The organism is Priestia sp. TRN 1309 (assembly GCF_050846875.1).
GTDB lineage: Bacteria > Bacillota > Bacilli > Bacillales > Bacillaceae_H > Priestia > Priestia zanthoxyli.
Map to the genome: position 1 here is coordinate 576,713 of NZ_JBOZGM010000003.1, position 57,671 is coordinate 634,383.

Sequence of the window (57,671 nt, forward strand, 5' to 3'; positions counted from 1 at the left end):
CATCAATCATAATCCCAAAATATAAAATAGCAAACATTAACATAACGCCTGTAGGTGCTAATTCTTTTACACCATTTAAAGCCATTTCTCCAATACCGCTTGTGAATCCCCCTATGATTGCAAACAATACTGGAATAACCATTAAAGCAATAAGCGGCGTTAATCGTTTTGTCATAATCAGAAACATAAATGTACAAACCATCAAAAACCCAAGAATAGCTAACATTATTACCCCTCCTATTTTTGAATCCGCTTTCATAACAGTGGAAGCGATTCGTTTGTATGTATGACTCGCATATGTATGCCAGTTCGTCTATACGATTACAACATCGCTTGTTCACTATTAAGTTGTACCTTAAAACTTTAAAATTTTCTGTTTTTTCTTAAAATAATCATAATTTACAGGAGGGTATAGTGTAAATAATTCGTACTATAAAAACTTTTAAAACTTTATGGGTAATTAAATCCTTTTTGTTCATTGGGAGGATAAAAGACAGGAAGAGGAAAAAGGTAGGAAAATAAAAAACGGAGAGAGAGGAACTATTCTCGTGAATTATTCAATTTGAACTCTAAGAGAATACGCTCCAGGATGAGGAGTTTTATTCCACTGAGTAAGAGATTCCTCTAAAAATGGAATCTTTTTTAACTTCTTTGTTTGGAACTTTTCTATTTTTGAATATTTTTCTAAGGCATACGTATTAGCAAACATTTCTTGCGTTCTATTTCCTTCTTTTAAAAGCGTTCCATTTGTCATTCGATCCACATGATGGCCTAATTCATGCAGAATGATAAAAGCAAATTGATGAGGCTTTTTGTTTTTTGTTGTATCGATAAAGACAATAGGACATTCCGTTACTGTATATTTAATATAGTCAATTTCAAACTGAAGTTTGCGCTTCTCTTTTGGAAGGTTATCATTAAATTGGCCATAGTACACACCTAACACATCTTTTCCTTGCACCTTTACACTGCCTAAGCAATACACACCTTTTAGCCCATCCCAGTCTTTTTCGTCTGTTACATTAGCAATTTCGTGCAGGGCCGCTTTTTGCTTCGCACTCATGACTCCATGAAACGTTACGCCATGAATTTGGATTTTTTCACTACGCTTAAACATCTTCTTGCCTCCTTTACTAAATTCCTTCTACAACATATTATTTAGCATTAAGTATATTCATTCACAATACATGGTTAAAAACATGAAGTTAATGTCAAGATTCCCGTTTTGATGTTTTTTAACCCTGCTTATATGCTGCCTCGTTTATTTTCTATTTTTACTATATTACATATGTAGCCATTAATAAAATATCATTTTTTTATGATTTATCATTACTTTTTTTTATTTCTATTTTTGCTTATCGATAACCTGGAGCCTGCGTATCATTTTTAAATTTAAAACCATTGCTATATAAAGAAACGGATAGCAAAAAAACGAGTATAGAATCTTCCATCCATTATAATAAAACACTTCCGTTTGGGTAGAAATGTACTCAAACAATGTCGTAAGAATTACCCACACTGTAATATATAAAGCTTTTCTAAACAGACTCTTGCCTTGTGGATAAAAATTCAAAAATACACTATTTGTCGCAGGATAAATAAAAATAAAAATTAAAAGATATTCAAAATCTACTCCTTTTGTAAAAAATCCATAAAGATCATATTTAACATCAAGATATATATCTGCTACCGATCCTAAAAACATGACAAACAAAGACGTTGTGTATATTTCTATCCAGCTGATGCGCTTTGGCATAACTAGTACACTCAGAATAGAAATCACCGTTGTAAGGATTAAGAGCACCATAATGAGGACCTCGTTTCCTATAGGAGATAAAAACAGCTTTCCCATTGGTTATTAAATTCATTCCGAAGCCTACATTCACCATCGCAATAAAAAATCCGAACAGGTTGGATTCTCTATCAAGAACCTCGATTCACCGTTCGGATTTTCCTTCAATTAAAACTACAAACTACTTTTTCTCAGCCTCTTTTTTTAACGAAAGGAAATGATGCAAGAACCAAGCTCTTGCTCTCCCCATTTAAGTGAAAGATGATCCTGATGTGAAAGCGGACCTACTCCTTCAGGTGTACCTGTAAAAATAAGATCTCCTTTATCAAGACCAAAATGTTTTCCTGTAAAATCAATAATCGTTTGTAAATCAAAAATCAAATCTTTGATATTTCCCAGCTGCACGCGTTTATTGTTTTTCACTAACGAAAAGTCTTTCTCCTTAGATGCTTCTACTCCTTCAAACGGCAGAAATTTTCCCACGACCGCTGAATGTTTAAATCCTTTTGCAAGCAGCCAAGGGTGCTTTTTTTGTTTTAATTCGCTCTGTACATCTCGAAGCGTCAAGTCTAATCCAATCGTCATCTCGTCAACAAGTTCATCCACTGCTATGCCTTCTTTGTAAGATTGTCCAATATGAAGAATCAGTTCGGTTTCAAAGTGCACCTCTCCTTGGTCGCTAGGAAGAGTGATTGATTGTCCAGCTGCTTCAACGAGAGCGTGAGTAGGTTTGGAAAATAAAAAAGGTGATGTTGGAATATCATTATGTAATTCTTTTGCATGCAGTGCGTAGTTTCGGCCTACACAATAAATATTTTTAATATCTTTCACTTTCATCATCCCTTCTTTCGTTAAAATAAACCCTTTTCAACTTTTCTTCTTTTATTTTACAAGAAGAAAAGAAGATTACAATGAATCTTCTTTTCTTTCAATCCGTTATTTTCTAGCCCATTTTGTAATGCCTTTGATATCATCTGGAGTTGTGCGACAGCACCCTCCGATTAACTGAGCACCTGCTTCATACCAGCTGTGAGCGCTGCAGCCATACGTTTCGCCTGCAGATGTCCCGTTCCATGTTTTAGATTCAGCATCATAATGCTCTCCTGAATTTGGATACACAATGACTGGCTTATCCGTTTGAGATTTAATTTCTTTAATAAGTGAAGAAATATATTGAGGCGGCGTACAGTTAACTCCAATAGCTGCTACTTGCTCATAGGAATCCAGATAGCGTGCACACTCCGAGATTAATGTTCCGCTGCTAATGTGCAGGTCATCTTTTGCGCTGAACGTAATCCATGCGTACGCTCCTTCAAATTCTTCTAGCAGCCTCGCAATGGCTCTTGCTTCCATTAGATTAGGAATGGTTTCACAAGCTAACACATCTGCTCCTGCTTCAATTAATGCTTTCATACGAGGACGATGAAATTCCATTAACTCTTCTTCTGTTACGTCATACTGTCCAGTATATTCCGATCCGTTTGCTAAAAATGCTCCGTAAGGACCTACCGAAGCGGCGACAATTGGTTTTGGGCGATTAAGACAATTCTCTTCTTTCTGCCAAAATTCATCTCTTGCTTCAGCCGCAATTTTTACAGATGCTTGAATTAACTCGCGCGCCTCTGCTTCACTTAAACCACGTTTTGCAAAACCTTCAAACGTGCTTTGATAGCTTGCAGTAATTGCACAGTCAGCTCCTGCTGCAAAGTAATCTTGATGCACTCTCTTAATCAATTCCGGCTGCTCCATAAGCACTTTTGCAGACCATAAGCTGTCGTTCAAATCACAGCCATATCTCTCCAGTTCAGTTGCCATTGCACCATCTAGTACAATCACAGGAAATGTATGTAAAATTTGTTGGATAGGATTCATTGTTTGATCTAGGGTTGTCCACTAGCAGTTAGCTTCGATTACCCTATCCTCCTTTCAGATAATTTAAAATATATGCAAAAAAGTCTAAAGGACTAGGCAGCTTTTGTCAAGAAATCGAAGAAATGAGGAGAGGCTTATAACCAAGCATTTTTCAACCTCCTTATTCCTTCTTCTATTTCTTCTCTCTCCAAACTTCCAAAACCTAATAATAGATGAGTCTTTTGTTGAGGTGATTCCGTAAGCCAATAACGAGAAGTTCCGTAGACAGAGACATCTTGCTTTTGAGCTGCGTTAATTAACTGCTGTTCGTTCATATCGTTGTGCACGCGGACAAGGATATGCAAACCTGCATATTCTCCTGACACCGTGATGTTTTTGTTAAACTCCTTCTGTAAAGCTGCTAAAAGAGTACCGTGTTTGAGTTGATAAGCAGTTCTCACTCTTCTTAAATGCTTACTCCACTCTCCGTTTTTCATCATCAGTCCGAGCGTCCACTGATGAAGGGCTGGAACAGCTTGCTCGTATAAAGAGAAACGTTCATGATATTCCTTTAGAAGCACTTCCGGTAATACAAGGTAGCTGATTCTTAAAGAAGGCATAAAAGATTTTGAAAATGTCCCTGTATAAATGACGCGCCCTTTAGTATCCAAGCTTTGCAATGAAGGAATGGGACTTCCTTTATAACGAAATTCTCCGTCATAATCATCTTCAATAACAAATCCACTGCAGTCATTCGCCCATGTAAGAAGCTCTATTCTTCTTGAAACAGGCATGATCATTCCGTATGGAAACTGATGAGATGGTGTGACATAAACAGCGCGTGCTTGGCTATCATAAAGCTCTTGGATGTTTATGCCTCTGTTATTAAGTGACACAGGTTTTAAGGAGAATCCATGCTGTTTAAATACAAAGCTAGCCCCGTCATAGCAAGGATTTTCAAAGGCAATATCTCTGATGCTTGGCTTTAACAGCTGCGCTAGCAAACTGAGTGATTGCTGAGTACCTGTTCCGATAATAATTTGATGTTTCGAACAAACCACTCCTCTTGACTGATAAAGGTACGTCGCAATTTCTTCTCGCAGTGATTCTTCTCCTTGAGTTTCTTGGTACGTGAACAGCGCTTCTTTATAAGTTTGAAGACTTTCATTGTATCGTTTTTTCCACTCATTCAAGGGAAACAAACGGCTATCAACTTTTCCATACCGAAAATCATAGGTACACGACTTTGTTTCTGAGTGAGGTTGTAAAAATATAGTCGGCTTTCTATCTGTTTGCAGTAAATCAAACTGTGTATTCGTTACGTACAGTCCACTTTTGGGTTTGCTTTCTACATATCCTTCAGCTAAAAGCTGCTGATAGGCCATATCTACAGTATTTCGACTTACGTTTAAGTAATCAGCAAGAGACCGGATAGAAGGCAGTTTGTCATTTACTTTCACCCTGCCGGATACAATTTCTTTTTTTATATATTCATATAGCTGGTGATATAAAGGCATATCATTCCTTCGGTTTAATAAAGGTGTGAACTTCACGCTAGCTCCTTTCATCTGTCCCTATCTTATTTTTTAAATCTGGCTCTTTTAGAGGGGATACATTTCTTTTACTATAAGTGTAGATCATCTAATTAAAAAGGAGAAGATTTAATGACTACTACTATTACAATTCGTCAAGCTAATGCTGCTGACATGGAAGCACTTATTTCATTAATGAACGAATACATTGTTGATTTTTACAAGCGCCCTCAGCCTGCCAAAAAACAGCTGAGAAATTTAATTGATCACTTGTTTCAACGTCCCGATACTGGCGTTCAGTTTATCGCGACTCAAAATGACGAGGCAGTAGGTTTTTCAACGCTTTATTTTACATTTAGCACCACGCGTGTAAAGCCTGTAGCGATTTTAAATGACTTGTACGTTACTGAAAAAGCAAGAGGTCAAAAAATTGGGGAAAAGTTATTTTCGATTAGTCACCAGTATACAAAAGAACATCAGTATGCAGCCATGTCTTGGGAAACGGCTTACGATAATACAAGAGCTCAAACGCTTTACAGAAAAATGGGAGGAAATGTAACGAACGGTGAATGGATTCACTACGACATTTCAAACGACATCTTATAATATTTTTCCATCCATAAAGTTTTAACACGTTCTTAACACTCCTTTCATAAATGTGTTTTATGATGAATACGACAAATAAATCAGTTTCTGTATGTATTTGTCACATTCTCTGTTAAAGTTTTCACAAAGTGTTCAAACTTTCAGTGAAAACGCTTTCTATTTTTGTGTATAATAAAAATATGCAAATGAAAATGAATGTTACAGCTCGTTAATCATACACATTTTAAATATGGAAGGAGTTTTGAAAATGATTTTAAAAGCATTAAGAAAAAACGGGGCCGTTACAATTAACTATTATAAAAACGGTTTGCTTCAAACGTTTAAAGGAAAAGTACAGCGCCTAGATTTAACAGACCAAACGCTTTCATTAAAAGATGAACAGCAAAATACTTTCTCTATTCGCTTATCGGGAATTAAAGAAATTTATTGATGAATAGTTTACAGTAAAAAAGAACATGATGCTCATTCTGCTTTGCAGAAGTCATCATGTTCTTTTGATTTTAGCTTTATTTAGCTGATGTTTCTGTTTCTTCTTTCCCGTACATATATTTCGAAGGGTCGACTGTTTGGAAATCCTTCAGCTTGTGGAAACGAAGTAAGTCTCCATAAAGCACTTGATCAGATAACTCCAGTTCTTTCGCTACCTTCTGTTTATAAGCTTTCATTTGATTATTTTCTTTAAGCGCTTGGCCTGTCTTAGAATCATAATACGTTCCATCCACTAGTGTATATTTCGGAGATACGTAGTTGCCATTGCGGAACGCTACTACATCATCATGACCTTTAGAAAATAAATCTGTACCAAATTGGATAAACTCTTTGCTGTCAATCCCTACTAAATGAAGAAGAGTTGGCACAACATCAATTTCTCCACCGTACGTATGATTAACTCCGCCTTTTACTCCAGGAACGTGAATGAATAGAGGTACACGTTGCAGCTGAGCATTTTCATAAGGTGTAATTTCTTTTCCCATTACTTTTTCCATTGCCGCATTATGATTTTCAGAAATACCGTAGTGATCTCCATAAATCATAATCACAGAATTATCATAAAGCCCAGAAGCTTTCAGTTCTTGGAAGAAAGATTGCAATGATTCGTCTAAATAACGAGCCGTTTGGAAATAGCGGTCAACTGTCGCATCGCCCGTGTTAGCTGGCTGTATGCTTGCCTCATTGTTTCCAAGTAAAAATGGAAAATGGTTTGTTAACGTAATTAAATGCGCATAAAACGGCTGTGGTAAAGACTGCAGCATTGGAACAGATTCTTTAAAGAACGGTTTGTCTTTTAAGCCATAATTAATTTTATTTTCACCCGTCATATTGTAATAACTTGCATCAAAAAACTTATCCACACCGAACTGCTTGTAAATTTCGTTACGGTTCCAAAACGTCTTATAGTCTCCGTGCAGTACAGCGCTCGTATAGCCAGCTTTTTGATCTAAAATAGCTGGTGCTGCCTGATACGTATTGCTTCCTTTTAGTACAAAGGCAGAACCTTGAGGAAGGCCGTATAGAGAGTTGTCCATCATCAGCTCAGCATCTGATGTTTTTCCTTGTCCTGTTTGATGAAAGAAGTTATCAAAATACGTAAAGTCATTTCCATGGGCCAACGAATTTAAGAACGGTGTCACTTCCTGGCCATTTAATTTGTAATCAATTAAAAAAGACTGAAATGATTCCAAATGAATTTTAATAATATTTTTCCCTTTAGCTTTTCCGAAGTAAACGGAATTAGGCTCCGCATAGTGACTGTTTTTAAAATTAACGACGTTCGTTAAGTCATTGCTGCTTGCAAAAGCTCGCTGTTTAGAGTTTTGAGCAGTCTGAACACCGTCATACATCGTATAATTATAGGCGCCTAAATACTTTACTAGATAATTGCGGTCAAAAGTTCGAGATAGAAGCTGCGGGCGATCAATTTCTGCTAATGTTAAGTTGACAGAAAAAACCATGAATCCTAAAGAAAGAATGGTTACAGCATTCTTAACCGATACTTTTTCATTATGCCAGTCAATTTTTTTACTAAAAAAGAAGAAAAGATAAATAATAAAATCAACAAAATAAAAAACATCATGTGCTTTTAATAAATCCATAATGCTTCCGCCCATACTTCCTGCATTACTTGTCTGCAACAGTGTGGGAAGAGTTACAAAATCGTTAAAAAAACGATAATAGAGAATGTTGCTGTACAACAGCAGCGTCATGATGAAACTGCCTGCAAGAATCCAAGCTCCTGCTTTCTTTCCTTTAAAAAATAAGCCGATTCCTAAAAAAATCAGCACTGAACTTACAGGGTTTATAAACAGCAGCATTTGCTGCATTACGCCGCTTACGCCTAAGTTAAATTCAGTTTTATAAGCCACATACGACTTTATCCACATTAAAACAGCGGCTAATATGAAATAGTGCAGCGGCTTAGAAACGATTCGCTTCATTTTGATTTTCCTTTCTCGATTAGTTTATGAGTAGATTCACAAAGAACATATAGAAAACCTTTATCATTATACTCATAGAAAATGAAAATTAAATGAAATCCTAGCCTTCACAACTATAGATAGATTCTTTAAATTCATCTACTAGTTTACCTAATACCCACAAATAAATAAACTAAAATCACCTTTTTTATCATAAAACCCCTCCTCTCCTCATATACTGTATTCTGTTGCAACACCCGCACTGCAAACTTGTGCATTTTTTCACAATTTATCTACAAACTATTCTCATCTTGCTGTATAATAATAATCCTGCCTTGAGCATTCTCCAAATTCTTATGCTTAAGCCACAGCTTTCTTTTCATAACAGATGCACACATGAAAGGAGATGAATAAATGATTTTAAAAGCGTTAAAGAAAAACAAACATGTAACCGTGAATTATTACGAAAATGGCCTGCTTCAAACCTTCAAAGGAAAAATCCAAAATTTAAACCTAACCGACCAAACCCTCTCCCTACGAGATGAAAAACAAAACATTTTTTCCATTCGTTTGTCTGGCATTAAAGAAATTTATTAACAAAAAAGATCCTGAAGAATTCTTCTAGGATCTTTTTTGTATTTTTTATCCATTATATATTGAAAAATCATCCAATTGATGTTAAATTAACTTTACATAATGTTAAATCAACTTAACAAATTTATTAAAAAGGCAGCGGGTGATCATATTGACTCTTATTAATCACGTAAAAGAGCTTAGAGCTAAACATGGATATACGCAAGGAGATTTAGCTGAAAAAGTTGGAGCCACTCGCCAAACCATTGCAGCTATTGAAAAGGGAAATTACGTTCCTTCCCTACTACTTGGTTTAACAATTTGTGATGTCTTTCAATTAAAAATGGAAGATGTTTTTACACTTCAAAAGGAGGAGAAAAATGTTGAGTAATGTTATTAAATCTTATTTGTTGAATGTAGTGTCTCTGTTATGTGCAGGTTGGGTTTTGTATGATGTGCTAAATTTAAATGCTCAATTAAGTGAAATTATGAAGCACCCTGAGCCGCCTTGGGAAGCTACTATGTCTATAAGTTCCTTCGCTTCTTTTATTGCTCTTTTAATCGTGATATTTTTTTATTACCGCGCACGTAAAAAGACAAAGAACGTTTCCCTTTTACTATTTCCGTTTGAGTTTGCAGAAGATGATGAGCGTGAAAAAATGATGACAGCAGAAGCTTGTAAAAAAGCCTTTGTTTTTCTTTTGTTTTCCTTTCCTATTGGTGGGGGTTTGATGACTCTCTATCCGCTCTTATCGAATTCTTTTCGCTTTTACCCCGTTGCCGTTATTTTGCTTCTTTTGCTTGTACAGTTAACGGTTTATTACGTATCAATTAGTAAGATTTATCGCTGAATAAAAAAGGGTTGTTCTAAAAAGAACAACCCTTTTTTAATCTAATAATTCATTGAATTCCCCACAAAAATAATCCAACCTACATCTATTTCACTATTTTTTCATTTTTTCTGTCTATATTGAACTATAACAATTGAACGATGTATGTTACCTTCCACTTCAGTTTTTCTTCAGTGTTCAGTTGCAAAATAGGAAAGATAAAAGGAGCATATCAATGGCAGCTAATAAATGGACAAAATGGATGGTTGGTTTATCGAGCGTTGCTGCATTTACAACATTTGTAGGGCTTTCTCAAAAATATGATCAAACAAATTCAACATCTACAGCACTAAATAACGATACATCCGCCAATAATTCATCGCAAACTCAAACGGAAGATGAGACGGATCTATTTCCAGATTCAGGATCTGACTCCAATACGGACAATGGAACTAACGGGCAAGATCAATGGTCAAATGACAGTTCTAGCAAACAAAGTGATCAATGGTCAGACGATAATTCAAGCAGTGAAGATGATCAGTGGTCAAATGATGATTCCACAAGTGGTCAGGATAATTGGGGCAACAATAATGATTCTTCTATGCAAACAAGACCTTCTTAAGGATGTGATGAAATGAGCTACTCATTTAAAGCGATGAATACCACATTTAATGTATATCAGCTTGAAACACCTGTCAGCCAAAAAGTAGAGAGCTGGTGTTATCTTGTAGAAGAAACCCTAAGCCGCTTTCTTCCAACAAGCGAGCTTTCACAGCTTAATTCGCTGAACGGAAGATTATTTCTACCGTCAAAAATGCTGTATGAAGCTGTAAAAGCAGCCTATTACTATTACAATGAGACAAACGGAATTTTCAACCCATTTCTGTATCATTCTATTCAAACTCTAGGATATGACCAAAGCTTTGAACAACTGCCTAACAATCAGCTACCTCAAGAAGTAGCAGCTTTTGATGCTGTTAACCCTATTATGATTCATAAAGGAATGAGAAGTATTCAGCTTGCTTCTAATATCGGTCTGGATTTAGGAGGAATCGCAAAAGGTTGGAGCATTCAGCAAATGGCGAATCAATTAAAGAAAAAAGGAACTTCACTTGGAGCAATCGATGGAGGCGGAGATATTGTAACGTGGGGGCCCGCTAGCAAGCACTGGTCCATTTCTCTCTCTCATCCATTTGATGCATCAAAAAATCTCACGACCATTAAAGTAAAAAGCAACAGCGGTATTGCCACAAGCAGTGTAGGCAAGCGTTCGTGGAAAGTGAACGGACACACTCACCATCATATTATTGACGGCAGAATCAGCAAGCCTAGTTCATCAGAGCTTCTGCAAGTAACGGTCGTTTCAGAAGACTTAACCATTTCTGAAGTCTATGCAAAGTGCATACTTATTCTCGGCTGGGACGCTGGATTAAGGTTAGCTAAAATGCATCACCCTTCTTTAGAAGTAATTGCGGTTACAAAAGAAGGCAACGTACTAATCGAAAAACATGTGAAAGGTCAGGTATACCATTATGGCTACTCTCCTCGCGCAATTTAGTGCTCATTTTCCCGTATGGAACACCATTCGGGCAGCCGGCTTAACTTCTTATTTACTAATGTTTGTATCGGTTGCCGCTGGCATTTCTCACAGCTTTTCGTTTTTTAAACCAAAACGAAAAAAACAGCTTTTGCTGGTTCATCAATCATCAGGGTGGTTCGGGTTATTATTTGGAATGATTCACGGACTTGTTTTATCATTTGATCAATCTATTCATTTTTCACTTTCTGACATTTTAATTCCGTTCACTTCCGATTACAAACCAATTAGCACAGGTCTTGGTACTATTTCACTCTACATTTTATTCGTACTAATTAGTACATCCGACTTTATAAAACAGCTTGGGAGAAAAACATGGAAAGCCATTCATTTTCTTGCTTTTCCAGGCTATTTGCTAGCACTGTATCACGGCATTACTTCTGGAACAGATACACAGCAGCCGCTTATTCTCGGGATGTACAGCATCACTGGCTGCATCGTTTTAATTTTGCTTTTTTTGCGAATTCAACACCAGTCAGCTCCTAAGAACCAAAAAAAAGCTCAGGAAAACTAAAAAAACGCACTCTATCATAGAGTGCGTTTTTTCTTATCCGCGTCCTGCTTGGAATGATGGGTACTGTGTCATACCGCCGTCAGCAAAGAGCGTAATTCCTGTTACATAACTCGCCTCTGAAGAAGCTAGCCATGCAGCAACTGCTGCAATTTCTTCCGGCTCTCCGATGTATCCCATTGGAATCATGCTTTCTACATCTGCACGCTGCTCAGGATCAGCAAATTTCTCAGCGTTAATCGGTGTATTAATCGCTCCTGGTCCAATGTTATTTACACGAATACCTTTTGGAGCGTATTCTAATGCCAGTGTTTCAGTCATAAGCTTCATACCGCCTTTACTTGCTGCATAATGAACAAATAATGGCCAAGGAATTTTCTCGTGAACACTCGACATGTTAATAACTGTTCCCTTAATATCATTTTCCACAAAATATTTAATCGCTTCACGGCTGCCTAAAAAAGCTCCCGTTAAGTTCGTATCAATGACTTTATTCCAATCGCTTAAAGACATTTCATGAGATGAAACCGGATTTTCTAACCCTGCGTTGTTAATCATAACGTCTAGCTTTCCAAACTCTTTAATAGCAGATTGAACTAAATTGATAACGTCAGACTCAACTGTTACATCACCTTTGACAGCAATTGCTTCTCCGCCAACTTTTTTAATTTCTTCTAAAACGCTGTTAGCTTCGTCTTCCTTAGAACGATAGTTCACAACTACTTTGGCTTTTTCTGTCGCAAAACGAATCGCCATTGATTTTCCCAAACCTGTAGATGAACCTGTTATGACCACTACTTTTCCTTCTAAATCTTTATACATTGTTAATACCCTCCTAGTTAGCTTTTGGCGAGCCCTAACATGACTCCTGCTATGATGATCAGTATAATTCCAATAATAATCCCAACTAACTGACGCTTCGTTTTCTTCTCACCTAAAATAATGATCCCGCCTAGTGTTGAAATGACGATTCCCATTTGAGAAAGCGAAAAGCTTGTCGCTACGCCTACTTTAGGTTGCGAGATGAATAAAAACATATTACCAGCGGCCCAAATAAGACCTGGGATAATGTTGCGAATTGCATATTTATTAAATGGCTTATGCTTAAACGTCAGCAATACTCCTCCAATAACCATACCAATTGCTTGAGGTAATAAAGCCGACCATCCGTCTACATTAAATAGACGGGCTACTACAACATAAACTAAATAACCAACGGTTGAAATTAATAAAATAACAATTCCTTTTTTGAAGTTTCCTTTTCCTTCTTCAGCCTCTTTCTCTTCTTTGCTTTGAAGTGATGTTAAAACAATCCCTACAATAATAAAGATAAGAGCGAGCACACCAAGAATAATTGAAGTTTTTGTAGACCACTCGTGAAACACAATTACTCCAAATAATGAAGTGGAAACTAACTGAAGCCCAGTTGAAATAGGCATCGTTTTAGAAACTCCGATTAAATCAATACTTTTCAGCTGATTACTTTGTCCAACTGCCCAAAATAATCCCGATACAACTCCAACGCCAAAGATTAAAGGTGTAAGCGTAGGGTGTACAAAAATATAAATACCGATAGAGAAAATCAAAGCTCCCAACGTGGTTCCAAGCGTTTGGCTATAAGGTCCTCCGCCTAGTTTCACATTGAAAAGCACAATGCTTCCCCAAAATATGGCTGGTAAGACAGCTAAAAATATGTCCATGTTTCAAAACCTTCCTGTGCTAAAATTAAATGTCAAAATGCATATTCCCCAATTTTTCCGCCATTAATCCTTTTTCAGGGACATTTTATGAATTAATGACCGCACGAAGTATTCTTTGGATAGCGAAAACTGTATACCTTAATTTGTTCTAGGAGAGAAAAAGATATACTTTCTAACGCAAAAAAACAGCTTTTCCAAATAAAAGCTGTTCTGTATGATTTAATTTATTTTTAACATATAGCGATTAATAGGTCTCCCCACTCTGCCGTATTCAACTGATAATTTCAGCTCGTTTTCCTGTTCTAAAAACTCTAAATACCTTCTTGCCGTAACACGCGCAATTCCTACGCCGTCCGCCACTTCTTCAGCAGAAATCGGATGCTTCTGTTCGGAAAGATATTGTTGTATCCTCCTTAACGTAACCGCATTTAGCCCTTTTGGAAGAAAATCGGCCTTTTCTTCGAATTGCTGAAACAGCATAGAATCTAATTCAGACTGAGTAATATATTCTTTTTGACTTATTTTAACTTGAAACGAACGATACTGCTCAAGCGCTTGCTTCATTCGTTCAAACTTGAACGGTTTCATAATATAATCCACCGCGCCGTACTGAAGAACTTTTCGTACGGTTTCAATATCACTTGCAGCCGTAACTGCTATCACGTCTGTTTTATAGCCATTTGCTCGAATTTGCTGTAAGGTGGTTAGGCCATCTTGACTAGGCATATACATATCAATAATCGTTAAATCAGGCTGATGCTGTTTAATGAGCTGTATACCTTCTAAACCATTCGAAGCTGCAGCGATAACGATGAATCCTTCAACTTGTTCAATAAATTGGCGGTTCACTTCTTGTACCATAGGATCGTCTTCTATGAGAAGCACCGTCCATTCTTTTTTATTCATTTCCCACTCCCCCTATAAAAAGAATGTAATGATAAAAGTCGTGCCAACATCTAATTCTGACTCTACTTCGATCTGACCGTTTCCTTTTTCAACAATTTGTTTTACTAAATGCAAACCAATTCCTCTAGTTTCCTTTGCTTTGGTTGAAAAACCTTCATCAAAGATTCTCTCTGCTTGATCCTCATTCATGCCACATCCGTTATCTTCAACTAATATAGAAAGAATGCCGTCATTTTGTTCCATACTTATATAGACCTTCCGTTCACGACGCTCCATATGATGATACGAATCAAAAGCGTTCTCAATTAAGTTACCAATAATAATCACAAAATCATGATGATCTAAGTAAGGAGGAAATGAGTGAAGCTCGCTGTGGCGATCGATAGCTAACTCAATTCCAAGTTCTTTGGCACGGCTGACTTTGCTTAACAGCAATCCCGATATACTTTCACCTTTAATATGTTTATGAAGAAACTGGGTGAGCTCTTCTTGCTGTTCAGACACTTGAAAAACGTACTGAAGAGCCTTGTCTTTATTTCCAAGTTGGATAAGCCCTGCAATGGTATGAAGTTTATTCATGTATTCATGGTTTTGAACTCTAAGAGCGCTTACAAATGATTTAACCCCTGTTAACTCTTCAGCTAATTTTTTAACTTCTGTTCTGTCTTGAAAAATAGCGACCGCACCGACTGTGTGATTATTAACCTTAATCGGCACACGATTGCTTAAAATATTTAAATTGCGAACTTGAAGCTCTCGATTATAAACAGGCTGATTAAGCTGCAGAATTTCTGGCAGTCTTGTATCTGGAATCACATCATAGATCTTTTTCCCAATTACCTCATCGGGTACATCCATCATAATTTTCGCTTTATGATTAAAAATAGTGATGTTCTCCTCTTTATCAATGGCAATGACTCCTTCATGCATGGCATTAAAAGTCTCCGTTCGTTCTACAAACAAACGAGCAATTTCATGAGGCTCAAGCTCAAACATCTCTTTTTTAATACGAGATGCAAGCGCCCACGCTCCCCATCCTCCAAAAAAAAGAGCGAGACCTGAGATGAGAAAAATTTCTTTTTTCAAACTTAAAATAACCTCTGTAAATTTCGGAAGAAGGTAGCCTGAGACAACGACTCCTACTTGTTCATGCTGATCGTTTACAACGGGAACAAAAGAACGAATGACCATCCCGCCTTCTCCTTTTGCTTTATCAGTATAAGTATGTTCTGCAAACGCCTGGCCCTCGTCCTCTCCTTTAGAAATTTTCCCAATCATGCTTTGCAAAGGATGAGACAAACGTTCGTGATTCATATTCATCACCACTACATAATAAGCACCGTGAATAATGCGAATCGGCTCTACAATTTGATTAATGTTCTTGCTATCTTTTTCAATTTTTTCTCGAATTTCAGGCATTTCAGCAACTGTTCTCGAAGTGATCAAAGCCCTTTGCTCTAAATCATTTTCTTTTGACTGCACAAAATTATTAATCACGACAATACTTGCTAAAAACAACGAAAAGACCACGATAAAAAAGATTAGCCCCGTCATTTTCGTTTGCATCGATAAGCGCATCATAGCGGAACACCTACTGCTGATTGAAGTTTATTTTAATTTTACCACGTTGAGAAATTGCGTGTTAGAATATTTGTAGAGAAAAATTATTGAATCGCGGGGTTGGACATTTTGAAGATGTTTATAGGGGCAAGTATCATTGTTAGCGTTTTCTTGATGATCTATGTTTTTTTGCAGTATACGGTTATAAATCAGGATAATGTGTATCATGACGATGAGCAAAAAGGATTAAATAAGCAAATTGTGATTAATTTTAGCCACGTTGTAGCTGAGAACACTCCAAAAGGCTTAGCCGCTCAAAAATTCGCTGAAATCGTTAATCAAAAATCGGATGGTAAAGTTAAAATTGAAGTATATTCAAACGGTGTGTTGTATTCAGACGACGAAGAACTTGCCGCTCTGCGCCGAAACGATGTACAAATGATTGCGCCTTCTATTTCAAAGCTAACCGACCTTTCCCCTACGTGGCAACTTTTTGATCTCCCCTTCATTTTCGATGATTACAGCGAGGCAAAACAAGTGTTTACCGGGAAAATCGGACAGGATTTGTTGAGTACGCTGCAAGAGAAAAACATTAAAGGGCTTGCTTTATGGAGCAACGGCTTTAAACAAATGACCAGCAATACAAAACCTTTGCTCCATCCAGCAGATTTTCAAGGTCAAACATTTCGCATTATGCCAAGTGAAGTAATCAAAAAACAATTCGAACTTCTTGGCGCTAGGCCTCAGGCTGTCTCGTTTAATAAAGTATATCAATCCCTTGAACGACAGGAATTTGATGGACAGGAAAATACGATTTCTAATATTTATTCAAAACGTTTGTACGAGCTGCAAAAATATATGACCATCAGCAACCATGGATACTTGGGCTATGCTGTTTTAATGGATGAAAAATATTGGGACAGCCTCCCTGAAGATGTAAAACAACTATTAAGTGATGCCATGGTAGAAACAACGAACTGGATTTGGACTCAATCAAAAATGATGAACGATGAACAGCTGCAGCAAATAAAAAATAAATCTGGCATGCGCGTTTATTACTTAAATGATACACAGAAAGCCGAATGGAAAAAGCAGTTTAACTCTCTTTATCAATCGTTTGAAGCCAATGCAACAAAACAAACGCTTGATATCATTCAGCAAATAAAAAATATCGAAAGCAAAAAGTGATGACTATATGTTCATCACTTTTTTTGACCAAAATGACCAAAAAGAACATTATCACCAGAAATATAAATAGTTAAAATTATCAGTTAATATAAGGATAAGAATAATGTAAGCGTTAACAAAAACATTCTCGAAAGGAGCATTACATATGAAATTAAGTTTTAAAAACCTAACCGTTCAAGTTGTCATTGGTATCCTTCTTGGTATTGCAATTGGCTTTATGTTTCCTGAATTTGGAGCTAAATTAAAAGTATTGGCTGATATCTTCATTAAATTAATTAAGATGGTGATTGCCCCAATTATTTTCTTAACAGTGGTCATCGGTATCGGAAGCATGGGAGATTTAAAGAAAGTGGGACGAATTGGAGGTAAAGCTCTTTTATACTTTGAGATTGTCACTACTTTTGCCTTAGCAATTGGAATTATCGTTGTAAACTTTATCAAGCCTGGGGCTGGCTTTAATATCAATGGCGCAAGCGGAGCTGATGTTACTCAATATACGCAGCAAGCAGCTGAAGCGGAGCATGGCTTTATGGAGTTTATCATGGGAATTATTCCAGACAGCGTATTTGGCGCAATGGCAAATGGTGAATTATTGCCAATCTTATTCTTTGCCGTACTATTTGGAATGGCTACAGCTACACTCGGCGAAAAAGCGGCTCCTGTCATTACATTCTTTGAACGCTGTACAGATATTTTCTTTGGCATTGTTAATATGATTATGAAACTTTCACCTATTGCGGCGTTCGGAGCGATGGCTTATACGATCGGTAACTTTGGAATAGGCTCTCTTCAAAAACTCGGTTTCTTAATGGGATCTGTTTACATTACTATGTTCTTATTTATTGTATTTGTACTTGGAACCATCGCTAAGATTTATGGATTTAATATTTTTAAATTCATTGCTTTTATTAAAGAAGAAATTCTACTTGTATTAGGTACGTCTTCTTCGGAATCTGCACTGCCAAAAATGATGGACAAAATGGAGAAGTACGGATGTTCAAAATCTGTAGTAGGACTTGTCATTCCAACTGGTTACTCATTTAACCTAGATGGAACAGCAATCTACTTATCCATGGCTGCTATCTTTATCGCTCAAGCGTATGGAGTCGACTTGTCGTTAATGCAAGAGATTACGCTACTTGGTATTTTAATGCTAACGTCTAAAGGAGCGGCCGGAGTTACTGGCTCTGGATTTATTACACTAGCAGCTACGCTTGCTGCATTCCCAATGATTCCAGTTGAAGGAATCGCGCTGTTAATCGGGGTAGACCGCTTCATGTCGGAAGCTCGTGCCATTACAAACTTAATTGGAAATGGTGTAGCAACTGTAGTTGTATCGAAAATGGAAAATGAATTTCATCCTCCTGTAGAGACGATACAAGACGTTAATTCCGCACCTCCATTAGCTAAATAATAAAAAAGAAGTTGAGACATAGCCAAATGAATCCAATCTAAAGACGAATAAATGGGATACATGAGCTGAACCGCTTATGACACCGCAGTTGATTTCCGTACAAGACTTCGCTTTCCGCGGGCGGCCGATGAGCTTCCTCGTCGCGTACGCTCCTGCGGGGTCTCATCTGTTCCGCTTTTCCCGCAGGAGTCTTCGCCTTTTCCTCCAATCAACTGCTAGAAGGATCTAAACAAATGAAGCCTACGTTCACCACAACAAAAAAAAGAACCACCAATCAAAATTGATTAGTGGTTCTTTTTTCATTTCATCTTAAATACTTTTGTCCCAACCTCTTTTTTAGGATTAATGCGTTTCTTTTTTAGAACGTCCGCTAAGTTTCCCAACAACAACAACTAAAATAGCTAACAAAATAGGAACAATTGTATGCAAATGCGGATTTAACCCTTCTAATACATGTCCTACCGCTTTGTCTTTAAAGATCATTTCACCAGCAGTATAGCCAAGAAGCGCTGCTCCGGCAATGATGATAATCGGGAATTTTTCCATGATTTTCATTAAAAGCTGACTTCCCCAAATGATTAACGGAATGCTGATAACAAGACCAAGGATAATGAGTAGAATACTGCCGTTGGCCGCACCCGCAACCGCTACTACGTTATCTAAACTCATAACAAGATCCGCTATGATAATTGTTTTAATAGCACCTGCTAGAGTTGAATTCGCTTTAATATCTCCGTCATCTTCCCCTTTTAAAAGACTAATCGCAATCCATAGAAGCAGCAGGCCTCCGATGAAATTTAAAAATGGGATTGTTAATAAATATACAGCGACAAACGTTAGCCCTACACGTAATACAACCGCTCCTAATGTACCGAAAACAACCGCTTTGTTTCGATGCTCGTCCGGAAGATTCCGACAAGCTAAAGCAATCACGACTGCGTTATCGCCACTTAGTACAATGTTAATGAGTAAAATTTCTAAAAGATTTAAAATAAAACTCTGATCCATACAAAAACTCCTTGATTGATTTTTATTAGTCTATTTCTCTATCTCTTATTTCATTACTAGAAATAGAGAACTAAAACTCTATCAATATAACCCGTTCTTACCCTTTAATGAAAAGAAGTAGTTATTTCACTAACAGTATTTTATCACTAAAAAGAAATTTGAAATAGGTATTTGTAAAGGAAAAGTCAGTTCATTACAATAAATCAAACCTTATTCTTTATCTTTCATCTGTTTTTCACCATCATTCTCTACTATTAGTAGCAGGAGAGCATTTATAAAAAATAGAGTAATTTTTATAAATAATACAAGCCTCCAATGCTTCTTCATTATTTTGTAGTTTTTCGTCAACTGCGATATAAGAAGGGAGAAAACAGGTATGATTTTAAAAGCATTAAAAACGAATAAATTACTAACTATTAACTATCAAAACAACGGTTTTGTTCAAACGGTCAAAGGTTATATTCAAAACTTAAACTTGCTCGAACAAACTCTTCTATTAAAAGATGAAAATCAGCATGTGCGATCACTGCGACTATCAAGTATTAAAAACATTTATTGATTGAAAAAAGATCCGAACGATAAATCGTTCGGATCTTTTTTCAATTAAATAAAATATTTTTGTCTTAGTCTCTTTTTATTTAACTCACTGTATAGCGTGCGATTACTTCTTTAATTGATTCATATACAATTTCAACCATTGTTTTTAATTCTTCGTCCGTCATTGAAAGAATAGGCATCATCGTAATTACAGGACCTAGCTCTCTGATAATTAAACCTTTTTGGCGAGCCGCTAAAATAATATCTCCCATCACTTTTTTATCTTCAAAAATAGACTTTGTTTGGCGGTCTTTGACAACCTCGATTCCTGCCATTAATCCTCTTTGTCTAATGTCTCCCACGTTAGGCAGTTCATAAAGCTTTAATAGATAACGTTTAAAAACTTTCGACCTTTCTTTTACACTACGGATTAACTCTCTTTCTTCTATCAGTTCAATATTTCTAAGCGCTACTGTACAGGCCAATTGATTTCCCGTATACGTATGTCCATGAAAGAACGTTTTATTTTCATCTGGATGAGCTAAAAAAGCATTAAATATCTGTTCGCTTGTTAACGTAGCAGCAAGCGGCATATATCCTCCTGTGATCCCTTTTCCTACACACATAATGTCTGGTACTACGTCTTCTTGTTCACATGCAAACATCGTTCCTGTTCGCCCGAATCCGACAGCTACTTCATCACAAATGAGCAATACCCCGTACGCTTTGCACAGACGCTCTACTTGTTTTAAAAAACCGGGAGGATGAGTAATAATACCCGCTGCTCCTTGCACAAGCGGTTCAATAATCAAGCCGGCTACTTCTTCTCCGTTGTTCTGCAAGAGCTTCTCCAGCTGGTGAATACAGTAAGCTGAAGCTTGCTCTTCGGTTTCGAACCCGTCCATACGGTAGATGTAAGGAGAAGGTGTGGGAATGCGTTCAAACAGTAAAGGCTTAAAGATGCGATGAAATAAATCCATGCCTCCTACACTGACTGCTCCGATTGTATCTCCGTGATATGCCTCATTCAATGAGATAAATTTACTTTTGTTTTTGTACTTTGCAGAGTCGAGATTTTGCCAATATTGATAGGCAATTTTCAACGCAATTTCAACAGCGGCAGAGCCTGTATCAGAATAGAATACTTTCGATAAGCTGCCAGGAGTAATTTCCGCTAGCTTTTTAGCTAACAAAATGGATGGAACGTTTGCCGATCCAAGCAGCGTAGAATGCGCTAATTTCTCCACTTGTATATGTAAAGCTGTATTTAATTCCGGATCATTATGTCCATGCACGTTCACCCATAGAGAAGCGTATCCATCTAAATATTTGTTTCCCGCTACGTCATACAAATAGCTTCCCTCTCCTCTTTCAATGATAAGGGGATTCGATTCACGGTAAGCTTTCATTTGTGTAAAGGGATGCCATACATATTCTTTATCCCATTTTTCCAGCTCAGCTTTTTGATACGACACAGTCAAACACCTCCTGAATATGTTGAATCACACTTTTTTGCCTCACCAATTTCTCAATATATGCTTCTAACTCTTCATCGATATGAGTAAATACAGGTACAGTCATTAAAGAAGAGACTTGAAGCAGCTTTTCAATCGTTCGAACATTGTCTTTATGAATGATACTGCTGTGATTAAAACGATTAAAAATGAGTCCGTTGATTTTAAGATGATGCTCACTTGCATATGAAAAGGTAGAAAGCGCATCGTGAATAGCTCCTAATTCCGTTGTTCCAACAGCAATAACCGGCATTTGTGCATCTAGGATCAAATCTTTTGTCATATAAAACGTTGTTTCCTCTTCAATTAAAGGTACGGCAAGTCCTCCCGCTCCTTCCACGAGTACTACGTCAAATGCCTTTTTTAATTCATTAATGCGCTTTAAGACGATTGAAGGCTCTACTTGCCTATTGCTCAGTTTAATAGCCAAGTGAGGAGACGTCTCTGGCTTTAACTGATAAATACCTGTATTTGCTACTCCGAGCCTTGTTTCAAACCAGTGAATATCTGGATAACCTCCGATTTCATCTTGGTAGCCGGTTTGAAACGGTTTGCAAATTGTCGTTTTTATTCCTAGACGGCTAAGTACTTTATACAAAATGCTTGTCACCAGCGTTTTACCAATATCTGTTCCAGTTCCCGTAATAAAATACGCTTTGCCCACTTTCTTTCCTCCTCTTTTTTCTATGTCTTCATTACCCCGCTTTAGCCCGCTTTGATGATAAACGGCTAAATTGAGGCTTCATTCGGTGAATCAGCACTGAACATAAAATGCACAATAAAAGATCTCCAGGCATTGGCAAAACAGCTCCAAAAAGAAGTGTATCACTCAGTGAAAGTGGCTTTTCAATTATCCATTTCATTGCTCCGTAAAGCCAAACGCACCCGAATACGTACACAATAACCAATGTAGATAAGTTGGCTAAAAAGATAGAAAAAGGTTTCTTTAAGTCATATTTTTGAATAAGGTAGCCGTTCATAAATGACCCTGCAGCATAGCCAATTAAATAGCCAAACGTTGGTTTGAAGATATACCCTAAACCTCCTCCTTCTGCAAAAACCGGAACACCGATTAACCCGATACCTATGTAGCATAGCTGACTATACAAACCTAAACGCGGTCCTAACAGCGCCCCGGCTAAATAGACAGGAACAATTTGAAGAGTAAACGGTATGTAGGGAATAGGAATTTTTATAAATGCACCAATCGCCGTTAAAGCAGCAAATAAAGAAACATACGCCATTGTTCTCGTTTTCATGTTCACCCTCCTTTCTCTGTTCGCTGCTTTAAGTTTGCAATAATCTCTTTTTATTTGTCAACTTAATTTTAATTTAAGTTTACAAATAAGATATAAAAAAAGACGCAAAAACCTGGGCTTTTGCGTCTTTTTGATTTTTATAAAATTACCTTTTTGTCGTCTTTAAGCTGCACTTCTTGACGGCTGATAGATAAATCAACTTTCTTTTTTACACGTGCATGATAATAAGCATAAAACAGCAGCGCTAGTGGAATACCGACATACAGTGCCATTCGCTGCTCTGCATCAAATGCCATGCTTCCAAGTACAATCGTATTTAATACTAATGCGATTAAAGGTAATACCGGGTAAAGAGGGACTTTGAATTTTAAATCCTCGATTTGCCCTCCTTGATTTATATATCTTTTTCTAAATGCAAGCAGTGATGCAGCGATTGTAATCCAGCCAATTTGTGCACCTAAACCCGCTGCAGAAATAAGCCATACAAATACTGTTTCTTGAGCAAAGAATCCTGAAAGCAAAGATAAAAGTGCAATGCCTAATGTTAAAAGCAAGGCGTTCATCGGCACACCGCGTTTATTTACTTTCATGAAAGCTGAACTTGCCATGTTATCTTTTGACAATGAATACAGCATACGCGTTGCTGCATAAAGACCTGAGTTAGCTACAGATAACAGTGCCGTTAGGATAACAAAGTTCATAATGTCCGCTGCGTATGGGATACCAATTTGGTCAAATACAACAACAAATGGACTTTCAACTACGCCTGCTTTTTCAAGCGGAATCATCCCCGCTAAGACAGCTACAGCTAGTACAAAAAATACAAGCGTTCTCCATACCGTTTGTTTAATGGCTCTTGGTACAGTCTTGTCTGGGTTTTCACTTTCCCCAGCAGCTACACCGATAAGCTCCGTACCTTGAAATGAGAAGTTAACTGTAATCATCGTAATCAGCACGGCACTAATTCCGTGAGGGAACACGCCGTGAGCCGTATAGTTAGAGAAAAGCGGCGCGCTGTCTCCATTGCTTAATGGAAGAAAACCAAACATAGCAGCTCCACCAAGTACGATAAATAAAATAATAGCTAACACTTTAATGCTGGCGAACCAAAACTCCGCTTCACCAAACGCTTTAGCTGACAGTGCATTTAATGAAAATAATAAAAGCGCAAATATAGCACACCAGATCCATACAGGAGAATCAGGAAACCATCTTTGCATAAGCTGACCTGCTGACAAAAATTCTAATGCAACCGTTACAGCCCAGCCCAACCAATATAACCATCCAAAAGCAAAACCAACGCCAGGGCCAATAAATTTTGTTGTATATGTCTGAAACGAACCAGAAACTGGCATTGCTACTGCAAGTTCCCCTAAGCAAAGCATTGTTAAGTACATAATGAAGCCACCTACGATAAACGAAAGGATAGCTCCAATCGCCCCTGCTTGGCTAATCGTGTATCCTGTTCCTAAAAAGAAACCTGTACCGATAACCCCGCCGAGCGAAATCATAAACAAATGTCTGCTTTTCATCGTCTTTTTTAATTCATTTGTTTGCTGTTGTCCTTCTATCATATTAACGACATTTCCTTTCAACCTATTTATTACGAGATATTACCTAGAAAAAATTAATAAACCTTTGTTTTCTATGCATATTTACTTACATATTTATGCGGTGTTCTCAATTTAAATGAAACAACCTTTTGTAATCTTAACATAATGCTCACTAGATTTAAAATGTTTTTCTGCAAAAGTAAAATGAATTTTTCTTGAATAGTGTGATTTCCTTTTACTGTTGATATTCATAAGCGTTTTTCTTCAAATGAATAGATGATACAACAAGAAAAAAGCTGTGCTTTCGAAGACGAAAGCACAGCTTTTTCACTTTTTACCAAACAAACAATCCAACAATCATAGCACTTAATAAAGAAACAGCGATACCGCTCACAAGCAGTTTCCATACGTTTTTTCCAATAATCGTTGATTTACCTTCTGATAACGTAGAATTATACGTACCATAAATCATACCCACCGTACTGAAGTTAGCAAAAGATGTTAAGAATGTTGTAGCAACTGCAATCGTATGCGGTGGAAGTGTATCTAGATTTTTCTTCAAATCCATCATCGCCACGAATTCATTTGTTGCTAGCTTGATACCCATCAGCTGAGCTACGTACATGGCATCATGTCCCGTTAGCCCTAGTAAGAATGCAAATGGACTAAAGATGTAAGAGAAAATCTTTTGTACAGTCAAGCCGTCTACAATAACGCCTAAAATACCGTTAAGCGCAGATGTAAGAGCTACATATCCAATAACCATCGCTAAAATAACAATTACCATGTTCATTCCGACTAACATACTGTTTGAAATGGTAGAGAAAAAGTCTTTTTTCTCTGACTTTGGCGGTACGTAAATCATATCTTCTTCTTTTGTAACATGAACTGGATTCAATAAGCTCACTAAAATAAGCGCGTTTAAACAGTTCAGTGGAATTGCTGTAAACACGTACGTAGCGGGAACCATCGTTAAATAAGCACCGATAATAGATCCGCTAATACTGCTCATACTCATAATTCCAAACGTAAGCAAACGGTTGTCCTTTAACACAGAAAGCTGATTACGAATAACTGCTAATGCTTCCGTATTTCCTAAGAACATCATTTGGATAGCGAAAAAGCTTTCTAATTTAGGCAAGCGAGAAACTTTCGAAATGACCCAGCCTACTTTATCAATAATCCACGTTAAAATACCAAAGTAAGATAAAATATCAAAGAACGTCACGACAAAGATGATAGGCAGTAATGCACTGAAGAAAAAGTCAACCGTTTGATTTCCCATTACGGATGGAAACGCAAAGGCAATTCCATCGTTGGCACAGGAAATCAGCCAAGTAAAGAACGAAGCAATCTTATTAATGATCCATGTTCCGATTGAAGTTCCTAACATAAACCAAGTAATGAGGACTTCAACGACTAATAGTGAAGCAATCGGACGCCACTTTATTTCTTTCTTTTTAGGAGAACATAAGAAGACGACGCCCATTACTACAAAAACGCCTAATAAATTTAATAAAAAGTACATGCAAGCCACTCCCAGGTGTGTATTTGAAAAACAAAAAAAGCTCTTACTTTTCATAAATTCTGACAATAACAGAAAGTATGAAAAGTAAGAGCTTTGAAAGAAGGCTGTATCTATGATAATACGCCCTTCTTTTTGCTGCTTATATCCAAACTTTCTTGTAGTCTAGTTTTTTACGGTTACTAGGTAGAGACTATCAGACCATATTACTGATAATATACAAGATCGTAATCTTAGCTGTATTCAATTGATATGAACAAATTCTACCCTTTATTTTTTTAATAATCAACACTTTAAAAGTTTTTCGGAATAATAAAATTGGTATGAAAATTCTATTTATTTATTACTTCTTTTGAACTACTCATCGGAAAATCACACAAAAAAAGTGAATTTAATCATTCTTTTAACTCAATTATTTTCCTGTTTTTGAAATAAAGAAATTAATTCTTTGATGAGTATGTTTAAATCTCTACTTCGCTTTTCATTTAACTCCTCACAAAAAACATTTCATTTTTACGACTTGAGACGTAGAAAAAAATAATCCTGCTGTTCGTTGAAATTAACCGGTTTTCATTTTACACTTTATGGTAGAAGAAAACAAATTTAATTATAGATAGAAAGCGGGTTATAACGTGAAAAAAATATTGGCTTTTATTTTAGTGATAGGTGGTACGGCAGTCCTCTTTTCTACTGCGTTTGCGCCTTCCTCCTGGTCGTTAAGTTCATTCAAGACGTCCAAGTCTGAAGCGGCATTATCAAGTGATATTCAGCGTATTCAAATCGACTCTCCAAGCATTAGTACAACGGTCGTTCCGCAAGATCGTCAAGATATTAAAACAAAAGTAGAAGGTAAAGGAAAAATAGATGTAAAGCAAAATGGAGACACCCTAGTTGTCGCGTATCAAAAAAGTCCCTTTCAATTGCTTTCTATTTTTCCAAACACAAAAGTAACAATCTACATTCCTAAAGATTATCACCATAACCTTGCGCTTAACGTAGGTTCGGGGGACCTTCAAATTGCTACACATCCTGAACAAGCGCTTCAGCTGAAAGATGTTTCGATTAAAGTAGGTTCTGGAAATGCAAGCATTTCAAACTTGATGAGCACCTCTCTTCGTACGGATGTTAATTCTGGAGATTTACAGCTGAGTAATGTCGAGACCCAAACGGCTAAATTTGCTGTCGGCTCTGGGGAAATTAAAGGAACAAACTATCAAGGAAAACTTCAGGCGCGCATTGGATCTGGTGATCTCTATATGGATTTTAAAAAGCTAGAAGAGGCCGTTTCTGTAGATGTAGGATCCGGAGATGCCGTGCTGGTTCTTCCGAAAAGCGCTGGTTTTAAAATGAATGGAAAAGTAAGCAGCGGTGACATTAACAACAATTTTAAGTTAAACAATGCAACGATAACAGAGAATGTATTAAAAGGAAAATACGGAAATGGAAAATACCCTATCGATATAGCTGTTTCAAGCGGAGAATTAACCTTGGAATCAAAATAAAGAGGCTAGGACAAAAGTATTTTAACTCAATTGCAAAACGAACTATTAATCAACATATTTGATTAATAGTTCGTTTTTTGTTGTGGTGAACATCGTTTTACCTGTTTCGTTTTTTCTAGTAGTTGATTGGAGGGCAAGCGACGAGGAGGCTCAGCGTCCGCCCGCGGAAAGCGAAGCCTTGCCCGGAAATCAACTGCGGTGTAATAAGCAGTCCAACTCATGTATCTCATTTGTTCGTCTTTAGATTCGGTTCATTTAGTTATGTCTCAACCTCTTTATTTATGGTCTCACTGCAATATACCATGCTACTCCTACGATTGATCCTATGAATACAACTCCGTAAATAATAGATAAATTCACTATACTTTTCTTTTTAGATTTCCCGTAATCTTCATCTACTTTCTTTGCAGCACTGATAGTACCTGCAAGGGCAGCAACGCCGATAATAATGACAAGAAGCAATGCTAATTTCATTCTTCTCTCCTCCATATTTCGGTGATTGAATAAGACTAAATACCAAGATGTTATTTATTTCATTTTAAGCAGCACAATTTAATCAGAATATGAAAGCGCTATATCTTCTCTTTCTATCATAAAGCTAAATTATGTAAAATCAACCATCCAATCGTGCATTATTTTCCTCCGCCACTTTACATACATAAAAAATTCCCGAGCTTCACTGCTCAGGAATCTTTATCTAATAGACATGACATTTTAAGGTTTTAAAATGACTTTAATGCAGTTATCTTGATGATTATTAAAACTGAAAGACATGTTTTCCTACCAGTACATCTGCCATCTTTACAAAGCGCTTGATTTCTAATACGTCATGAACACGAACTATTTGAACGCCTTGTGCAATCCCAGCATATACAGTAGCTGCGGTTCCTTCCATTCTTTCCGTAGGAGGAGCATTCACTATTTGTCCAATAAATCCTTTACGAGAAGTAGCAAGCAGCACCGGATAACCCATATTCGTCAGCTGATCTAAATGCTGAATTGCTTCTACATTATGGGCAGCCGTTTTTCCAAAGCCAACGCCTGGATCTAAAATAATTTGATCGTCGCGAACTCCGGCAGCTTTTGCAATGGAGATGCTTTCTTTTAAATCACTTATCATATCTGTAATCAGATTTGTATAGTTGGGCTCATGACGGTTGTGCATTAAAATAATGGGCACATTATAATCAGCTGCAACTTGAGCCATTTTAGGATCGGCTTTTGCACCCCATATATCATTAATAATATGTGCTCCTGCTTCTAGCGCATGTTTGGCCACTTCCGATTTGTATGTATCTACGGAAATCGGCACCTCTACGCGCTTAGCCACTTCAGAAATAACGGGCACAATCCGTTTAATCTCTTCTTCATCGCTAATTCTTGTATAACCAGGACGAGTTGATTCTCCTCCGATATCAATGATATCTGCTCCTTGCTTTACCATTTCCTCAGCATGAGCAACTGCTTTATCTACATCGTAGTATTTTCCGCCGTCTGAAAATGAATCCGGGTTTACGTTTAAAATCCCCATAATAAGCGTACGATTCGCATAATTCAGCTCATACTTTCCGCATTTAATGACGGATTGAGACGTTAAAGTTGACACTATCCTCAGCCCCTTCGTAATTTGCAAATTAATATATATTTATAAATATCATGTATTTTGAGAATGTCATACCGTTCGTAATTATATCAAAAGTCACCAGTCCTATGTGATTTTTCTTGGAGTTTCTTTCTTCTATAGTGTGAGATAAACATTAAAAGTGAATACACAGATAACATTAAAAATCTCTATCGGGCTTGTCTTCAGGGTCTTTTTTCCTCTTCTCACATCTTTTGTGAGTCTTTTTATTCAAAAAGAAAGGATTCGCATTAAAAGCGTTTAATTTATAGCAATAGTTGGGAATTTATAATTAAGTAACTTCCATTTTTTATGGAATTCATTTCAAGGAGGATGACTATGACTCAACAACCGTTACAAGTCAAATTAATTCCTTATACAATTGAGTCGATTATCGACTCAACAAACGAAACGCCTAAAGGAGTAAGCTTAATTCAAGCACCTGCTATTTGGGAACAAAGCAATCAAGGAGAAGGCATTGTAATTGCAGTTATCGACACTGGTGTTGACACAAATCATCCTGACTTAAAAGATTGTATTATCGGAGGAAGAAACTTCACTTCGGATTATGACGGAGATTCTTCTGTATTTGAAGATAATAATGGGCACGGCACTCACGTGTCTGGTACCATTGCTGCTGCGCTCAATAATGAAGGGGTAGTAGGGGTGGCACCCAAAGCAAAAATCCTAAGCTTAAAAGTACTTACCGGTGAAGGATCGGGAAATTACGAATGGATTATTGACGCTATTAACTACGCCGTCGAATGGCGAGGTCCTAACAATGAGCGAGCACGAGTTATTTCCATGTCACTCGGGGGACCACAAGACGTTCCAGAACTGCACGAAGCTGTTCAAAATGCTGTGAATAAAGATGTTTCTGTCGTTGTTGCGGCTGGAAATGAAGGTGATGATCGCGAAGAAACTTTTGAATATTCATATCCAGGAAGTTACAACGAAGTCATTCAAGTAGGAGCAGTGGACAACAGCTTAAGCTTGGCTCCTTTTACCAACGTCAATGAAGAAGTGGATTTAGTGGCACCGGGAGTTAACATCATCTCTACTTTTTTAGAAGGTAAATATGCGACTCTTTCAGGAACTTCAATGGCAACTCCTCACGTGGCAGGAGCTTTAGCTTTATTAATTAACTTATGTGAGAAGGAATTTGGCCGCTCTCTAATCGAAGCCGAAATCTATGCTCAACTTGTAAGAAGGACGCTTCCTCTTGGATATCGAAAAAGCTCTGAAGGAAACGGATTTCTCATGCTCGATTTGGTAGAGAAAATACATGATATTATTAACGTAGCCCGTATCAACCCTAGTAAGTAATAAATAAGAAAAACGAGAAATCTTCTTGGTTCTCGTTAAATTGAAATAAAGACATGCGAACGCATGTCTTTATTCATATCTTAATGCTTCGATTGGATCTAGCTTCGCCGCTTTGTTTGCAGGAAGCATGCCGAATACAATGCCAATCGTCATGGAAAACAACACTCCTCCAAGTACTACTTGCCACGAAATTAATGACGGCCAGCCGGCAAATAGCGAAACAAGAGACGCTCCGCCTGCGCCAAGGCCGATGCCAAGCAAACCACCAATAAGCGTGAGCGTAATAGATTCAATTAAAAACTGAGTTAAAATTTGTCTTTTAGAGGCTCCTAATGCTTTACGAATACCAATTTCTCTTGTACGTTCCGTTACAGAAACCAGCATAATGTTCATAACGCCAATCCCGCCAACAAGCAGGGAAATGCCTGCAATCGATCCAATAATCGTTGTCATAATTCGCGTTACATTTCCAATGCTATCTGCTATTTCTTCTAAGTTCTGCACTTGGTAAGCATCTTCAGCATCATGCAAATTATTTAACAAATCCGTTGCGTCATTGCCTACTTTTTTCAGTTGATCAGAGCTTTTTGCTTGAACGCTAAGGTTTGTGTAGTCAAGCTTACCGAAGCTTGATTTATACGTATTATCTGGAATATAAATAGTTGGCATTTCAAATGCTAAAAAGCCCGTTGGCTTTTTTGTCACACCAATAATTTTGATAGGCTGTCCTTGAACCCATACTACTTGTCCAAGGGCTTCTTTTTTATCAAACAGCTCTTTTTTCATATCGCTTGTGATCACACCTACTCGATTACCTGATAAAAAGTCAGAGCTGTCTAACATTCTTCCTTTTGAAACTTCAAGCTGATTAACCTCAATATACCCTTCATTAATTGCGTTAACAGTTGTATCTGATTCTTTGTCTCTATATCTTATTCCCATTCCCATTGAGCTAGAAGCCACCACATTCTTCACGCCGGGAATAGTCGAAAGAGCTTTAATATCATCCTCTGTAAAGATCGGCTCCCCCGTCATGGAAAGGTCATCAGCTTGCATCTCGTCTTCAGGAGGCTGATAGTAGACATCAACTGTATTGCTTGCTCCTGTTATTTCTGACTTAATCATCTGTTCTCCGCCTTGGCCGATAGCAACAACGATAATAACCGCCCCTACGCCAATGATAATACCAAGCATTGTCAAAATAGAGCGCATTTTATGAGCAAGAACCGAGGAAAAAGCCATACGAATATTTTCTATTAAACTCATAAGCTATCGTTCTCCTTGTCGCTATGACTTAATACCTTACCGTCACGAACGATAACTGTACGCGATGTGTACTCTGCCACTTCAGGTTCATGAGTAATAACTACAACTGTTGTCCCATCTGCATTTAGCTTAGAAAATTGCTCCATAATATCAGCACTCGTTTTTGTATCTAAGGCTCCTGTGGGTTCATCGGCTAAAATAAGCGTCGGATTGTTAACAATAGAGCGAGCAATAGCAACACGCTGCTTTTGCCCTCCTGATAACTCGCTCGGCAAGTGTTTCATTCGCTCACTCAGCCCTACTTTTGCAAGCGCAGCTTCTGCTCTGGCTCGTCTTTCCTTACGCGATACGCCGGCATATACCATTGGAAGCTCTACGTTTTCGACAGCTGATAAACGCGGCAGCAGCTGAAACTGCTGAAAAACAAAGCCGATATGGATATTCCTTACTTTTGCCAGCTGCTCATCGCTGTAAGTAGAGATTTCTTGTTCATTTAATAAATAGGAGCCTGAAGAAGCGCGGTCTAAGCATCCGATAATGTTCATGAGCGTTGATTTTCCGGAGCCTGAAGGACCCATAATCGCAACAAACTCACCGTCATAAATCTTCAAATTAATATCTTTTAAAATCGGTACTTCCTCTTTGCCAAGATGATAGCTTTTATGAATATTTACAAGCTCAATCATTGAACAGTCACTTCCGCACCGTCAGTTAAGTCCTTTGAAGGATTTGTAATAACTTTGTCTTTAGAAGATACGCCGCTTTTAATTTCAATAAATTTATTTGTTGTTTCTCCAATCTTTACTTCCTTACGAACCGCCTTTTTATCTTTCACGACGTATACAAATTTTTCTCCGTCTTCATTTACAACTGCTTTTATCGGCAGTGATGAAGCTTTTTTACTGCTTGTTTCAATCTCGAGCAGCAGCTTAAATCCCGGCTTAATCATCGTGATATCTTGGTCATCTACTTTTACTTCAACTGGATATTGATTAGCCGCATCATTGCCGGCTTCTGCTGATGCCTGCTGCTGAGGTAGATAGTCAATTTGTTTTACGCTACCTGCCCATTCTTTATCAGGCAAAACATCTGATGTAATTTTGACAGCTTGACCGGTTTTAATTTTTAACGCATCGTACTCAGACAGCACACCAGTAGCCAAGTATTCATCGATATTACCAATATGTATAAGCGGTTTTTGAACGTCACTTGTGTTATTAACCGCTTCTTTATCTACTTCTAGCACCGTCCCATTAATATCACTCGCTACGTCTAAATTACGTTCTTTTTTAGCAATTGATTTGGCTTCTAGTTTGTTTCGTTCTAAGTCAATTTTAGCCGTTTCTAAGTCGAGGTTGAGCTGCGTCCGCTCTGTTTCAATTTGATCTTTCGCTTCTTGCTTACTCATTTCTTTTTCTAATTCTTTTTGTTTTTTATTTAAATTTGAGATTTGTTTGCTTACTGAATCAATTTGCAGCTGACTCGATTTTTTTTCTAGCTTGTTTTGTTCTTGCTCTAAATCAAGCGTATCGCTTTCGTACGTTACGAGAGAAGTTCCCTGCTGTACGCGCGATCCTTCCGTTACATGAAATCGTTCAACCTCGCCTTTTTCAGCGTCAAAGTAAACGTATTGCTCATCAGCAAGCTTTAACGTACCCGGAACCATCACTGTATTTCTTAACTTTTTTTCTTTTACAGTTGTTACTTGAACATCAACTGCTTTACCACCTACACTTTGTGCACGATATACATTAATCCCAATAACCGCAACAATAACAACTGTTACGGCTGTAATAATTATTCCTTTTTTCATTTACAACCCTGCTCCTTTAAGCGCTTCTGAAGCAGCTCCTCCAACTCCTGAAATAGCAGCTCCTAAGATAAATAAAACAATTACGGTAATAATTGAAGCAGCTTTTGATAAATTCGCTACTTTTTGCAGCCCGACTGCTGTCAAAATAAGTCCCCATATAGAGAAAATTTCGATTGAAGTAAATACGCCTCCAATAGCACCTTTAGCACCAACTAACCCATTTAACGACGTCACATTCGCTGAAGTATGCGCTAATGCAGCGACTCCCGTATTAATTAACTGACCAATTGCTGTGATGAACGTAACAAACAAATTCATGCTAAACATTTGGCGATATGTTGTTTTTCCAGTCCCTAACTTTGCAATTAAAAACAAAATTAAACTCGTGAATGCCAGTGTAGCAACTATTGCAATCACTCCTCCAACCGTTCCGCCAATCATACTGAATATAGGATTCACTTCAATCCCAGCTTCTTTTTGCTGCTGTAATGTCTCTTGCGCTTGAGGGGTATAAACAGCTAGAAGCGTTGTTGCAAGTGTTAAAACAATAACAAGTAAAAGAGGTCCCCAGATGACCGGAGTGCTTTTCATTTTCTCAAACTGTACAACCGGACTCGTAATAAAACCAAAAATAGAAGGCTTTCCTTTCTCTTGAACTTCCGAAGATACATTGACTTCTGTGCTCATAATCAAACTCCTTTTATTTTGTTTCGTTAGTAGCTCTTAAGACCCACCTTTTACTATTTTTAAAGTCTTCTAGCAAAATTGGCTCTCTAAGAAACTCTCAAACACCTAATATTCTAACATAATTATACAAATTAATTTACATTTTTCTTACATTTAATATTTTTTATGGTATTTTTAACAATTAAAGAGATGTCTTAATGCTAAATTACATTATTAATCTTTTTTATATTTTCTAAATATTCTAATTATCATTTGACATCATTCAATAGAATTCGTATATTATGATTAAAGTCTATTATTCCTATGTTTTTTATAAGTTTTATATCCAAGGAGGAGTTTCAATGTCTGCTAAGAAACCATTTCGTCCTGAAACACAAGCGATCCATTCTGGTCAACAGCTTGACCCAGCTACTTTTTCGCGTGCCGTACCTATTTATCAAACAAGCTCATTTGGATTTAAAGATACGGAGCATGCTGCGTCTTTATTTAATTTAAGTGAACAAGGCTATATCTACACTCGAATTGTAAACCCTACTACGGACGTTTTTGAACAGCGAATTGCTGAGTTAGAAGGCGGAGTTGGTGCTCTAGGAGTAGCTTCAGGTCAGTCAGCTACTACCTTTTCCATTTTGAATATAGCTTCCGCAGGAGATGAAATTGTATCAGCAAGCAGTTTATATGGGGGAACGTATAACCTCTTTTCGTCTACGCTTCCTAAACTGGGCATTACCGTCAAATTTGTAAACGCCGATAATCCAGAAAATTTTAGAAGTGCAATCACTTCCAAAACAAAGGCAATTTATGCTGAATCCGTTGGAAATCCACAGGGAAATGTGCTAGACATCGAGGCAGTTGCAGACATTGCCCACGAACATGGAATTCCTCTTATTATTGATAATACTGTTCCAAGCCCTTACCTTCTTCGCCCCATCGATTTTGGAGCAGATATTGTCGTTCATTCTGCTACTAAGTTTCTTGGAGGGCATGGAACAGCAATTGGCGGTGTTATCGTAGACAGTGGAAAATTTAATTGGGAAGCGAGCGGAAAATTTCCAGACTTAACAACTCCAGATCCAAGTTATCATGGCCTCGTATACACAGAAGCTGCCGGTGAAGCTGCTTATATTACAAAAGCGCGCGTTCAGCTTTTACGAGATATTGGAGCTGCTTTATCACCTTTTAATTCCTTTTTACTTCTTCAAGGAGTAGAAACACTCCATCTGCGATTAGAGCGTCACAGCGAAAACGCATTAAAGGTAGCGAAATTTTTAGAGCAGCATGAATTAGTAGAATGGGTAAATTATGCGGGGCTTCCTTCCCACCCTTCCTATTCTTTTGCACAAAAATATTTGCCTAAAGGACAAGGAGCCATTTTAACCTTTGGTGTCAGGGGAGGAAAAAACGCTGCGGCTAAGTTAATTGATTCGGTTCAGTTATTTTCTCATTTAGCCAATATTGGCGACTCTAAATCACTCATTATTCACCCGGCAAGCACCACTCATCAACAGCTATCTGAAGACGAACAAAAAGCTTCGGGTGTGACGCCAGAACTCATTCGTCTGTCGGTTGGAACAGAAGCAATCGACGACCTTCTTGAAGATTTAGATTATGCCTTAAAAGCCAGCCAAAAAGTGAATACAACTGTTTAAAAGCTGTGGTTTTTCACAGCTTTTTTTTATATCGCCCAATAACTTTTTATACTTTCGCTTATGCTACAATAAACAAAACGAATGAAAAAGGAGTTACTATGAACACGTTCAATTCAATACCTGCCATTACATTTACAGACGTTCATAAAACATTTAAAGATAAAGAACATAGTGTTTTAAAAGGCATATCGGGTACAGTGATGCAAGGCTCGCTCGTCATGATGGTAGGACCATCAGGATCCGGAAAAAGCACCCTTCTTTCCATGTGCAATTTACTTTCTGCACCTGATGAAGGAAGTATTGAAGTATATGGAAAAGACATTAGCAAATGGAATATTTCTGATTTGCGAAAAAAAGTGGGCATCGCTTTTCAATCAGCTCCTGTTATTGATGGAACAGTGCGAGATAATATGATGCTTGTTCAAAAGCTGCACGGCAAACAGGATATTATGCCTGAAGAACTCTGTGCCTTAACCGGTCTTTCCCCTGACTTGTTAGGGCAGGATGCAAGAGATTTATCCGGTGGTCAAAGACAAAGGTTATCATTAGCGCGCACGCTGTCGAACGGATCTGACCTTTTGCTTTTAGACGAAATCACTTCCGCTTTGGATGCCACTTCTGCTCATGAAATTGAACAGCTGATTTCTCATTTACATAAAGAACAGAATAAAACGATTATTTGGGTTACCCATAATTTAGAACAAGCCAAACGTTTAGGAGAGGAAGTCTGGCTTTTAATGAACGGAGTGATTGTAGAAAAAGCGAAGACGGAGACCTTTTTTCATGCTCCTGTAAAAGCTGAAACAAAACAATTTATTGAAGGAGCCTTTCTATGAGTTCACTTTCACTGATTTTTACCATCGTTTTTGTTTTTATTGCTCTTTTTTTATCAAAATCTTTTCGTATAGGACTCGAGAAAGATATAATCATTGCCAGTATTCGAGCAGCCGTTCAGCTGTTAGTGATCGGATATGTTTTATCTTTTATTTTTGACGCGAATCACCCAGCTTTTATGATTCTCATTTTATTCGTGATGCTGACGGTCGCTTCCCAAAATGTTGTAAAGAAAAAAAAGCAGGGATTTAAAGCTTTCTTTCGTGTATTTGTCACTCTTTTTATTGTAGAAATCCTGACCCAAAGCGTTATGCTGGGCCTACATATTATCCCTGCTACTCCGCGATATGTCATTCCTGTCAGTGGTATGATTATTGGAAATTCGATGATTTTGGCCAATTTATTTTTAAATCGGTTAGACGCTGAAGTAAATAGAAGGCGAGACGAAATTCAATTGATTCTGGCGCTTGGCGGAACTCCTAAACAAGCTATTCATAGTATTTTAAATGCCGCAATCAAAGCTAGCATGATTCCTACTGTAGAAAGCCAAAAAACAATTGGACTCGTTCAGCTTCCCGGCATGATGACAGGCCAGATTATTGGAGGGGCAGATCCGATACAAGCAGTCAAATTCCAGCTGCTCATCGTTTTTACTATCCTAGCCTCTGCTACGCTTTCCTGCGTCATCTTAAGCCGCTTAACATATCCTACCCTTTTTAATAGCTATCATCAGCTTATCCGTGAACATACATAAAAAAGAAGAAAGGAGACTCCTTTCTTCTTTTTTATTGAGCAGCTTTTTTTAATCTTGTTCCTACGTCACTTCCAAAGGTCACTCCTAAATCACCGAGCCATCTTCTATAGGCAATACTCAGTCGGTCCGGATTCAAATGAAGCTCTGCTTGTAAGTCAAGCGGCAGCTCTTCGGGTTTTTGACTTTCTACAATGCTCGTATCTTGTTCAATAATAAGCTGCTGAAAATCACGGAAATATTGATCAGGTGCATCAAACGAATAGTTTCTAGAAACCAATGCAAACACAGTCGACTTTCTTTCCTCTTCAGGTAAAACCGCAAACAGCATCGAAAAGATTTCACCCGTTTCATAGTTCACTTTTTTCAACCTTGCAACGGCAGGACGAAGAATTTCAAAAGTATAATAAATAGTCGCAAAGTTACCCGTACCATCTGCATCTGCGTACACAGCGATTTCGTCAGAAATGTATCGGTTATCTTTCCAATGTACCTTATAATCAGGAATTTCGGCGTAATCCGAGTGTCCAAGGCTTCCTTCGTGAACAAAAGCCAAATGGCTTACATCTAGAAAGTTTTCTACGACACGAGGAGCTGCTGCCTGCAGAGTATGAGGGTTGGCGCAAACCGTTTTAAATCCGGAGTTAAGGTATTCGTCATACTGAGGAAGAGGAATATCACTTGCCTCGCTGTTCATCTTCACCCATATAATCCCATACTTTTCAACGCAATCATATACCTGTGCTTTTGCTTTTGAAGGAATCGCTCTTCCCGGCGGCTGTTGAGGAATTTTCACACAAGCCCCGGCACCATCGTATTTCCATCCGTGATAAGGGCACACAATGCAATCATCTACTACTTTCCCAAGAGATAACGCTGCACCGCGATGGATGCACAAATCTTTAAATGCTTTAATGGCATTAGTTGTGCGAAACAGCGCAACTCGCTCTTCTAAAATCGTTACTTGCAAGGGCTGATCTGTTAAATCATGTGAATAAGCTGCAGGCAGCCATTCCTTAGCCAATACTAAATCTTTAATCATCTGCATCGCCTCCGTACGATAAGTGAATTTATTTCTTGTTTATAAAAAAAACCGCAGAAATAGAAGGAGTTCTTCTAATTCCGCAGCTTTTTCGTTCCGTAAAACAGACTATAAGCGCGCGAAGATTCTACATAATTGCAGATAGAGCGACCTTAGCACTTCATCTACAATAACAATACGTATTCATCGCTATTTTTTTAATCTCAATACCTAACCCTTGCATATTGAATAAAAAGCGGCCAGCCGCTAAAAGCTTTTCTGTCCACTGATTTCTCTTATTTTTACTTTATCAATTTCCCACTGAAAAATCTCTTGCTTTGTAAGCATCTCTCACATAATTTTTTCGGTTAAACGAATAAAAGCTGCGGTTTTTAAAACCGCAGCTTTCTTTATCATGAGCTCATATAACTGGCTGTATATTTTTTCGTCTGTTTTTGTATTTCTTGATTTAAATGTTTGAAAAATGAGAGCGTTTCTTCATAATCCGTCGCTTTTTCATGAAACTTCAATGTAAGATTTTCTTCAAACAACGTTTCTCCTTGATGACCGACCGCTTTTAGCTGAACATCTGTAACAATACCTTGCGAAATCGAACATAATAAATAATTAAAGCAATGAACCGGAACGATATGCATCAGATGGAAATCATCAATAGTTCTATCACTTTTTGTTTTCTTAAATTCCACAGTGAGTTCTTCCGGATGAATAAACACATTTATATGCTGTTTGGACAAACAAGTAGGATTCATTTTTTGTGTATACTCACAAAATTCCAGTCCAATAAATACAGAATTCTCGGAGTCAGCTTCAATGAAGATTTGCGAATTTTTTACCATTGTCCTCGTCCTCCATATTCAATCTAGTTACCCCACCACTAGCACTTGTTTGTAGAATATTACCAGTTCTTCTCTATTTTATCACTGATTTTTCTCAGTGCCTATTTAACAGACGGAAGTTCTCTTTAAAAGAGAAGGAACTGACAGGCAGTTCTTTATGTGAGAAGAATGAACAAAAGACACCTCTTTTGTTTTATTGAGGTGTCTTTTGGTATCATCAGCCTGTGTTACGCAATCCTGCTGCAATGCCGTTAATCGTTAATAATGCTTCTTTTAAAAGTTCTTCATTTAACGTTTCAGCCTCATCTTCACGCAGCTTGGAAATAACCTTAACTTGCAAGAAGGTTAGAGGGTCCACATACGGATTTCGTAATTTAATAGATTCTTTAATCGTAGGAAGATGATCCATTAATTCTTTTTGCCCCGTGATTTGAAGAATCATTTCTTTCGTAACATTATACTCTTTTTTAATAGCGGTAAAAATCCTCTCTGAAATAACCGGATCTTGTACCATTTCTGTGTATTCTTTTGCTGCCATTAAATCTGCTTTTGTTAAAGCCATTTGCAGGTTATCGACGGTCGAGCGGAAAAATGGCCATTCTTTATACATTTGCTGAAGAAGCTGTATATCTCCGGATTTCTCTACTAAATGCTGTAAGCCCGTACCTGCAGCGTACCAGGCTGGAAGCAGCTGTCTGCTTTGCGTCCATGCAAATACCCATGGAATTGCTCGCAAGTCTTCAAAGCGATCACTTCCTTTTCGACTCATTGGACGTGACCCAATATTTAAAGCCCCGAGCTCAGGAAGAGGTGTAGCTTGTTTAAAGTAGGTTAAAAAGTCTGGATCGTTGAAAACAAGCTCTTGATACTTACGTAACGAAGCAGTTGAAATCTCGTCCATTGTTTCTTCCCATTCATGTGTACGAATATCACATTGTTCAGCTTCTTGAGAAACATTTGCTGCCGCTGTAAGAAGAGCTGAGACCGCTTGTTCAAGGCTCCGGTAAGCAATGTCATATAAAGAGTATCTAGAAGAAAGAACTTCTCCTTGCTCTGTAATTTTAACACCGTCTCCTAGCGTCTCAACAGGCTGGGATAAAATGCTTCGGTTTAACGGGCCTCCTCCTCGGCCTAGTGAGCCTCCTCGGCCATGGAAAAACTTCAGACGAACTTGATACTTCCTCGCCATATCGTGAATTTCCTGCTGCGCTTTGTAGAGCTTCCAATTAGCGGTAAGCGTTCCGCCATCTTTGCTTCCATCTGAGTAGCCAAGCATGATTTCCTGCAAATCCTTCTGTTTTCTTAAGTGCTCTCGATAAAAATCTAATTGAAATAGCTGTTCCATAATCTTAGGACCTGCTGTGAGATCATCGATCGTTTCAAGCAGCGGAGCTATATTTAACTTGCTTTCAATGCGGCCATCTGCATGAAGGCGGTAAATACCCGCTTCTTTGGCAAGTACCATGACTTCTAACAAATCACTTGCAGACTGCGTCATACTGATCAAGTAGACTTCAATGGATCTTTCTCCAAATTCTTTATGTGCTCGATGTATCATGTTAAATACTTCAATTACTTGCTGCGTTTCTTTAGAGTAATTCTCTACAAACGATAGCACAGGTCTTGGGTCTTGAAGAACTTTCCCTAGCAGCTCAACTTTTTTCTCTTCTGTTAACGCTGAATAATCTTCAGCTAAAGAAACAGCATGGAAAATTTCTTTGATTGCCGCTTCATGTTCTCCGCTGTGATTACGGATATCAAGCGTTGCTAAATGAAATCCAAACAGCTCAACTTGGCGAATTAATTTACACAAGCTTTTCAGCTGATAATCTTGAGGCTGATGCTTTTGCAAGCTATCTTTGATGAGAAACAAATCTTGTAAAAGTTCTTCCGACCTTTGATAACCTGCTTCCGACTCTCCAACTAAATTTAATTTATGAAGCATAATCGTAAGCTTGCAGCGATATACTTCGTGTTTGATTCTCCATCGCTTTTTCTCAGGCAGCAGCGATATTTCTTGATTAATAGAATCAAGAAGATTATCTGAAACTGCGACTCTTTTTGTAGACTGACTTAACCTTTGTCTCAATTGAGTAAGCGACTCTTTATATTTACGAATAGCTAACTTCCTTTGTTTGACAAGCGTTTGCCACGTTACTTTAGGAGTTACGTTTGGATTTCCATCTCGGTCTCCGCCAATCCATGAACCAAATCGAAGAATATTAGGCACTTTCCAATTTTCTTCGGGGTAATTCTCCTGCAATGAATTTTCCAATTCCTGATGAAGTTGAGGAAGCACTTCAAATAACGTTTCATCAAAATAATATAATCCATTGGATACTTCATCCATTACGGTTGGCTTGCGATCTCGCAGTTCATTTGTTTGCCATAAAATTAACACTTCGCTAAACAGTCTTTCTTCAATTTCTGTACGTTCACGTTTTGTTAACGTTGAATTATCCAAGTTTTTCAGAAGCTCAGCCATTCGTTTATGAATATCAAGGACACTTCGTCTAGTGGCTTCTGTTGGATGTGCCGTGATGATAAGCTCAAGTGATAAAGTTTGAAGCAAGTTAGCAATTACATCTGGCGCCACGCCATTATTTTTAAGCGAAACAACGGCGCTTTCCAATGAACCCGGCTGCATAATAGAATCTTCTTGCTGCTGATATTCCCGTCTGCGACGAATTCGATGATTTTGCTCTGCAATATTAACTAAATGAAAATAAACGGCAAATGCCCGAATAACCTGCGCGCGCATCGGCTGTTCAAGAGTAACGATTTCATTTTTTATTTCTTTATAGATGGCTTCATCTTTGTTTTCTCTAAGTGATTTTGCCACTTCGCGTATTTTTTCTACTTTGTTGAGCAGTTCTTCTCCACCTTGGTGAACCAGAACTTTCCCTAACAATTGACCGAGAAATTTTACATCACGGCGCAGGGCAGTGCTGCTGTTTTGTCTTTCTGCTGCTTCTACTGTTACCATTAGACACGACACCTTTCTTTATAAATGTTGTACTTTTTAAACTTTTTAGAAAATTATATTAAATTCATATTACCATGAACGAAAATAAATTTCATATAATTTTGTTTCCTCCTCTCGATTAGGAGGAAAGATTCATCAAATATAAAAAAGAGGATGAAGCATAACGAAATGAATCCAATCCTAAGACGAACAAATGGGATACATAAGCTGAACCGCTTGTGACACTGCAGTTGATTGGAAGACTTCACCTCTCCTTTCAATCAACTGCTAGAAAGAACGAAACAGCTGAAACCTACGTTCACCATAACAAAAAAAACGAACCACTAATCAAACGTGTTGATCAGTGGTTCGTTTTTCACTTGAGCTAAAATACTTTTCAGCCTCTCTTTTATGCTACCAAGGTTGTCCTAAATCCAACACTGAGGCTAGTTCATTGCTTTTTTTACGCACTTGTTTACGTGTGGCAGCACGATCTGCCCCCGTTTGAAACAGGTATTTTTCTTCTTCTGTTTCTGGAATAAGCTCCGGTACTGCGCGGGGCTTTCCATCATCATCCATTGCCACAAAAGTTAAAAATGATGTAGCTGCAATTTGACGCTCCCCGGTTTTTAAATTTTCTTTAATCACTTTCACAAACACTTCCATGGATGAACGACCTGTCCATGATACGTATGACTCCAAACATACAGAATCCTGAGGCGTAATAGGGTGCAGAAAGTGAATAGAGTCTGCTGAAGCCGTCACACACTCTGTACGACTGTGACGATAAGCTGAAATGGACGCAATCATATCAATATCACTCATTAATTTTCCGCCAAATAACGTATTGTGATTATTAATATCATTAGGGAAAATGCGGCTCGTTCGAACGGCCTTTGTATCTTTACAATAATTTGCTTTCATTAGTAAGAACCTCCATTGATGCCTATCATAATAAGAATAAAAGAATGAATGAACCTATACTAGCATATTTCGATAAATTTAGCTTTACAAAAAACTCGTTGATTTATTTACAGAAAACAAAAAAGAGAAGAAAAATTCTTCTCTTTTTTGTCTATCGAATGTAGCTCGATCCAAACGTTTTACCTAATGAGTCACTGTATAGGTCACTTGACTTCACAGTCCATTTCCCATCTTCTTTCACCATAAAAATTCGTAGCGGACGACTTCCTTCTTTCGTTTCTAATTCATTTACAATATCTTTGAATTTAGAAGCCGCAAACTCTTCAGAGTGTTTTGTATCGTAATCTTTTGTTTCATCTGTATATGCTCTCTTAAGCTGCGATACGTATGAATATAAGTCTGATAAATTAACAGTAGTGTACTCCACTTCTACTACAGCTTTATTATTTGCATTGGCAATTACATTTGTCTTTACGCTTGCTTTTTCTTTCAAAACATCTTTATACATGTTAAAAAAATCTTTTTTTGCTTTATCGGTTAAACTATTAGAAAACGCACCTTTTAATTCCTCATTAAACGCTTTTTTCTGTTCTTCTATGACAGCTGTTTTGTCCGCTGTTACATATTTATCATAATCTACATTTTCTTTGTTTAAGTAAAGAACTTCCGTGTAAGCTTGCAGAGCTTTTTCTGGGTCTTGCAGCTTATTATAGCTTTTCGCGTATTTCTTCGTATCCAGTGTTAATGTTACTTCGTCAATTTCTTCATCATAATCAGATGATTTTGGCTGAAGCCCAATTTTGTACTTTTTATCTTTTTTGACTTCAAAGACGAACATTAATTTTTTTTGCTTCCCAGCGCCAATCTTGTCAGATGAACTGCTTTCTAGTCCAAGTTCCCTACTGTTCACTCCCGTTTTTGGAGATAATTGTTCATCTCCTTCATATAAATACACACCGTCGTAATCCGATAAAGATATACTGTTTTTGGATACATTTTTCACTTTTAAATCAACTTTCAACAACCCCTTTTCTTCACTTGTAGCTCCTTCATCACTATCTACTAAAATATAAGAAGCGCTGTCAATAGATGCTTCAATCGCCTTATTTTTAGCCGAAGTGGATCCTCCCGTTTCCTTAGAACTGTTACAAGCCGCTAATACTAGCATAAGTACAAAAACCAAAGCCAAAACATTCATTTTTTTCACAGCTGTCCAATCCCCTTTATTTTGTTTTTTTAGAACTTTATCCCAAATAAAGGTTCCCTCTGTGTAAATCCTTAAACCTTAAAATCTATGTTTTTTACAATATTTTGATAAAAACTAAGTCTAAATTCTCCATTCATCTAAATAAAAACACGAGCACCGGCTCGTGTTTTTTTATTTAGATTTAAAATTTTCTTGATTGATTTGTTCAGCTTCTTTCATATATCGGTTAGATTTGCCACTTTTAATTCCCCAGTAATAAAAGGCTAATGATACGCAAGCAATCACTAGCATATCCCATCCGAAAGGTAAAATATTTTTGCCTCCGAATTTTTCGCTTCCTATGTAGGAAATAAAAATCATGCACGCTAAATAGATAAGCATCCAAGCCCCGGTTAAAAATTCTTTTTTAAAGCCCACCCATTTATTTTTCGCTTGGTAATAAAAATAAACTGGCAGGCCAATTGCCATAATAAAAATCACTTCACCTGTAAGTGGCCACCTTGCCCAGTAAAGCGTCAAAGAAGCAAAAACGAAGCCGCATGGCGCAATAACTGATGCCCCTTTTAAATAAAATGGACGGTAAAAGTGTGAAGCCGTTTTTCTTAATGTTATAAGCGCTACAGGGCCCATAATATAAGAGATAAGCGTCGCTACTGAGATCACTTCTGCTAAGACACCCCATCCTCTAAATAAAAAGAGAAACAAAAAGCAGGCTGCTAAATTTAGCCACATAGCTGGGCGCGGGACATTGTAAAGTGGATGAAGAGTACCAAATATCGTTGGCAAATATCCATTTTGCTGCATCCCGTATAACATTCTAGAAGTCGTTGCCGTATATGTAGCACCTGTGCCGGAAGGAGAAACAAATGCATCTGCGTATAACACAATTGTTAGCCAGTTAATTCCAAGCGCAATCGCTAAATCAGCAAAAGGAGAATTAAAATTCAAATGATTCCATCCATCCGCAATTGATGACGGACTTACTGCTCCGATAAAAACAATTTGTAATATAATGTATACAATTCCAGCAATAAAAATTGAACCAATTACAGCTACCGGAATCGATTTATTAGGTGACTTTGCTTCTCCTGCCATATTTACAGGACTTTGAAACCCATTAAATGCAAACACGATACCTGATGTTGCCACTGCCGTTAAAACACTCGCCCATCCGTAAGGCGCTACCCCATGCTCACTTGAAAAGTTCCCGCTATGAAAACCAGCAAAAAATAAAGCCCCTGCCGTTAAACCAGGAATAATTAATTTAACAATCGTAATAAATGAGTTTGCTTTAGCAAAGAGATTTACCGTCCAATAGTTCACAAAAAAGTAAATGAATAATAACAGAGACGCAACTGCCAACCCCTTGGACGTTAAAATGCCATTGTCTACTAATTCATGAGTCCAGCGAGCCCATTTCCACGGCCAAGTACTCATATATTGCACAGATGCAATAGCCTCCACTGTTATCGTTGAAGCGATTGAAATCCAGTTAGCCCAAGCAGCCAAAAATCCAATAAATGATCCGTGTGAATACTGAGGATATTTAACCATCCCCCCTGCTTGCGGAAACATCGCGCCCAGTTCAGCGTACGATAGGGCAATGGTCAAAATAACTACCATTCCAATAACCCATGAAAAAATAGCCGCGGGTCCTGCAATTTGAGCTGCTTTCCATGCTCCAAACAGCCATCCTGAACCGATAATCGAACCTATGCCTGTCATGGTTAAAGCAAATGTTCCCATCTTCCTTTGCATATTGCTCATCCAAATCTACTCCTCTTCCCTAGGAAAATAAAAAAAACACTTGCGAAATTTTCTCAAGTGTTTGCCCAGGCGCGCGGCTTATACGCTATATGCTCCCCCATGGTCATCCATGTTGCGCCAGTCACATATAGGAATATATTTTTTATCAGTATATAACATTCATTACTATTACTCAATACACAAAAATGTTTACATTACTTTTACAAAAGTAATGAATTATTCGTAAAATTCCGAATAAATCTTCTTAAAATCTCTTCCTAATTACAAAAAACAACTAAAACTCTAACCTTGCTTATTATTTGATTCTTTTACTTCACGAGCATATCATCTTCTAAAAATTATATTAATATATATTATTCATTTACAAAATACGAATTAACATCTATATATCCATAGAATTCTTGCACTAGCCCCTTTACTTATATACAATATGAAGAAAAGATACTAAAGTAAACTGCCCACCACTTAGCTACGCTTGAAGTGGGAGACTTCTTTTGGGAAAACGTTAACACCTACATATCATGCACTTCGCAACGAATGAAGTACTTCGAGCAAACTTCTCTGTTTACGCAAGCAAAAAACAGGGAAAATTACGAAAAAAGATTGTTAGAGGGATGCTTATGAATTATGCAAATGTAAAAGTTCTTTATTTTGATGACGACGGAACCATTCCAAATCACCCTCGTCTTCCAGTTTTGTTGTATGAACACGTATTTATTAGTAAGAAAGAGAAAGTAGAGAGCATTTTTAATTCTCACAACTGGAAAAACAGCTGGGTAGGCGGCATATATGATTTCCACCATTACCACAGCAATTCTCATGAAGCACTAGGTGTAATTAGCGGATCTGCACGTTTAAAACTAGGTGGACATATGGGGGAAAATATCGTGGTGCATGCTGGGGATGTACTCGTACTCCCTGCAGGTACAGGACATATGCGTCTGCAGTCAACTGCTGATTTTAAAGTGGTTGGAGCTTATCCAGAGGGCATGGATTACAACTTACGAACAGGAAAACAAACTGATCGCCCTCACGTATTTGATGAAATTGCACAAGTACCTATTCCTACAACAGATCCTGTTTATGGCGACAAAGGACCATTGACAGAGTGGTGGAACTAGACAAGCACTTATTGTCTAGTTTTTTTATTTGCTTGTTTTTATAGCTTCCATAAATCTATATTTGAACATACAAATTCTTTTTCTTTAATGCAATAGCAATATACTTTATCTCATCGAGAAAACTACCTTTCTTCTTTTCCGTTCTTTTTTTGTTTCAAAGGCAATTGCGCTTAGGTTCTCCCCTGCTTTTTCTTCCCTAATCATTTCAAATATCTTCTTCTCATACCCTTTTTTTGTTTTTCTAAAAAAATTTTCGTAATTTATAACGAAATTTTCAAAAAACTTATTGCTTTACTATGTCAGACTTGCTATCATAGTGAACATTGTTAGATAAATTTTAGAGGAGGAGTAAAAATTGAACAGAAAATTCATAATATTTATTTTATTCATCATTCCGTTTATTGCTCAATTCGCTTTTTTACCTTTTGTAAATAACATTCATCCAATTATTTTTGGATTACCTCTTTTGCATTTATGGTTATTTTTATGGGTCTTCTTAACGCCTGTGTGTACATTTATCATTTATCGTTTACAAAAATCTTGGGGGGACATTGAATAATGCAAGGAAATTTAACCGCACTTTTAATCACATCAGCAATTGTTCTTGTCGTTATCGCCATTGGCTTTATAGCAGGACGTGACAAATCATCTAGAAGCTCCGTTGAAGAGTGGGCTGTAGGGGGAAGACGTTTTGGAAGCCTGCTCGTCTGGCTTTTAGTAGGAGCAGATTTATATACTGCTTATACATTCCTAGGTCTTACAAGTACAGCTTATCAAGGAGGAAGCATCGCATTTTTTGCCATTCCTTACTCTGTTTTAGCCTTTTTAATTTCATACTTTTTTCTTCCAAAACTTTGGACTGTTGCTAAAAAGCACAAACTTACTACACTTGCTGATTATGCTAGAGAACGTTTTAGCAGTAAATTTCTCTCCTCTTTAATTGCCATAGTAGGTGTATTGATGCTTATTCCATATATCGATCTTCAGCTTAGCGGTATTCAAGATACTCTTCGCGTTGCAGGAACTGGCTACATTAATGTAAAAGCTGTCGTTATTCTTTCATTCTTTCTTGTGGCTCTTTATACTTTTTTCAGCGGAATTAAAGGTCCCACTTATACGGCAATTATTAAAGATATTTTAGTATGGGCGATTATGTTATTTATGGTTGTTTCTCTGCCAATTATGCATTTTGGAAGCTGGGGCAACATGATTGACAATGTTGCAAAGGATGCACCTCAGCTATTAACGATCCCAACACAAGGACCTAAGGGCATTCCATGGTTTATTACAGCATCACTCGTATCTGCTTTAGCCTTATTCATGTGGGCCCACGCTGCTACAGGTGTTTTCACTGCTAAAAGTGCAGATTCGCTTCGTAAAAATGCTGTCTTCTTACCTCTTTACAATATTGTTTTAATTCTAGTCATCTTCTTAGGGTTTATTGCTTATCAAGTATTACCTCAAGATACAACGGATCCTAGATTAGCATTATTAACCTTGATTCAATATTCATATGGTGGCATTGGCCAAGGGTTAGCTTATGCAACGATTGCTCTTGCTTCATTAATTCCATGTTCTATCATGGCTATCGGAGCGTCTAACTTATTTGCAAATAATATATTTAGAGATTTAATTAATCCAAATGTACAGGGTAAAACATTAACAATGGTTACTCGTTCTATGGTTTTTGTTGTTATTGGACTGGCACTTTTATTCGGTTTATTATTCCCACAAGCACTTGTTTCCCTACAGTTACTAGGGGTATCCGGCATGGTACAAATCTTCCCGGCTATTGTTATCAGCCTGTTTTGGAGAAATCAATCGAAAGAAAGTACGATTGCTGGATTAGTAGTAGGGCTGGTTGTAACGTTTACCGTTCATGCCACAGGAAATTCATTTGGCCTTTATGAAGGGTTCTGGGGATTATTATCTAACCTACTCGTAGTTTTTATTTTAAATCCAATCTTTGCTGCAAAAACCAAAGCAGCAACAAATGGCGTGAAAGAAACATTATTTTCTAAAGGCACTACGCAAACTGAATTAAAGAAAAACGCATAAAAAAAAGTTCAGCCAACTGGCTGAACTTTTTTTAGATAATATTCTCTTTTTCAGAAGGGGATGAAGTCGATTCTCTTTCCCAACATTCAATATTCTGATTGTTTTCTAATGCATCTTTATAAAAGACTGGATTTTTCCCTTCCTTTTTCTGCTGAGTATAGTCATGCAAGGCAGAAAAAGCCACTTTCGATAATAGAAAAATAGCAATTAAGTTCACCACTACCATCATCCCCATAAATAAGTCTGCCAGATTCCATACAAGCTGAAGCTGAGCAACCGACCCAAAAATAACCATCGCTAAAACGCCTACACGATAAGACCAAAGCCACATCTTATTTGAATTTAAAAATTCAATATTCGTTTCTCCATAATAATAATTGCCAATTAACGTACTAAAAGCAAATAGAAATACCATGATAGCTAAAAATCCTGATGCCCAAGAACCGATATGTGTACTAAGAGAAGCTTGCGTTAATTCAATGCCGCTTAGTCCCTGCTTATAGGCGGGAGATAAGAGAACGATAAATGCTGTGCTTGTACAAATCACGAGCGTGTCCGTCAAGACACCAAATGCTTGGATAAGACCTTGTTTAACTGGGTGACTCGTCACTGCAGTTGCCGCCGCGTTGGGAGCACTTCCCATCCCTGCTTCATTGGAAAACAGTCCGCGCTTTACTCCGTTGATTAACGTTGCACCAATTGATCCCCCAAGCGCCTGTTCAAATCCAAATGCATTTTTCACAATTAGAGATAGAACGGCAGGCATTTGATCAATATTTTTAAAGATGATGAACAGAGCCATTCCAATGTATAAAACGGCTAATACGACAACGATGTATTCCGATATCTTGGCGATGCGTTTGATCCCGCCAAAAATAATTATCGCAAATATAACTGTCATAATAATCCCAATCAATAAGCGGCTCGTTCCGAAAGAGTTCTCAAATGCCAGCGTAATCGTATTAGACTGCACAGCGTTAAACACCAGGCCAAATGACAGTGTAATGAGTACAGCAAATAGCCCGCCCATCCATCTTTTATTTAACCCTTTTTCCATATAGTAAGCGGGTCCTCCTCGAAATCCGTTTGACCCTTTTACCTTATAGATTTGAGCGAGTGTACTTTCTACAAAACTTGATACTGAACCGATAATGGCAATAATCCACATCCAAAATACAGCACCCGGGCCACCAAGAGCAATAGCAATCGCTATACCGGTAATATTTCCTGTTCCTACTCGAGCTGCCATGCTTATGCAGAAAGCTTGAAACGGGGAGACTCCCCCATCTTTAGCCGCTCGTCCTTCTTTCAAAACAAGTACCATTTCTTTCAACATGCGAAACTGCAAAAAACGAGAGCAGATCGTAAAATAAATACCGATTGATACAAGTAAAATAATTAATAAATTCGACCAAAAAAAATCATTGATGACACTAATTACACTTTCGATTGCTTGTTGCACGCCTATCACCTCATTAGAAAATTTGGTAGAACAAATGCAAAACATGAAAGTTTTTTCTCTTGGTGTTTATATTATTGAAGCGAATGAATAGTACGTAAATAGACTAAAAAATACTCAAATCCCATTCTTTTGCGATTTTTTTTAGCAGCGTAACGCCTTTTACGCTATTCCCGTACTCATCAATAGCTGGACTGTAAATTCCGATACCGCATCCGTCTGGGAATGGAGACTGCTTTTTCGTATTAGGTGGCACCAATGACATGATTCCTCCTGATACACCGCTTTTAGCTGGCATACCAACAAATGCCGCAAACTTTCCTGAGGCATTATACATACCGCATGTAAGCATAAGCGCTTTTGTTAATTTAGCTACTTCTTTTGGAATTACTTGTTTGTGAAACACTGGATGATATCCGTCTAATGACAGAATTAATCCGATCAGCGCAATATCTTCAGTCGTTACTTCAATTGAGCACTGCTTTAAGTAAACCTCTAGAACTTCTTCTACTTCTCCTTGTAAGTAGTTTGTTTCTTTTAAATAGTAGGCAAGCGCACGATTTCGATGAGACGTTTGCCATTCTGATTCAAAGACGGTTTCATTAATGAGTGGTGTTTTCCCAGTAAGCATTGTTATTACATCAAACAAATAGCTTAGTTTTTCTTTTGCCGTCTCTCCAGATAAAAGAGATGAAACCGTTAAAGCACCGGCATTAATCATAGGATTGAACGGCTTTCCTGGTTTATGCATTTCCAGTCTTATAATAGAATTAAATGCATCTCCAGTTGGCTCTACATCTACTCTCTCTAGTACGTAGGGAATGCCGCAGCATAAGCAAGCTGCTATAAAGCTAATGACTTTAGAAATACTTTGAAGAGTAAATACCGCTTCATAATCCCCAGACTGGATAACCGTTCCGTCAGCACCAATCAAACAAATACCTAATTGAGACGAGTCCATATCTTTCAGAGCGGGGATATAATCAGCCGTTTTTCCTTCTGACGAAAATTCTTTTATTTGCTCTACCCACTCGTGTAACTGCTCTTTTGCAGTGACCTGTAAGTAAGACATTTCCTGTTCAATTTCTCGTTTCATTAAAATCACCTCATCACTTCATTAACTTTTTATTTTAAAGCGCTTTCATAAAGCGGGATTTCATTTTCGTTTTTAATGTACAATGCAACCTACGAGAGCATACAAAAACCTACAAAACTTTTTGGAATTATATTTTTATCTTTGGTACTCTTCTCCATTGTGCTGGACGCTGTCACAATGTATACTAATTCACGAATCACTTCAGGAGGTGTAATTATCTGAATTTTAAATCTTTCATTCGAAAAGATCCGTACATTTTATTGCTCATGCTCATTACTGTTCCGCTGGCGGGAGAGCTAAAATTTTATCCGTTAAATGAAACGTTTCGAATTACATTTGGAGCTCCAACATTTTTCTTTTTCCTATTGCTTTTAAAACGAAAAACCGTTTTATCTGGCGGCTTGTTAACCGCTTTAAGCGTCGTTCTCTTTCGCATCATGCTCGATTATATCACGCTCGATCATTTTCAATTTGCGGCTTCTGCACATACGCATTACCCTACGTTTTTCTTTTACTTTACGTATGCACTTTTATTTTTTATTTTTAAAGTAAGCCGCATGAACTATAGTGCTATTGTGATTGGATTAATTGGACTCATCATTGAAATAGCTGCTGATATAGTCGAACTAACTGCGCAGTATATCGTTTTGCACACAACCATTCATATCGATTCATTATCGGACATGGCCGTTATTGCTTTTGCTCACAGCTTCATTGTACTTAGCTTTTTTAATATGATGACAATTTATGAATCACAGTCACGAGAACGTCAAATTCGCAAACAAAATGAGCACATGCTAATGCTTATTACAAGCCTTTATGAAGAAACCGTTCATTTAAAAAAGACCCTTCATAATACAGAAGTGATTACAAAAGCCTCGTACGATTTATACCGTGTATTACATCAGCAGGAAAAAGATCATTCTGTGCTTAACCAATCGCTCAGTAAAAAAGCGCTTCGGATTGCCGGAGATATTCACGAAGTAAAAAAAGACAACCAGCGTATTTTTGCGGGCTTATCTAAAACAATTTCAAATGAAAGTTTCCAAAATTATATGAAAGCAGAGGAATTAATCGAGCTGATCGTACGCATCAACAAAAAATATGCCGATTCTCTTCACAAACAAATTAGCTTTTTTTCCTCTGTCACCGGGGAACATTTCAGCTACCACGTTTACACAATTTTATCGATCATTAATAACTTGGTAGCAAACGCAGTGGAGGCGATTAAAGATGAGGGAATGATTGTTTTATCCGTACATAGACAAGCTGAATTTGTAGAATTTCATGTACAAGATGATGGTCCTGGCGTGCCTTTGAAGTACGAAAAAGCTATTTTTGAACCTGGTTTCACCTCAAAATACGATCAATTTGGAAATCCCTCTACTGGAATTGGCCTTTCTTACGTAAGAGATATTGTTCAAGAACTTGGAGGTACGATTGAAGCTAAACAAGGAGATAAAGGGATGATTTTTATCATTCAAATACCTCTTTGTAGTCTAATTCAGAAAGGATGAGTTTATGCGATTTTGTATTACAGATGATGATTCAGCCATTCGTTCAACGCTCAGTCAGCTGATTGAAGATGAGGATTTAGGAGAAGTTGTAGAAGAAGTCGTAGACGGCAGCTTTTTAGATGCCTCTACGTTAAATTTAAAGCAAATTGATATTTTATTTATTGATTTACTTATGCCAGGACGAGATGGAATCGAAACGATCCGTCATTTAAAAGATTCATTTAAAGGAAAAATGATTATGATTTCACAGGTAGAGTCCAAAGAATTAATAGGAGAAGCCTATTCATTAGGAATTGAATACTATATTACAAAACCAATTAATCGAATTGAAATTTTAACGGTTATTCGAAAAGTAATTGAACGAATCTCTCTTGAGAAATCAATCGATGATATTAAAACCTCCTTGAATAGTTTAGCGACAGCCCATCACGCTCCTCCTTCAAGCCAGCCGATAACGAAACAAGCCCATCTATACGATGTAGGGAAATTCTTATTAGCCGAATTAGGTATTGTAGGAGAAAATGGTGCAAAAGATTTACTGGATATTTTACAGTTTCTGTACACTTATGACCAAAGAGAAAGTGTGGAAAAACATTTCCCTTCTCTAAAAAATATTTTTGTGAATGTCGCTGAGAAAAAATTGGGAGCTCACGCGTCTTCTATTGAAATTAATCGTGAAACCAAGGCTTGTGAACAGCGAATAAGACGAGCAGTTACTCACTCACTGAATCACTTTGCTTCTATTGGATTAACAGATTTTTCAAATCCAAAGTTTGAAAATTATGCTTCTAAGTTTTTTGACTTTACAGCCGTTCGTAAAAAAATGAAAGAACTGCAGGGAGATTCTAAAATTTTGCCGATTCGCATTAACACCAAAAAGTTTATTCAAATATTTTTTCTTGAAGCCAAGCGTTTGTTAAGCCAAGAAAAAAGCTGGTATTGACAGAAAAGACGGAAAAGGTGCAAATCCCTCATCCGTCTTTTATGCTAATTGATTCAGTTTTACTAAGGCAGGACCATATACAGTACGCAGAAGCAGCGTCTCTTCGCCTTTTGCGTATTCCGCTAGAGAAAAGGCTCCTTTTTCTGTTTCTACCTGTACATCTACAGAAACTGGGCATCTCTTTAGCTTACTGACTATCATTTCCGCTTGTTTCACCGACAAATAAGAAGAAAGGCGAATAAGTACATCTAAATCACTGGTTGTCGTGACAACTTCTTCACCGCTTGCAAGCTCGAACCCTACACTGCCGGTTGGTCCCCACGCAAATTTTTCAAAAATAATAGCCACCTCTTCCAAAGCGCGTATAGCTGGCATGTTTCTAGACTGGGCGTTTTGAAAAAATGAAACGAGATTTTCCGGCCTAATTGTTTGTTTAATGGCCTCCTCAGATAAAAAAGCACCAAAACGCTGATTCCTTCGTTCTCCTCTTACTCCAATAGGTATCAGTTTATCTCGGTGAACAGCACGCCTTACCACTACAAATGGAGCCTTGACTAATGAATATTCCACCCACTCGGGGATAGGTGTATAACTGATAAGCTTTGCTTCCTCTTTTAACTGAAGCAAATCATGAGCTATATATTCCATTGTTTTTCCAACTCACCTCTTACCCATAAAGAAGCTTTTCGCCCTTCCTTTCTTGCTTGCTCACTGTGCAGCCGGCTGCTTAAATCGTATACACCTTCACAGCGAACATCTTCTACTGCTCCAATTAAAATATCTTGAATCATTTGAACGTCGCGCTCTGTGGGCTGCTCTGCTTGAATACCGCTAACCAGCTCATATAAAGCGCCAAGTGAAGCAAATGATTTAATATCATAAGCCATGGACGGGACTTTCTTTGAAGCTTCCTCAAGTTCTTTTATACTTCTTTTAGTAATGCGCGCTGCCGACTGTTTGGACATGGCGTGAACATTCACTCCTTCGTCTTTTAAAGCCAAAATTCGATTCGATTGGTATCCATGAGCCAAAAATGCTCCTGAAATTGCTTTTCCGACAATTAACGTAATAACCGGATGACCTGCTAAGCGCGCTGCTGCATAAGCATCAGCTGCAGCAGCGCAAGCATAGTGAATACCTAGAAGTTCTTCATGATAGCCATACGCTTGACTCGGTACGTCCACAATGGCAATTATAGGGCGCGGAGATTGATTTCGATCTTCTTGTATTACTTCACGAACGTGCTTAGCAATTGCCCATCCTTCATCTAGTCCTACTTCCCCTTTTCGTGCACGTAAGAAACGATTATAAGGATTAGGTACAACCGATATATATCGGACCTTTTCTCTTCCTAGCAGTGCGTCTTTATAAAGAACGGAAGGAATTTCAAAATCTGCTTCTTCATCATTTATTAAAGCGTTAATCCACACGCGACCGCGGCTGTTAGGCATGCTACCTGGAACTTCGTTCAACGAGTAAGAGACTGCTGAAGGGATATGTTCATTTTTTGTTGCTTTATACAATTCTTGAAATTGATAAGGAGCCATTTTTTCTGAAGGATCAACCTTGCTAAGCAAATGCCTATAAAAATCTACTTGTTCTGTTTTACTAGCTACTTTTTCTTTTTTTTGAAACGTCTCTTGAACCGCTCGTTGAATAGCAGTAACATCATCCTGTGCTAATGTATCTGCAAACCCCGTTTCATAGCGTTGAATACCGCCAATCGTTTTCCAGATTAAGCTTCGGTCTCTTGCATCAAACTCTTCAACCCCCGCTTCTTGTTCGATCACTTCCGGGCCGTTAAGACCAAACCTTGCTTCTTTTGTCATAATGAGATAACTAAAGAGTGAAGCAGTGATAGACATTCCTCCAAAGCAGCCTACATTTCCTGAAATAACTCCGACAACAGGTGTATGCTCACGCAGAGCAACTACCGCTGAGCCAATTTCAGATATCGACAAAAGTCCATAATTCGCTTCTTGCAGCCTTACCCCTCCTGTATCGAATAGAAAAACAGGTCTAACAGGAACACCTTTTTTGTGATTATTAAGAGCTAATTCTAAAGCTCCTGCAATTTTAGCTCCCGATACTTCACCAATGCCTCCCCCTTGAAATCCTCCTTCTATTGAAATGACAACTGCTGGCTCCCCTGCTATTAGCCCACTTGCTATGATGACACCATCATCGCTTTGAGGAACAATATTTTGCTTAGGTAAATGAGGCGACTCGATCCCGTCAAAAGGGCCGAGCAGCTCACGAAATGTACCTTGATCTAAGATTGCCTGGGCTCGTTCTCTTCCATTTAACTCAATAAAGCTTTGATTATTCACTCCCATTTTCACTCACCTCCAAAGCTTGTGCAAGACGCAAAGCGACTACACCGGGCGTAGCACCGAAATCATTAATTACAATTTTCGCTTGAATCATATGAGCACTAAAAAACCGATCTAATACGGCTTTCCAGGTTTCACTAAACCCTTCACTTCCTGTTCGTACTGATACGTGAGCATGTTCTTCATCAGAAGGAACCATTAAGATTTCTAAATCCCCTGAACCAACAACGCCTACATGTGCGCGCTGAGTTAACTTTCGATCGGCTTTGTATTTAAACACTAACGTTTCCATTAGCCACTCACTCCTCCCTGCAGACGTTTATGATTCTTTAAAAAGAGATATTCGATCTAAAAATAATACAGCAGCCAGCAAATCTGCACTTCCACCTGGAGAAGCGTTAGATGATAGAAAAATATGATCTAACGCTTCCAGCCGCTGTTTTCCTATTGATGTAGATACCCCTCCAACTTCTAACACATTGGATGCCGCCATTTTAACCTCCTCTAATACAACTGGACCAGCACGATGCAAAATACACGTATCATCAAGATTGGCTATTAGTGTTACTAAAGTATCAATCCGCGCTGATGTTTCATGTATGCCTAGCTTGCGAGCCTTATGTAAAGCAGGCAAGCCTATATGAATCACGTGAGGAAATCCTTGCTTCGCCTCTCCAGCCGCTCCTTTTGCGCCATACTTTTTTTTCACACGAAGTCCATTAGATGAATGCAGAGTACAAAAGCGATCTGCATAACGAGCAATTTTTCCTGCAGCTTCTGTGATGGATGCAGGTGATGCTTGAATACCGCAAACCGCTGTTGCAGAAGCAAGTAGACCTAATGCCCAAATAGCTCCCTTGTGTGTATTGACACCATCCGTAGCCGCGTACATAATTTGTTCACCTTCGCGTCCAATTCGAGCAATTTCTTCCCTTAGCATCTGACTCGGCTGCTTTCCTTGACTATATAATGCAATCTGTGAGAAGGTCGGTTGTAAAGCATAAGCAGAGGCTAGCAGCGTCTCAATATTCATATCTTGATGAGATCCAGTTGTTGCTGCATCTACAAGCCCCGGCTTAGGTGT

General features: G+C 37.8%; 57 protein-coding genes and 2 riboswitches (2 of these 59 running past the window's edge). Of the genes, 21 read left to right on the forward strand and 36 right to left on the reverse strand.

Annotated elements, in window-relative coordinates:
• The 6 genes from ACRPLQ_RS15080 to ACRPLQ_RS15105 form a co-directional block, all read right to left on the reverse strand.
• A protein-coding gene (locus ACRPLQ_RS15080) for a CitMHS family transporter (RefSeq protein WP_028412124.1) crosses the window boundary here: on the reverse strand, positions 1-226 show its 5' portion. It extends 1,079 nt beyond the left edge of the window; only the first 226 of its 1,305 coding nucleotides appear in the window; its start codon is at positions 224-226; its stop codon lies off the left edge, out of view.
• Positions 227-553: 327 nt separating this feature from the next.
• Positions 554-1,117, reverse strand: a complete 564-nt coding sequence (locus ACRPLQ_RS15085; protein WP_028412123.1) for an ImmA/IrrE family metallo-endopeptidase — start codon at positions 1,115-1,117, stop codon at positions 554-556.
• A 228-nt stretch (positions 1,118-1,345) separates the two neighbouring features.
• Positions 1,346-1,852: a CBO0543 family protein gene (locus ACRPLQ_RS15090; protein WP_014461445.1), complete on the reverse strand. Its 507-nt coding sequence runs from the start codon at positions 1,850-1,852 to the stop codon at positions 1,346-1,348.
• A gap of 144 nt (positions 1,853-1,996) precedes the next feature.
• Positions 1,997-2,629 carry a fumarylacetoacetate hydrolase family protein gene (locus ACRPLQ_RS15095; protein ID WP_115653119.1) on the reverse strand — a complete coding sequence of 211 codons (633 nt, stop codon included), beginning with the start codon at positions 2,627-2,629 and terminating at the stop codon, positions 1,997-1,999.
• Between the two features lie 99 nt (positions 2,630-2,728).
• The gene (gene mmuM / locus ACRPLQ_RS15100; RefSeq protein WP_165635498.1) at positions 2,729-3,664 is read right to left on the reverse strand and encodes a homocysteine S-methyltransferase; all 936 of its coding nucleotides are present in this window, start codon (positions 3,662-3,664) and stop codon (positions 2,729-2,731) included.
• Positions 3,665-3,798: 134 nt separating this feature from the next.
• Positions 3,799-5,160, reverse strand: a complete 1,362-nt coding sequence (locus tag ACRPLQ_RS15105; protein WP_289578727.1) for a PLP-dependent aminotransferase family protein — start codon at positions 5,158-5,160, stop codon at positions 3,799-3,801.
• A gap of 147 nt (positions 5,161-5,307) precedes the next feature.
• On the opposite strand from ACRPLQ_RS15105, the gene ACRPLQ_RS15110 reads away from it, so the two are divergent.
• Both ACRPLQ_RS15110 and ACRPLQ_RS15115 read left to right on the forward strand, forming a co-directional pair.
• Positions 5,308-5,781, forward strand: coding sequence for a GNAT family N-acetyltransferase (locus ACRPLQ_RS15110; RefSeq protein ID WP_047751599.1), 474 nt, complete (start codon positions 5,308-5,310; stop codon positions 5,779-5,781).
• Positions 5,782-6,010: 229 nt separating this feature from the next.
• Positions 6,011-6,211, forward strand: coding sequence for a YolD-like family protein (locus tag ACRPLQ_RS15115; RefSeq protein ID WP_074893948.1), 201 nt, complete (start codon positions 6,011-6,013; stop codon positions 6,209-6,211).
• Positions 6,212-6,287: 76 nt separating this feature from the next.
• Here ACRPLQ_RS15115 and ACRPLQ_RS15120 read toward each other — a convergent pair whose 3' ends face one another.
• Positions 6,288-8,216 carry an LTA synthase family protein gene (locus ACRPLQ_RS15120; protein ID WP_033578131.1) on the reverse strand — a complete coding sequence of 643 codons (1,929 nt, stop codon included), beginning with the start codon at positions 8,214-8,216 and terminating at the stop codon, positions 6,288-6,290.
• A gap of 393 nt (positions 8,217-8,609) precedes the next feature.
• Between ACRPLQ_RS15120 and ACRPLQ_RS15125 the strand changes: the two genes are divergently transcribed.
• The 6 genes from ACRPLQ_RS15125 (at position 8,610) to ACRPLQ_RS15150 (ending at position 11,709) form a co-directional block, all read left to right on the forward strand.
• A complete protein-coding gene (locus ACRPLQ_RS15125) occupies positions 8,610-8,792 on the forward strand; it encodes a YolD-like family protein (RefSeq protein WP_013081871.1) in 183 nt (60 codons plus the stop codon).
• Between the two features lie 148 nt (positions 8,793-8,940).
• A complete protein-coding gene (locus ACRPLQ_RS15130; protein WP_013081870.1) occupies positions 8,941-9,159 on the forward strand; it encodes a helix-turn-helix transcriptional regulator in 219 nt (72 codons plus the stop codon).
• Entirely contained in the window at positions 9,149-9,619 is a 471-nt protein-coding gene (locus ACRPLQ_RS15135) for a hypothetical protein (RefSeq protein ID WP_028412116.1), read from the forward strand. The genes ACRPLQ_RS15130 and ACRPLQ_RS15135 overlap by 11 nt, the downstream gene beginning before the upstream one ends.
• Before the next feature lie 214 nt (positions 9,620-9,833).
• Positions 9,834-10,220 carry a hypothetical protein gene (locus ACRPLQ_RS15140; RefSeq protein WP_154991703.1) on the forward strand — a complete coding sequence of 129 codons (387 nt, stop codon included), beginning with the start codon at positions 9,834-9,836 and terminating at the stop codon, positions 10,218-10,220.
• Positions 10,221-10,232: 12 nt separating this feature from the next.
• Positions 10,233-11,156 (forward strand): FAD:protein FMN transferase, encoded by a 924-nt coding sequence (locus tag ACRPLQ_RS15145; protein ID WP_033578122.1) that lies wholly within the window; start codon positions 10,233-10,235, stop codon positions 11,154-11,156.
• Positions 11,131-11,709 carry a ferric reductase-like transmembrane domain-containing protein gene (locus ACRPLQ_RS15150; protein WP_098113703.1) on the forward strand — a complete coding sequence of 193 codons (579 nt, stop codon included), beginning with the start codon at positions 11,131-11,133 and terminating at the stop codon, positions 11,707-11,709. The genes ACRPLQ_RS15145 and ACRPLQ_RS15150 overlap by 26 nt, the downstream gene beginning before the upstream one ends.
• Before the next feature lie 33 nt (positions 11,710-11,742).
• Here ACRPLQ_RS15150 and gdh read toward each other — a convergent pair whose 3' ends face one another.
• The 4 genes from gdh to ACRPLQ_RS15170 all read right to left on the reverse strand — a co-directional run bounded on the left by gdh (position 11,743) and on the right by ACRPLQ_RS15170 (position 15,893).
• A complete protein-coding gene (gdh, locus tag ACRPLQ_RS15155) occupies positions 11,743-12,528 on the reverse strand; it encodes a glucose 1-dehydrogenase (protein WP_033578120.1) in 786 nt (261 codons plus the stop codon).
• 17 nt (positions 12,529-12,545) lie between these two features.
• A complete protein-coding gene (locus ACRPLQ_RS15160; protein ID WP_098113702.1) occupies positions 12,546-13,406 on the reverse strand; it encodes a RhaT/GlcU family sugar-proton symporter in 861 nt (286 codons plus the stop codon).
• A 219-nt stretch (positions 13,407-13,625) separates the two neighbouring features.
• Positions 13,626-14,312: a response regulator gene (locus ACRPLQ_RS15165; protein ID WP_098113701.1), complete on the reverse strand. Its 687-nt coding sequence runs from the start codon at positions 14,310-14,312 to the stop codon at positions 13,626-13,628.
• 12 nt (positions 14,313-14,324) lie between these two features.
• On the reverse strand, positions 14,325-15,893 hold the full coding sequence (locus ACRPLQ_RS15170; RefSeq protein ID WP_432236148.1) for an ATP-binding protein: 1,569 nt from the start codon (positions 15,891-15,893) through the stop codon (positions 14,325-14,327).
• 108 nt (positions 15,894-16,001) lie between these two features.
• On the opposite strand from ACRPLQ_RS15170, the gene ACRPLQ_RS15175 reads away from it, so the two are divergent.
• Both ACRPLQ_RS15175 and ACRPLQ_RS15180 read left to right on the forward strand, forming a co-directional pair.
• A complete protein-coding gene (locus ACRPLQ_RS15175; RefSeq protein WP_432236149.1) occupies positions 16,002-17,060 on the forward strand; it encodes a DctP family TRAP transporter solute-binding subunit in 1,059 nt (352 codons plus the stop codon).
• 145 nt (positions 17,061-17,205) lie between these two features.
• On the forward strand, positions 17,206-18,474 hold the full coding sequence (locus ACRPLQ_RS15180; protein WP_013055541.1) for a dicarboxylate/amino acid:cation symporter: 1,269 nt from the start codon (positions 17,206-17,208) through the stop codon (positions 18,472-18,474).
• A 74-nt stretch (positions 18,475-18,548) separates the two neighbouring features.
• On the opposite strand, the gene ACRPLQ_RS15185 is transcribed toward ACRPLQ_RS15180, so the two are convergent.
• Positions 18,549-18,686 carry a hypothetical protein gene (locus ACRPLQ_RS15185; protein WP_165635495.1) on the reverse strand — a complete coding sequence of 46 codons (138 nt, stop codon included), beginning with the start codon at positions 18,684-18,686 and terminating at the stop codon, positions 18,549-18,551.
• Between the two features lie 130 nt (positions 18,687-18,816).
• Positions 18,817-19,482, reverse strand: coding sequence for a TerC family protein (locus ACRPLQ_RS15190; RefSeq protein WP_028412106.1), 666 nt, complete (start codon positions 19,480-19,482; stop codon positions 18,817-18,819).
• Positions 19,483-19,858: 376 nt separating this feature from the next.
• On the opposite strand from ACRPLQ_RS15190, the gene ACRPLQ_RS15195 reads away from it, so the two are divergent.
• Complete coding sequence (locus ACRPLQ_RS15195) at positions 19,859-20,041, forward strand: YolD-like family protein (RefSeq protein ID WP_013081858.1); 183 nt, start codon at positions 19,859-19,861, stop codon at positions 20,039-20,041.
• Between the two features lie 79 nt (positions 20,042-20,120).
• On the opposite strand, the gene bioA is transcribed toward ACRPLQ_RS15195, so the two are convergent.
• The 5 genes from bioA to ACRPLQ_RS15220 all read right to left on the reverse strand — a co-directional run bounded on the left by bioA (position 20,121) and on the right by ACRPLQ_RS15220 (position 25,873).
• Entirely contained in the window at positions 20,121-21,494 is a 1,374-nt protein-coding gene (gene bioA / locus ACRPLQ_RS15200) for an adenosylmethionine--8-amino-7-oxononanoate transaminase (RefSeq protein ID WP_028412105.1), read from the reverse strand.
• On the reverse strand, positions 21,475-22,197 hold the full coding sequence (gene bioD, locus ACRPLQ_RS15205) for a dethiobiotin synthase (RefSeq protein ID WP_033578116.1): 723 nt from the start codon (positions 22,195-22,197) through the stop codon (positions 21,475-21,477). Before bioD ends, bioA begins: the two co-directional genes overlap by 20 nt.
• A gap of 31 nt (positions 22,198-22,228) precedes the next feature.
• Positions 22,229-22,792 carry a biotin transporter BioY gene (locus tag ACRPLQ_RS15210; RefSeq protein WP_033578115.1) on the reverse strand — a complete coding sequence of 188 codons (564 nt, stop codon included), beginning with the start codon at positions 22,790-22,792 and terminating at the stop codon, positions 22,229-22,231.
• A gap of 137 nt (positions 22,793-22,929) precedes the next feature.
• Positions 22,930-24,366 (reverse strand): amino acid permease, encoded by a 1,437-nt coding sequence (locus ACRPLQ_RS15215; protein ID WP_013055535.1) that lies wholly within the window; start codon positions 24,364-24,366, stop codon positions 22,930-22,932.
• A gap of 313 nt (positions 24,367-24,679) precedes the next feature.
• On the reverse strand, positions 24,680-25,873 hold the full coding sequence (locus ACRPLQ_RS15220; RefSeq protein WP_028412102.1) for a NupC/NupG family nucleoside CNT transporter: 1,194 nt from the start codon (positions 25,871-25,873) through the stop codon (positions 24,680-24,682).
• A 138-nt stretch (positions 25,874-26,011) separates the two neighbouring features.
• Positions 26,012-26,113, reverse strand: a riboswitch (purine riboswitch).
• 389 nt (positions 26,114-26,502) lie between these two features.
• On the opposite strand from ACRPLQ_RS15220, the gene liaG reads away from it, so the two are divergent.
• Entirely contained in the window at positions 26,503-27,372 is an 870-nt protein-coding gene (liaG, locus tag ACRPLQ_RS15225) for a LiaG family protein (protein ID WP_432236150.1), read from the forward strand.
• 279 nt (positions 27,373-27,651) lie between these two features.
• Here liaG and ACRPLQ_RS15230 read toward each other — a convergent pair whose 3' ends face one another.
• A complete protein-coding gene (locus ACRPLQ_RS15230; protein WP_013055532.1) occupies positions 27,652-27,846 on the reverse strand; it encodes a hypothetical protein in 195 nt (64 codons plus the stop codon).
• 283 nt (positions 27,847-28,129) lie between these two features.
• Positions 28,130-28,978, reverse strand: a complete 849-nt coding sequence (gene folP, locus ACRPLQ_RS15235; RefSeq protein ID WP_155010415.1) for a dihydropteroate synthase — start codon at positions 28,976-28,978, stop codon at positions 28,130-28,132.
• Positions 28,979-29,332: 354 nt separating this feature from the next.
• On the opposite strand from folP, the gene ACRPLQ_RS15240 reads away from it, so the two are divergent.
• Entirely contained in the window at positions 29,333-30,319 is a 987-nt protein-coding gene (locus tag ACRPLQ_RS15240) for a S8 family peptidase (protein ID WP_080754379.1), read from the forward strand.
• A gap of 69 nt (positions 30,320-30,388) precedes the next feature.
• On the opposite strand, the gene ACRPLQ_RS15245 is transcribed toward ACRPLQ_RS15240, so the two are convergent.
• The 4 genes from ACRPLQ_RS15245 to ACRPLQ_RS15260 are packed head-to-tail and all read right to left on the reverse strand — an operon-like array spanning position 30,389 to position 34,085.
• Positions 30,389-31,585 carry an ABC transporter permease gene (locus ACRPLQ_RS15245; RefSeq protein WP_028412099.1) on the reverse strand — a complete coding sequence of 399 codons (1,197 nt, stop codon included), beginning with the start codon at positions 31,583-31,585 and terminating at the stop codon, positions 30,389-30,391.
• Positions 31,582-32,271: an ABC transporter ATP-binding protein gene (locus tag ACRPLQ_RS15250; protein WP_028412098.1), complete on the reverse strand. Its 690-nt coding sequence runs from the start codon at positions 32,269-32,271 to the stop codon at positions 31,582-31,584. Before ACRPLQ_RS15250 ends, ACRPLQ_RS15245 begins: the two co-directional genes overlap by 4 nt.
• Entirely contained in the window at positions 32,268-33,398 is a 1,131-nt protein-coding gene (locus ACRPLQ_RS15255; RefSeq protein WP_165635493.1) for an efflux RND transporter periplasmic adaptor subunit, read from the reverse strand. The genes ACRPLQ_RS15250 and ACRPLQ_RS15255 overlap by 4 nt, the downstream gene beginning before the upstream one ends.
• Complete coding sequence (locus tag ACRPLQ_RS15260) at positions 33,399-34,085, reverse strand: Yip1 family protein (protein ID WP_028412096.1); 687 nt, start codon at positions 34,083-34,085, stop codon at positions 33,399-33,401. It lies immediately after the preceding gene.
• Positions 34,086-34,426: 341 nt separating this feature from the next.
• Between ACRPLQ_RS15260 and ACRPLQ_RS15265 the strand changes: the two genes are divergently transcribed.
• The 3 genes from ACRPLQ_RS15265 (at position 34,427) to ACRPLQ_RS15275 (ending at position 37,322) form a co-directional block, all read left to right on the forward strand.
• Positions 34,427-35,734 carry a homocysteine synthase gene (locus ACRPLQ_RS15265; RefSeq protein WP_165635492.1) on the forward strand — a complete coding sequence of 436 codons (1,308 nt, stop codon included), beginning with the start codon at positions 34,427-34,429 and terminating at the stop codon, positions 35,732-35,734.
• A 98-nt stretch (positions 35,735-35,832) separates the two neighbouring features.
• Positions 35,833-36,570: an ABC transporter ATP-binding protein gene (locus tag ACRPLQ_RS15270; RefSeq protein WP_048020062.1), complete on the forward strand. Its 738-nt coding sequence runs from the start codon at positions 35,833-35,835 to the stop codon at positions 36,568-36,570.
• Positions 36,567-37,322: an ABC transporter permease gene (locus tag ACRPLQ_RS15275; protein ID WP_033578108.1), complete on the forward strand. Its 756-nt coding sequence runs from the start codon at positions 36,567-36,569 to the stop codon at positions 37,320-37,322. Before ACRPLQ_RS15270 ends, ACRPLQ_RS15275 begins: the two co-directional genes overlap by 4 nt.
• Positions 37,323-37,353: 31 nt before the next feature.
• Here the strand turns inward: ACRPLQ_RS15275 and ACRPLQ_RS15280 are convergent, their stop codons facing one another.
• From ACRPLQ_RS15280 to ACRPLQ_RS15305, 6 genes are all read right to left on the reverse strand, one after another.
• Positions 37,354-38,361 carry an aromatic ring-hydroxylating oxygenase subunit alpha gene (locus ACRPLQ_RS15280; protein ID WP_028412092.1) on the reverse strand — a complete coding sequence of 336 codons (1,008 nt, stop codon included), beginning with the start codon at positions 38,359-38,361 and terminating at the stop codon, positions 37,354-37,356.
• Positions 38,362-38,753: 392 nt separating this feature from the next.
• Positions 38,754-39,197, reverse strand: a complete 444-nt coding sequence (locus tag ACRPLQ_RS15285) for a hypothetical protein (RefSeq protein WP_014461480.1) — start codon at positions 39,195-39,197, stop codon at positions 38,754-38,756.
• A gap of 217 nt (positions 39,198-39,414) precedes the next feature.
• Positions 39,415-42,183: a phosphoenolpyruvate carboxylase gene (ppc, locus tag ACRPLQ_RS15290; RefSeq protein ID WP_048020061.1), complete on the reverse strand. Its 2,769-nt coding sequence runs from the start codon at positions 42,181-42,183 to the stop codon at positions 39,415-39,417.
• Positions 42,184-42,576: 393 nt separating this feature from the next.
• Positions 42,577-43,086, reverse strand: a complete 510-nt coding sequence (locus tag ACRPLQ_RS15295; protein WP_013055518.1) for an acyl-CoA thioesterase — start codon at positions 43,084-43,086, stop codon at positions 42,577-42,579.
• A 151-nt stretch (positions 43,087-43,237) separates the two neighbouring features.
• A complete protein-coding gene (locus ACRPLQ_RS15300; protein WP_205689700.1) occupies positions 43,238-44,284 on the reverse strand; it encodes a DUF5105 domain-containing protein in 1,047 nt (348 codons plus the stop codon).
• Positions 44,285-44,464: 180 nt separating this feature from the next.
• The gene (locus tag ACRPLQ_RS15305) at positions 44,465-46,060 is read right to left on the reverse strand and encodes an APC family permease (RefSeq protein WP_165635491.1); all 1,596 of its coding nucleotides are present in this window, start codon (positions 46,058-46,060) and stop codon (positions 44,465-44,467) included.
• A gap of 56 nt (positions 46,061-46,116) precedes the next feature.
• Positions 46,117-46,195, reverse strand: a riboswitch (ZMP/ZTP riboswitch).
• Between the two features lie 386 nt (positions 46,196-46,581).
• Between ACRPLQ_RS15305 and ACRPLQ_RS15310 the strand changes: the two genes are divergently transcribed.
• The 3 genes from ACRPLQ_RS15310 (at position 46,582) to ACRPLQ_RS15320 (ending at position 49,239) form a co-directional block, all read left to right on the forward strand.
• Positions 46,582-47,181, forward strand: coding sequence for a cupin domain-containing protein (locus ACRPLQ_RS15310; protein WP_080754378.1), 600 nt, complete (start codon positions 46,582-46,584; stop codon positions 47,179-47,181).
• A 355-nt stretch (positions 47,182-47,536) separates the two neighbouring features.
• Complete coding sequence (locus ACRPLQ_RS15315; RefSeq protein WP_013055514.1) at positions 47,537-47,740, forward strand: DUF3311 domain-containing protein; 204 nt, start codon at positions 47,537-47,539, stop codon at positions 47,738-47,740.
• A complete protein-coding gene (locus ACRPLQ_RS15320) occupies positions 47,740-49,239 on the forward strand; it encodes a sodium:solute symporter family protein (protein WP_028412288.1) in 1,500 nt (499 codons plus the stop codon). Before ACRPLQ_RS15315 ends, ACRPLQ_RS15320 begins: the two co-directional genes overlap by 1 nt.
• 31 nt (positions 49,240-49,270) lie before the next feature.
• Here ACRPLQ_RS15320 and ACRPLQ_RS15325 read toward each other — a convergent pair whose 3' ends face one another.
• On the reverse strand, positions 49,271-50,701 hold the full coding sequence (locus ACRPLQ_RS15325; RefSeq protein WP_432236151.1) for an alanine/glycine:cation symporter family protein: 1,431 nt from the start codon (positions 50,699-50,701) through the stop codon (positions 49,271-49,273).
• 103 nt (positions 50,702-50,804) lie between these two features.
• Positions 50,805-51,794: a glutaminase gene (locus tag ACRPLQ_RS15330; RefSeq protein ID WP_028412290.1), complete on the reverse strand. Its 990-nt coding sequence runs from the start codon at positions 51,792-51,794 to the stop codon at positions 50,805-50,807.
• Between the two features lie 266 nt (positions 51,795-52,060).
• Between ACRPLQ_RS15330 and ACRPLQ_RS15335 the strand changes: the two genes are divergently transcribed.
• Positions 52,061-53,311: an ATP-binding protein gene (locus ACRPLQ_RS15335; RefSeq protein ID WP_033578101.1), complete on the forward strand. Its 1,251-nt coding sequence runs from the start codon at positions 52,061-52,063 to the stop codon at positions 53,309-53,311.
• 4 nt (positions 53,312-53,315) lie between these two features.
• Positions 53,316-54,254: a response regulator gene (locus ACRPLQ_RS15340; protein WP_028412292.1), complete on the forward strand. Its 939-nt coding sequence runs from the start codon at positions 53,316-53,318 to the stop codon at positions 54,252-54,254.
• Positions 54,255-54,293: 39 nt separating this feature from the next.
• On the opposite strand, the gene ACRPLQ_RS15345 is transcribed toward ACRPLQ_RS15340, so the two are convergent.
• The 4 genes in view from ACRPLQ_RS15345 to ACRPLQ_RS15360 are tightly spaced (at most 27 nt apart) and all read right to left on the reverse strand, a layout consistent with a single transcriptional unit that may run on beyond the window.
• Positions 54,294-54,902, reverse strand: coding sequence for a malonate decarboxylase holo-ACP synthase (locus ACRPLQ_RS15345; protein WP_154973543.1), 609 nt, complete (start codon positions 54,900-54,902; stop codon positions 54,294-54,296).
• Positions 54,890-56,590, reverse strand: a complete 1,701-nt coding sequence (mdcD, locus tag ACRPLQ_RS15350; RefSeq protein WP_033578098.1) for a biotin-independent malonate decarboxylase subunit beta — start codon at positions 56,588-56,590, stop codon at positions 54,890-54,892. Before mdcD ends, ACRPLQ_RS15345 begins: the two co-directional genes overlap by 13 nt.
• Positions 56,577-56,879, reverse strand: a complete 303-nt coding sequence (locus ACRPLQ_RS15355; RefSeq protein WP_028412295.1) for a malonate decarboxylase subunit delta — start codon at positions 56,877-56,879, stop codon at positions 56,577-56,579. The genes mdcD and ACRPLQ_RS15355 overlap by 14 nt, the downstream gene beginning before the upstream one ends.
• A 27-nt stretch (positions 56,880-56,906) precedes the next feature.
• On the reverse strand, positions 56,907-57,671 hold the 3' portion of the coding sequence (locus ACRPLQ_RS15360; protein WP_028412296.1) for a triphosphoribosyl-dephospho-CoA synthase. The gene runs 93 nt beyond the window's last position; the window shows 765 of its 858 coding nt (coding positions 94-858); its start codon lies beyond the right edge, outside the window; its stop codon occupies positions 56,907-56,909.

What these genes read in the sequence shown, in the direction of transcription:
- ACRPLQ_RS15085 (WP_028412123.1), bottom strand. Translation starts at nt 1,117, where the DNA reads ATGTTTAAGCGTAGTGAAAAAATCCAAATTCATGGCGTAACGTTTCAT.
- ACRPLQ_RS15090 (WP_014461445.1), bottom strand. Translation starts at nt 1,852, where the DNA reads ATGGGAAAGCTGTTTTTATCTCCTATAGGAAACGAGGTCCTCATTATG.
- ACRPLQ_RS15095 (WP_115653119.1), bottom strand. Translation starts at nt 2,629, where the DNA reads ATGAAAGTGAAAGATATTAAAAATATTTATTGTGTAGGCCGAAACTAC.
- mmuM (WP_165635498.1), bottom strand. Translation starts at nt 3,664, where the DNA reads ATGAATCCTATCCAACAAATTTTACATACATTTCCTGTGATTGTACTA.
- ACRPLQ_RS15105 (WP_289578727.1), bottom strand. Translation starts at nt 5,160, where the DNA reads ATGCCTTTATATCACCAGCTATATGAATATATAAAAAAAGAAATTGTA.
- ACRPLQ_RS15110 (WP_047751599.1), top strand. Translation starts at nt 5,308, where the DNA reads ATGACTACTACTATTACAATTCGTCAAGCTAATGCTGCTGACATGGAA.
- ACRPLQ_RS15115 (WP_074893948.1), top strand. Translation starts at nt 6,011, where the DNA reads ATGGAAGGAGTTTTGAAAATGATTTTAAAAGCATTAAGAAAAAACGGG.
- ACRPLQ_RS15120 (WP_033578131.1), bottom strand. Translation starts at nt 8,216, where the DNA reads ATGAAGCGAATCGTTTCTAAGCCGCTGCACTATTTCATATTAGCCGCT.
- ACRPLQ_RS15125 (WP_013081871.1), top strand. Translation starts at nt 8,610, where the DNA reads ATGATTTTAAAAGCGTTAAAGAAAAACAAACATGTAACCGTGAATTAT.
- ACRPLQ_RS15135 (WP_028412116.1), top strand. Translation starts at nt 9,149, where the DNA reads ATGTTGAGTAATGTTATTAAATCTTATTTGTTGAATGTAGTGTCTCTG.
- ACRPLQ_RS15140 (WP_154991703.1), top strand. Translation starts at nt 9,834, where the DNA reads ATGGCAGCTAATAAATGGACAAAATGGATGGTTGGTTTATCGAGCGTT.
- ACRPLQ_RS15145 (WP_033578122.1), top strand. Translation starts at nt 10,233, where the DNA reads ATGAGCTACTCATTTAAAGCGATGAATACCACATTTAATGTATATCAG.
- ACRPLQ_RS15150 (WP_098113703.1), top strand. Translation starts at nt 11,131, where the DNA reads ATGGCTACTCTCCTCGCGCAATTTAGTGCTCATTTTCCCGTATGGAAC.
- gdh (WP_033578120.1), bottom strand. Translation starts at nt 12,528, where the DNA reads ATGTATAAAGATTTAGAAGGAAAAGTAGTGGTCATAACAGGTTCATCT.
- ACRPLQ_RS15160 (WP_098113702.1), bottom strand. Translation starts at nt 13,406, where the DNA reads ATGGACATATTTTTAGCTGTCTTACCAGCCATATTTTGGGGAAGCATT.
- ACRPLQ_RS15165 (WP_098113701.1), bottom strand. Translation starts at nt 14,312, where the DNA reads ATGAATAAAAAAGAATGGACGGTGCTTCTCATAGAAGACGATCCTATG.
- ACRPLQ_RS15170 (WP_432236148.1), bottom strand. Translation starts at nt 15,893, where the DNA reads ATGATGCGCTTATCGATGCAAACGAAAATGACGGGGCTAATCTTTTTT.
- ACRPLQ_RS15180 (WP_013055541.1), top strand. Translation starts at nt 17,206, where the DNA reads ATGAAATTAAGTTTTAAAAACCTAACCGTTCAAGTTGTCATTGGTATC.
- ACRPLQ_RS15190 (WP_028412106.1), bottom strand. Translation starts at nt 19,482, where the DNA reads ATGGATCAGAGTTTTATTTTAAATCTTTTAGAAATTTTACTCATTAAC.
- ACRPLQ_RS15195 (WP_013081858.1), top strand. Translation starts at nt 19,859, where the DNA reads ATGATTTTAAAAGCATTAAAAACGAATAAATTACTAACTATTAACTAT.
- ACRPLQ_RS15210 (WP_033578115.1), bottom strand. Translation starts at nt 22,792, where the DNA reads ATGAAAACGAGAACAATGGCGTATGTTTCTTTATTTGCTGCTTTAACG.
- ACRPLQ_RS15215 (WP_013055535.1), bottom strand. Translation starts at nt 24,366, where the DNA reads ATGATAGAAGGACAACAGCAAACAAATGAATTAAAAAAGACGATGAAA.
- ACRPLQ_RS15220 (WP_028412102.1), bottom strand. Translation starts at nt 25,873, where the DNA reads ATGTACTTTTTATTAAATTTATTAGGCGTTTTTGTAGTAATGGGCGTC.
- ACRPLQ_RS15230 (WP_013055532.1), bottom strand. Translation starts at nt 27,846, where the DNA reads ATGAAATTAGCATTGCTTCTTGTCATTATTATCGGCGTTGCTGCCCTT.
- ACRPLQ_RS15240 (WP_080754379.1), top strand. Translation starts at nt 29,333, where the DNA reads ATGACTCAACAACCGTTACAAGTCAAATTAATTCCTTATACAATTGAG.
- ACRPLQ_RS15245 (WP_028412099.1), bottom strand. Translation starts at nt 31,585, where the DNA reads ATGAGTTTAATAGAAAATATTCGTATGGCTTTTTCCTCGGTTCTTGCT.
- ACRPLQ_RS15250 (WP_028412098.1), bottom strand. Translation starts at nt 32,271, where the DNA reads ATGATTGAGCTTGTAAATATTCATAAAAGCTATCATCTTGGCAAAGAG.
- ACRPLQ_RS15255 (WP_165635493.1), bottom strand. Translation starts at nt 33,398, where the DNA reads ATGAAAAAAGGAATAATTATTACAGCCGTAACAGTTGTTATTGTTGCG.
- ACRPLQ_RS15260 (WP_028412096.1), bottom strand. Translation starts at nt 34,085, where the DNA reads ATGAGCACAGAAGTCAATGTATCTTCGGAAGTTCAAGAGAAAGGAAAG.
- ACRPLQ_RS15265 (WP_165635492.1), top strand. Translation starts at nt 34,427, where the DNA reads ATGTCTGCTAAGAAACCATTTCGTCCTGAAACACAAGCGATCCATTCT.
- ACRPLQ_RS15270 (WP_048020062.1), top strand. Translation starts at nt 35,833, where the DNA reads ATGAACACGTTCAATTCAATACCTGCCATTACATTTACAGACGTTCAT.
- ACRPLQ_RS15275 (WP_033578108.1), top strand. Translation starts at nt 36,567, where the DNA reads ATGAGTTCACTTTCACTGATTTTTACCATCGTTTTTGTTTTTATTGCT.
- ACRPLQ_RS15280 (WP_028412092.1), bottom strand. Translation starts at nt 38,361, where the DNA reads ATGATTAAAGATTTAGTATTGGCTAAGGAATGGCTGCCTGCAGCTTAT.
- ACRPLQ_RS15285 (WP_014461480.1), bottom strand. Translation starts at nt 39,197, where the DNA reads ATGGTAAAAAATTCGCAAATCTTCATTGAAGCTGACTCCGAGAATTCT.
- ppc (WP_048020061.1), bottom strand. Translation starts at nt 42,183, where the DNA reads ATGGTAACAGTAGAAGCAGCAGAAAGACAAAACAGCAGCACTGCCCTG.
- ACRPLQ_RS15295 (WP_013055518.1), bottom strand. Translation starts at nt 43,086, where the DNA reads ATGAAAGCAAATTATTGTAAAGATACAAAGGCCGTTCGAACGAGCCGC.
- ACRPLQ_RS15300 (WP_205689700.1), bottom strand. Translation starts at nt 44,284, where the DNA reads ATGAATGTTTTGGCTTTGGTTTTTGTACTTATGCTAGTATTAGCGGCT.
- ACRPLQ_RS15305 (WP_165635491.1), bottom strand. Translation starts at nt 46,060, where the DNA reads ATGAGCAATATGCAAAGGAAGATGGGAACATTTGCTTTAACCATGACA.
- ACRPLQ_RS15310 (WP_080754378.1), top strand. Translation starts at nt 46,582, where the DNA reads ATGCACTTCGCAACGAATGAAGTACTTCGAGCAAACTTCTCTGTTTAC.
- ACRPLQ_RS15320 (WP_028412288.1), top strand. Translation starts at nt 47,740, where the DNA reads ATGCAAGGAAATTTAACCGCACTTTTAATCACATCAGCAATTGTTCTT.
- ACRPLQ_RS15330 (WP_028412290.1), bottom strand. Translation starts at nt 51,794, where the DNA reads ATGAAACGAGAAATTGAACAGGAAATGTCTTACTTACAGGTCACTGCA.
- ACRPLQ_RS15335 (WP_033578101.1), top strand. Translation starts at nt 52,061, where the DNA reads ATGCTCATTACTGTTCCGCTGGCGGGAGAGCTAAAATTTTATCCGTTA.
- ACRPLQ_RS15340 (WP_028412292.1), top strand. Translation starts at nt 53,316, where the DNA reads ATGCGATTTTGTATTACAGATGATGATTCAGCCATTCGTTCAACGCTC.
- ACRPLQ_RS15345 (WP_154973543.1), bottom strand. Translation starts at nt 54,902, where the DNA reads ATGGAATATATAGCTCATGATTTGCTTCAGTTAAAAGAGGAAGCAAAG.
- mdcD (WP_033578098.1), bottom strand. Translation starts at nt 56,590, where the DNA reads ATGGGAGTGAATAATCAAAGCTTTATTGAGTTAAATGGAAGAGAACGA.
- ACRPLQ_RS15355 (WP_028412295.1), bottom strand. Translation starts at nt 56,879, where the DNA reads ATGGAAACGTTAGTGTTTAAATACAAAGCCGATCGAAAGTTAACTCAG.